The organism is Verrucomicrobiia bacterium (assembly GCA_035629175.1).
Classification (GTDB): Bacteria; Verrucomicrobiota; Verrucomicrobiia; order Limisphaerales; family DASXHY01; genus DASXHY01.
The window spans coordinates 1-57671 of sequence record DASPIL010000036.1; the positions used below are offsets into that span (position 1 = coordinate 1).

Annotated in this window: 43 protein-coding genes and 1 pseudogene (1 of these 44 running past the window's edge); 26 read left to right on the forward strand and 18 right to left on the reverse strand. The window is 58.7% G+C overall.

Going from position 1 to position 57671, the window contains the following annotated elements; all coding sequences use genetic code 11:
• Positions 1–161 precede the first annotated feature (161 nt).
• On the reverse strand, positions 162–6422 hold the full coding sequence (locus VEH04_05620; protein HYG22244.1) for a lamin tail domain-containing protein: 6261 nt from the start codon (positions 6420–6422) through the stop codon (positions 162–164).
• A 191-nt stretch (positions 6423–6613) separates the two neighbouring features.
• Here VEH04_05620 and VEH04_05625 point away from each other — a divergent pair, with 191 nt between their 5' ends.
• On the forward strand, positions 6614–9880 hold the full coding sequence (locus tag VEH04_05625) for a DEAD/DEAH box helicase (GenBank protein ID HYG22245.1): 3267 nt from the start codon (positions 6614–6616) through the stop codon (positions 9878–9880).
• 10 nt (positions 9881–9890) lie between these two features.
• Here the strand turns inward: VEH04_05625 and VEH04_05630 are convergent, their stop codons facing one another.
• The 3 genes from VEH04_05630 to cysC are packed head-to-tail and all read right to left on the reverse strand — an operon-like array spanning position 9891 to position 11973.
• Entirely contained in the window at positions 9891–10496 is a 606-nt protein-coding gene (locus VEH04_05630) for a hypothetical protein (GenBank protein HYG22246.1), read from the reverse strand.
• Complete coding sequence (locus VEH04_05635; GenBank protein ID HYG22247.1) at positions 10493–11371, reverse strand: hypothetical protein; 879 nt, start codon at positions 11369–11371, stop codon at positions 10493–10495. Before VEH04_05635 ends, VEH04_05630 begins: the two co-directional genes overlap by 4 nt.
• The gene (cysC, locus tag VEH04_05640) at positions 11368–11973 is read right to left on the reverse strand and encodes an adenylyl-sulfate kinase (protein ID HYG22248.1); all 606 of its coding nucleotides are present in this window, start codon (positions 11971–11973) and stop codon (positions 11368–11370) included. The genes VEH04_05635 and cysC overlap by 4 nt, the downstream gene beginning before the upstream one ends.
• 101 nt (positions 11974–12074) lie before the next feature.
• Between cysC and VEH04_05645 the strand changes: the two genes are divergently transcribed.
• The 5 genes from VEH04_05645 (at position 12075) to VEH04_05665 (ending at position 18398) form a co-directional block, all read left to right on the forward strand.
• Positions 12075–14345, forward strand: coding sequence for an ATP-binding protein (locus VEH04_05645; GenBank protein ID HYG22249.1), 2271 nt, complete (start codon positions 12075–12077; stop codon positions 14343–14345).
• A 286-nt stretch (positions 14346–14631) separates the two neighbouring features.
• The gene (locus VEH04_05650) at positions 14632–15489 is read left to right on the forward strand and encodes a polyphosphate polymerase domain-containing protein (protein ID HYG22250.1); all 858 of its coding nucleotides are present in this window, start codon (positions 14632–14634) and stop codon (positions 15487–15489) included.
• 17 nt (positions 15490–15506) lie between these two features.
• Positions 15507–16193, forward strand: coding sequence for a DUF4956 domain-containing protein (locus tag VEH04_05655; protein HYG22251.1), 687 nt, complete (start codon positions 15507–15509; stop codon positions 16191–16193).
• Complete coding sequence (locus VEH04_05660; protein HYG22252.1) at positions 16190–17272, forward strand: HlyD family efflux transporter periplasmic adaptor subunit; 1083 nt, start codon at positions 16190–16192, stop codon at positions 17270–17272. The genes VEH04_05655 and VEH04_05660 overlap by 4 nt, the downstream gene beginning before the upstream one ends.
• A gap of 58 nt (positions 17273–17330) precedes the next feature.
• Positions 17331–18398 carry a PA0069 family radical SAM protein gene (locus VEH04_05665; protein HYG22253.1) on the forward strand — a complete coding sequence of 356 codons (1068 nt, stop codon included), beginning with the start codon at positions 17331–17333 and terminating at the stop codon, positions 18396–18398.
• Positions 18399–18415: 17 nt separating this feature from the next.
• Here VEH04_05665 and VEH04_05670 read toward each other — a convergent pair whose 3' ends face one another.
• The 6 genes from VEH04_05670 to VEH04_05695 all read right to left on the reverse strand — a co-directional run bounded on the left by VEH04_05670 (position 18416) and on the right by VEH04_05695 (position 28492).
• Positions 18416–20776 carry an adenylate/guanylate cyclase domain-containing protein gene (locus VEH04_05670; GenBank protein HYG22254.1) on the reverse strand — a complete coding sequence of 787 codons (2361 nt, stop codon included), beginning with the start codon at positions 20774–20776 and terminating at the stop codon, positions 18416–18418.
• Positions 20777–20843: 67 nt separating this feature from the next.
• Positions 20844–21683, reverse strand: a complete 840-nt coding sequence (locus VEH04_05675; GenBank protein ID HYG22255.1) for a FecR domain-containing protein — start codon at positions 21681–21683, stop codon at positions 20844–20846.
• Between the two features lie 127 nt (positions 21684–21810).
• Positions 21811–23694 (reverse strand): O-antigen ligase family protein, encoded by a 1884-nt coding sequence (locus VEH04_05680; GenBank protein ID HYG22256.1) that lies wholly within the window; start codon positions 23692–23694, stop codon positions 21811–21813.
• Between the two features lie 134 nt (positions 23695–23828).
• Positions 23829–25205 carry an aconitase family protein gene (locus VEH04_05685; protein HYG22257.1) on the reverse strand — a complete coding sequence of 459 codons (1377 nt, stop codon included), beginning with the start codon at positions 25203–25205 and terminating at the stop codon, positions 23829–23831.
• A 134-nt stretch (positions 25206–25339) separates the two neighbouring features.
• Positions 25340–26911, reverse strand: coding sequence for a pitrilysin family protein (locus VEH04_05690; protein ID HYG22258.1), 1572 nt, complete (start codon positions 26909–26911; stop codon positions 25340–25342).
• A gap of 27 nt (positions 26912–26938) precedes the next feature.
• Complete coding sequence (locus tag VEH04_05695; GenBank protein HYG22259.1) at positions 26939–28492, reverse strand: pitrilysin family protein; 1554 nt, start codon at positions 28490–28492, stop codon at positions 26939–26941.
• Between the two features lie 208 nt (positions 28493–28700).
• Here VEH04_05695 and VEH04_05700 point away from each other — a divergent pair, with 208 nt between their 5' ends.
• The 6 genes from VEH04_05700 to VEH04_05725 all read left to right on the forward strand — a co-directional run bounded on the left by VEH04_05700 (position 28701) and on the right by VEH04_05725 (position 40101).
• Complete coding sequence (locus VEH04_05700) at positions 28701–29672, forward strand: hypothetical protein (GenBank protein HYG22260.1); 972 nt, start codon at positions 28701–28703, stop codon at positions 29670–29672.
• A 67-nt stretch (positions 29673–29739) separates the two neighbouring features.
• The gene (locus VEH04_05705; protein ID HYG22261.1) at positions 29740–31113 is read left to right on the forward strand and encodes an MBL fold metallo-hydrolase; all 1374 of its coding nucleotides are present in this window, start codon (positions 29740–29742) and stop codon (positions 31111–31113) included.
• Positions 31114–31167: 54 nt separating this feature from the next.
• Positions 31168–34551, forward strand: a complete 3384-nt coding sequence (locus VEH04_05710) for a PD-(D/E)XK nuclease family protein (GenBank protein HYG22262.1) — start codon at positions 31168–31170, stop codon at positions 34549–34551.
• Positions 34509–38141: a UvrD-helicase domain-containing protein gene (locus VEH04_05715; GenBank protein ID HYG22263.1), complete on the forward strand. Its 3633-nt coding sequence runs from the start codon at positions 34509–34511 to the stop codon at positions 38139–38141. The genes VEH04_05710 and VEH04_05715 overlap by 43 nt, the downstream gene beginning before the upstream one ends.
• A 44-nt stretch (positions 38142–38185) precedes the next feature.
• A complete protein-coding gene (locus VEH04_05720; GenBank protein ID HYG22264.1) occupies positions 38186–39247 on the forward strand; it encodes a methyltransferase in 1062 nt (353 codons plus the stop codon).
• Positions 39244–40101 (forward strand): class I SAM-dependent methyltransferase, encoded by an 858-nt coding sequence (locus tag VEH04_05725; protein HYG22265.1) that lies wholly within the window; start codon positions 39244–39246, stop codon positions 40099–40101. The genes VEH04_05720 and VEH04_05725 overlap by 4 nt, the downstream gene beginning before the upstream one ends.
• Here the strand turns inward: VEH04_05725 and VEH04_05730 are convergent.
• Genes VEH04_05730 through grpE form a run of 3 tightly spaced genes read right to left on the reverse strand, consistent with a single transcriptional unit; the run spans position 40085 to position 42872 of the window.
• Positions 40085–40954, reverse strand: a complete 870-nt coding sequence (locus VEH04_05730) for a hypothetical protein (GenBank protein HYG22266.1) — start codon at positions 40952–40954, stop codon at positions 40085–40087. The genes VEH04_05725 and VEH04_05730 overlap by 17 nt on opposite strands.
• Positions 40955–40961: 7 nt before the next feature.
• Positions 40962–41984, reverse strand: a complete 1023-nt coding sequence (locus tag VEH04_05735; GenBank protein ID HYG22267.1) for an alcohol dehydrogenase catalytic domain-containing protein — start codon at positions 41982–41984, stop codon at positions 40962–40964.
• A 12-nt stretch (positions 41985–41996) separates the two neighbouring features.
• Complete coding sequence (gene grpE, locus VEH04_05740; protein ID HYG22268.1) at positions 41997–42872, reverse strand: nucleotide exchange factor GrpE; 876 nt, start codon at positions 42870–42872, stop codon at positions 41997–41999.
• 80 nt (positions 42873–42952) lie between these two features.
• On the opposite strand from grpE, the gene VEH04_05745 reads away from it, so the two are divergent.
• From VEH04_05745 to VEH04_05755, 3 genes are all read left to right on the forward strand, one after another.
• Positions 42953–43891, forward strand: coding sequence for a diacylglycerol kinase family protein (locus VEH04_05745; protein ID HYG22269.1), 939 nt, complete (start codon positions 42953–42955; stop codon positions 43889–43891).
• 22 nt (positions 43892–43913) lie between these two features.
• Positions 43914–44528, forward strand: a complete 615-nt coding sequence (locus tag VEH04_05750) for an rRNA adenine N-6-methyltransferase family protein (protein HYG22270.1) — start codon at positions 43914–43916, stop codon at positions 44526–44528.
• 120 nt (positions 44529–44648) lie between these two features.
• A complete protein-coding gene (locus VEH04_05755) occupies positions 44649–45518 on the forward strand; it encodes a transglutaminase-like domain-containing protein (GenBank protein HYG22271.1) in 870 nt (289 codons plus the stop codon).
• A gap of 6 nt (positions 45519–45524) precedes the next feature.
• Here VEH04_05755 and VEH04_05760 read toward each other — a convergent pair whose 3' ends face one another.
• Positions 45525–46664: a phospholipase D-like domain-containing protein gene (locus tag VEH04_05760; protein HYG22272.1), complete on the reverse strand. Its 1140-nt coding sequence runs from the start codon at positions 46662–46664 to the stop codon at positions 45525–45527.
• A gap of 112 nt (positions 46665–46776) precedes the next feature.
• On the opposite strand from VEH04_05760, the gene VEH04_05765 reads away from it, so the two are divergent.
• From VEH04_05765 to VEH04_05775, 3 genes are all read left to right on the forward strand, one after another.
• Positions 46777–47025 carry a hypothetical protein gene (locus VEH04_05765; GenBank protein ID HYG22273.1) on the forward strand — a complete coding sequence of 83 codons (249 nt, stop codon included), beginning with the start codon at positions 46777–46779 and terminating at the stop codon, positions 47023–47025.
• A gap of 77 nt (positions 47026–47102) precedes the next feature.
• Complete coding sequence (locus VEH04_05770; protein ID HYG22274.1) at positions 47103–49208, forward strand: protein-disulfide reductase DsbD domain-containing protein; 2106 nt, start codon at positions 47103–47105, stop codon at positions 49206–49208.
• A gap of 60 nt (positions 49209–49268) precedes the next feature.
• Positions 49269–49862, forward strand: a complete 594-nt coding sequence (locus VEH04_05775) for a redoxin domain-containing protein (protein HYG22275.1) — start codon at positions 49269–49271, stop codon at positions 49860–49862.
• A 75-nt stretch (positions 49863–49937) separates the two neighbouring features.
• Here VEH04_05775 and VEH04_05780 read toward each other — a convergent pair whose 3' ends face one another.
• Positions 49938–50171 carry a zinc ribbon domain-containing protein gene (locus VEH04_05780; GenBank protein ID HYG22276.1) on the reverse strand — a complete coding sequence of 78 codons (234 nt, stop codon included), beginning with the start codon at positions 50169–50171 and terminating at the stop codon, positions 49938–49940.
• A 178-nt stretch (positions 50172–50349) separates the two neighbouring features.
• On the opposite strand from VEH04_05780, the gene VEH04_05785 reads away from it, so the two are divergent.
• Positions 50350–50697 (forward strand): YXWGXW repeat-containing protein, encoded by a 348-nt coding sequence (locus tag VEH04_05785; GenBank protein HYG22277.1) that lies wholly within the window; start codon positions 50350–50352, stop codon positions 50695–50697.
• 3 nt (positions 50698–50700) lie between these two features.
• Here VEH04_05785 and VEH04_05790 read toward each other — a convergent pair whose 3' ends face one another.
• Both VEH04_05790 and VEH04_05795 read right to left on the reverse strand, forming a co-directional pair.
• Positions 50701–51492 (reverse strand): prepilin-type N-terminal cleavage/methylation domain-containing protein, encoded by a 792-nt coding sequence (locus VEH04_05790; protein HYG22278.1) that lies wholly within the window; start codon positions 51490–51492, stop codon positions 50701–50703.
• A gap of 98 nt (positions 51493–51590) precedes the next feature.
• Positions 51591–52274 carry a PEP-CTERM sorting domain-containing protein gene (locus VEH04_05795; protein HYG22279.1) on the reverse strand — a complete coding sequence of 228 codons (684 nt, stop codon included), beginning with the start codon at positions 52272–52274 and terminating at the stop codon, positions 51591–51593.
• 179 nt (positions 52275–52453) lie between these two features.
• On the opposite strand from VEH04_05795, the pseudogene VEH04_05800 reads away from it, so the two are divergent.
• From VEH04_05800 to VEH04_05830, 7 genes and pseudogenes are all read left to right on the forward strand, one after another.
• Positions 52454–52540, forward strand: a pseudogene (locus tag VEH04_05800) (zinc ribbon domain-containing protein).
• An 11-nt stretch (positions 52541–52551) separates the two neighbouring features.
• Positions 52552–52839 carry a hypothetical protein gene (locus VEH04_05805; protein HYG22280.1) on the forward strand — a complete coding sequence of 96 codons (288 nt, stop codon included), beginning with the start codon at positions 52552–52554 and terminating at the stop codon, positions 52837–52839.
• Positions 52836–53114 carry an acylphosphatase gene (locus tag VEH04_05810; GenBank protein HYG22281.1) on the forward strand — a complete coding sequence of 93 codons (279 nt, stop codon included), beginning with the start codon at positions 52836–52838 and terminating at the stop codon, positions 53112–53114. Before VEH04_05805 ends, VEH04_05810 begins: the two co-directional genes overlap by 4 nt.
• A gap of 2 nt (positions 53115–53116) precedes the next feature.
• Entirely contained in the window at positions 53117–53839 is a 723-nt protein-coding gene (locus tag VEH04_05815; GenBank protein ID HYG22282.1) for a metallophosphoesterase family protein, read from the forward strand.
• 50 nt (positions 53840–53889) lie between these two features.
• Positions 53890–54909 carry a lipopolysaccharide heptosyltransferase II gene (gene waaF, locus VEH04_05820; protein HYG22283.1) on the forward strand — a complete coding sequence of 340 codons (1020 nt, stop codon included), beginning with the start codon at positions 53890–53892 and terminating at the stop codon, positions 54907–54909.
• 114 nt (positions 54910–55023) lie between these two features.
• Positions 55024–55893, forward strand: a complete 870-nt coding sequence (locus tag VEH04_05825; protein ID HYG22284.1) for a hypothetical protein — start codon at positions 55024–55026, stop codon at positions 55891–55893.
• Entirely contained in the window at positions 55871–56893 is a 1023-nt protein-coding gene (locus tag VEH04_05830; GenBank protein ID HYG22285.1) for a DUF481 domain-containing protein, read from the forward strand. Before VEH04_05825 ends, VEH04_05830 begins: the two co-directional genes overlap by 23 nt.
• A 599-nt stretch (positions 56894–57492) precedes the next feature.
• Here the strand turns inward: VEH04_05830 and VEH04_05835 are convergent.
• Positions 57493–57671, reverse strand: partial view of a family 16 glycoside hydrolase gene (locus VEH04_05835; GenBank protein HYG22286.1) — the final stretch only. 832 nt of this gene lie beyond the right edge of the window; only the last 179 of its 1011 coding nucleotides appear in the window; its start codon lies beyond the right edge, outside the window; it ends in the stop codon at positions 57493–57495.

The window sequence follows — 57671 nt, forward strand, 5'->3', positions numbered from 1 at the left end:
TTGGTTTCATCGCCGAGCGCCTGAAATGAATCCGCCAGTACGCAGGCTTCAGCCTTATTCTTTGAGGTTTCCATGCCACCGAGCCTATGCAGCACCCTCGGACATCCGCGGTCCAAGCGTTTGCTAAATATATAAGCCCGACGCCGTGCTGCCCCCGGCTTCTACTCCAGGATCCGCAGTCGGAAGAACCCGTGCAGGCTTTCGTCAATGCCGTTGGTGAACGAGAGCGGCACTCCCGTGCCAAGAATCGGGGCGCCGATCTCGATCCATTCCTCGTCGCCAAGCGAGTCCTTGTATTCCAACTGATAGGTTTGTCCCGCGAAGGTTTGCCAGCTGAAGCGGTATTCGCCATCGACCGCTGAATGGCCGCCCAAAGGTGGAACCGGCGCCACAACCACCGTGAAGCTTTGCGTGGCCGAAAGGCTGGGAGTTCCGTTGTCGGTGACCACCACCTGAAAAGTGTTCGTCGCTGGCGCTGTGGCGGGGGTCCATGTGAACACGCCGCTCTGTAATCCAATTTCGGCGTCCGCCGTTCCGCCCAGCAGCGCAAAGGAAAGCGCCTGGGCAGGCAGGTCGCTATCACTCGCGTCGACCGCAAAACTCAACGAGTAGCCCAGTGTCACAAGCCGGCTGGGAATGAACTGCAGCACAGGGGTTGAATTCGGAACCACATTCGGCAGCCGCGGCGTCGGCGCCGGCATGAAATATATCGAAGCTGCGCCGTCCGGGAAGCGTCCCTGGCTGACATCGGTTTGCTGGCTGCCGAATACCACCACATCGATTGGCGTGCCATCGGGCGCGAACAGCCCCAGCGCCTCGCCACCCTTGCCGAGCGCGAAGTCGGCATGCAGGTCAACGCGATTGGTGGAATTCTGCGTTGACTCGTTGTCCGCCCAAACCAGCAGTCTCCCTCCTGCGGGAACGATGTAGTGACCGTTATTGGGAATTTGGAATTGCAGCGGATTGTTGAGGTTGTCGGTAAGGTAATAGCCGCCGAGGTTCACCGCAGCTTCACCAGGATTGTAGATTTCGAACCAATCCTCGTACTGGCCGTCTGCCGGATCCGGCAGCGTAATGGAGTTATCGGCGAGCCACTCGTTGATGAACACGGAAAGGGGTGCCGACGCCCCGTTGTTCGTGACGCCTGGTGTTGGATAGAACAGGGCGCGGCGGTAGAACGGCTGCGCGTCCGGGACATCGCCGAAGCTCCAGTTGGCTGTAAGGTTTGTGTAATTCAGGTAATCGACGACCTGCACCTGATTGCTGATGGCCCGGCTGAGAATGACGCGGCCGCTTCGTGCCGGCAACTGGAACGCGGCGTGCCATTGGTTCAGCGCGTTCTGGTTCACCTGGTTGTCGCACCAGACGAGGTTGAACCCGCCGGCGCCGAGCGTTGCGTTTGCCGGAAACACCCAGCGTGTGAGGTTGGTGTGGGAATCGGAAAGATAATAGCCCGCGAGGCTGAAGTTCGTCGGGGCGCTATGATGAATTTCGACCCACGAATCGCGCTGGCTGAAGTTATCCACTGGCCCCGTGAGATTCTCTGGCTGCACTTCATTGAGCCACACGGGAGGAAAGGGAGCGAGAGTCCGCGCGATAACATTCGGCACGCCGGGTGAAGCGGCGGCCTGCGCCAGGCTCACAATATTGGTGTATTCCGCCTCCAGCTTCACACCGAACACCACATCCGTGCTGTCGGGCGCGGCTTGATGAACCTCGGCCGCGATATAGTTCATGCCAGGAACAAGCAACGAAGCTGGCAGCGTGAGAATGGTGGGCGCAGTGGCATCGCCGCTCCCTGGCGTGCCTGAAGCCAGCGTTGAATTGATGACCGTGCCTGGGTTCATCCGGACGCGCGGATTCACTTCGCCGCCATTTATATAAAGCACCATGCCATCATCAACGTAGGCGGAAACGCGAAGGCGATACCCCTGCAGATTATTCGTCAGGTTGAACGCGGTGCGAAAGTAATACGCATGTCCAGATCCCACGTTGTTGATCGGGAGTCGAGGGTCTCTCAACACGGTGCGGGTGAGCGGGCCAATCACCGCGTTGTTCTCGAAGGCCAGCAATCCGCCGCCCGCGGGCCAGTTGGCGTCGTTGTATCCGTTGGCTGTCCAGTTGACGCCATCGAGGTTGGACACCTGCATGAAGCGCCATGCATTGGTGTAATCGAGGAAAACGATTGAAGCGGGTGGTTGCGAAACAAAGTTGGAGTGACCGACGCTCCAGTTTCCAACCCGGCTGTTGTCCTGTGCAGTGTCCAGCAACTGCAATGAGAATCCATTGGTAACAATCGGCCAGGGCGGGACATTCTCGAACCTCACCCGATTCACGACCACCCAGTTCGTGCCGAGGTCCGGACGTTGCAGCGTGAGGGTTTCGCCGTCGTGATCGAGAACACCGCTGTATTGGTCAAACGCAATGGCATTTGGACCGTACGTCTGATTAAACACCGCCAGGTTCTCAGCAAGCACAACAAACCCGCGGGGTGGAATGAAGGACCCAGGGGGAAACGTATAACCGAGACCATTCACGTTCCAACCTGAGACATCGAATGCGAAATTGGAATGTGTGTTGAACAGTTCCACGTAAGCCGCACCCGGCGCTGCCGGGTCATGCATGATCTCGTTGAACACGACCTTGCCAGAGGGATCAACATCGACACCTGTATAATTCACCACCTTCGATCCGACAGCGGTCGGCAGCGGTTCGCCTTTCCGGTTCGAAGCCGAGATGCTGAGCGCATTGGTCCCGCTCAAAAGTGGCATGACGACGCTCCAATTCGATATTGTCGTCCAGCGGATCGGATAGGCGATGCCATTGATATTGATGAACTCAGCGGCGAGCGGCGCCGTACCCATGAGCGTCATCATGTTACTTCCCGCGATCACCTGGTAGGCGGGGCCGGCAACGCTGAACGCCACGTTCGGCAGAATCGATTGAAGGTAACTGCGGCGCTGGTTGATGAAATTCTTGATGAACTGCGGCGACGTCATCGGGATGCCATTCTGTTGGAACGCGGCATAACGCTGATCCAGCGCAACATCAGCGACACCCGGCATCAACGGGCCATCGACGGCTTCCTGAAATCCGCGGAGGTATTCGCGATGGAAGACCGGGTAGTTCAGAATCATCTGCCGCAATGAGGTGTCGAAGATTGTGTAGATGCTGTCGTTCGGCGCGTTGCCGCCGGCGCCGAGCGCAATCTCAATGTCCCACATCATCAGCCGCCAGCCCGCGTTGTCGGGTTTGTAGGCGAACATATTCTTGCCTCGGGCATAGGCGTAGCTGTCCCAGCTGCCGCAGATGTGATGCGTGATGACGGGCCGCAGGAAGTTGGGAACATCCATCCAGGTGCGAACCAGCGCCTCGTAATTTGCCGCACCCGTGTTGTTTACGGCTGCAACGAGGTTCGTGAAGGGCGTCCAGTCGTTCGGATTTGCAGTGGCTCGCGGACGCCAGTTCCAACGATAGAATTTCGTATCGATCTCCCCGTTGCTTTTGTTCACGCGGTTGAGCGTTGCGTAGATGCTGCCCTGGTCCTGGCCGTTGTTCGCAAATTCAAACCAGCTCTCAATCTTCCGCAATTGCCCCGCTTCGTCGTCTGGAAAATATTCCCCGATCAACTCGCTGTTCGGCTGCTGAGTATCGTCGTAAATGGTCCCGCGCCGCTGTCCGTTGACGAACATATGCACGTGGCGGCGATGGTTGTAGGGCTGCCCCAGCTTGCGTGCGATCCAGTTCCCTGTGATGTCCACCTGTCCCGAGTCGTCATTGAAGAAGAAATTGCCCGAGACCACATCGTAGGCCGTGAGCACGAACGGCTCGGATCCAAGGAACCGCTGATCGGGCGGAAAGTTGACTTCGTAATCGCAAGCAAAACCAAGCGGGCTGTCGTACTGGGGCGAATGAAACGGGCTGCCGCTGTACATCGTGTCGACATTGTAAACCGCACGGATGTTGTTGTAGACGAAGGTCGCATCGATCGTGTCGTTTGCGTTTTTCTCGCGGGATGCCCAGAACGCAATGTTGTTCGAGGTCACCCACAAACGATATGCACCGAAACTGCCGGTTTGCACTGCCTCCCCCCAGCGCACGTGACATTCACGTTCCGGGTAACCTGCGGGAAACAGGCTTGATGCGCCGGCGCCGTCAGCAGCCGATATGTGGAACGCGGCCAGCCGGTTCGCTGGCTGCCCTGGGATGGTTGCTGAATAGAGACCATCTCCCGCCACCGCGTCTCCGCCCATTCCGTTGTCACGCATCTGCACGGTTGCAACTGTCGCACTTGGATCGAGACGGTAATTCAGCGAAACGGAACCGATGGTGTCGGGATCAATGACGCGTGCGGAAACCACGACCGCCTGGTTCAGCGCCGGCAGGACTGGGGAATGGCTGACGTCGAAAAGCGCCGGAGCGGCATTGGCAACGCGCCGTGAATTCACAAGGCCGGGCGTGCCGAGATTTGCGGGAATATCGAGGCGGCGCGACACCTCCATCCAATTGCCGCGCACACGCAAAAGGACATATGGCGAACCTTTGAGCCACCGAACCTGCGCCCGAATAGTGCCCGTGTTCGCTCCGCCGACAGACATGGTTTGTGACAGCCCGCGCAGCACCTTGTTCGGGCCAGTGTCCCCACGGGCGGCTGAAATCAAATGCAGTCCGCTGCTCCCGCCGATTCCCGTGCCCGCTTCAATGAACGACTTCCGTGTGACACCGCCGAAGATCCATCCAAGGCCGCTGTTAAAATCGCCATTCGAAATCAGGTTCGCCCCGCCGTTGTTCCGAACTTCAACGTTGTCAACGAGGGCTTCGCCATGGTCCTGCAAAAACATTTCGAAACGATTTGCCACCCCATAATCTGAGGGGCCTTCATGGGAGAACGATTGGCCGTTCTGGAGTACGTCCGTGACATCAATGCTGGTCCAGGTCGATTTTGTGCTTTCCTCGCTGTCCGCCCAATTGTAGGCGAGCCTGTTGTCAGCGCGGGGATCGATGAGTTCCAGAGAACTGCCGCCGCCGTCGCTCCACCTGCCCCACCGTCCGCCGTCCGCATAAGTGACTTCGTCCATCGTGATCTGGATGATGGTTGTGACTCCATCAGCCACCACGTCATCGGGCATGACGAGTGCGATCCGTTCGCCGCTGTTGCGGAGCGATCCGCTGTAATTTCCAAAGGTGTTCGCCGCGTGGAGCTGCGGATATTTTGCCATCAAATGGGCTGCGTTTTTGGCAACAACCACGAACCCGCCAGCAACAATCACGGCGCCCAGGGGAAAGGTGAATTGGATGCCATCCTGGATTTGCCAGCCGGCAAGCGAAACCGGAGCACCGCTGCGATTGTGCAACTCCAGATACTCGTCGTCGTCGAGTTCCGAAATCGGGTGATACATGATTTCATTGATTCGCACCGAACTGATGTTCGGAGCGGCGTTGGGCGTGCCAACGGTCTGACCTGCAAGCCGCTGGAAATAGGGGCTGCCGTCAGGATGCCGGCCGGTCGGCACTCCATTTTCCTGGCCGCCGAACGTCACCGCATCCAGGACCCGCGTGCGATTGGAGTTCACGAGAAGGATCGTTTCGCCCGCCGACGACAAGGAGAAGCCGAGCTGCGCATCCGTGAAAGCAAGAAATCCTCCGGCTGGAATCATGGTGCCGTTTGGGATGCGGAACTTGTTCGTGTCCACATCGTCGCTTAACCACAGCCCGGAAACATTCACGGGCTGGGTGGACGTATTGAAAAGCTCGATGTAATCACGCTGCGGCAGATCCGTGTGCGCGAGGTATTCATTGATGACGATGGCCCCGGCAGGATCAGCAACGGCGACATCCAGGCTGCCTGGCGATCCGCCGATCACGGCGCTTGCAGACCACGCGCGCGGATCGTTCTCGCCATAACTCGGGTGACTCAGGACGAGCGAATGTCCCGCGCCGTCGGCTGCGGCCGGCCAGGGAGAGGTGCTGCTGTAGTTGATTTCGAGGAGCCGCCCGCCGAGTTCGTTCAGCAGGATAATCTCACCCCCGGCGTTGTTCAATCGTTGCGAAAAGGGCCCCAGGCAACTCACGCCATAAAAACTCTGGGCCGCTGCCGGATTGCGGGCGATTACGAGGATCTGGCCCGGCGTGATCTGCGTGCCAGCGGGAAATGAATACGAAATTTCACCCTCGATTTTGTGTCCTGTCAGGTCTTCCGTGATGACCCCTGTGTTCCGCAATTCGATAAACTCGAGATCGTCGCCCCCTGTCCAGGACACGTGCGGATGATACATGATTTCGGTGATCACGAGTGCGGTCCTGCGGCTGGAGGGGCCAGGCGGCTCCGCGGCGCGCACGGCCTCGCGCGGCAACATGAATGCGGCAACGAGCGCGATGAGATGAAGGAAGGACCATGGCCTGGAACCGCTGAATCGGAACATCGAGACCCCGGATTGAGGAACGCTTGGCAGATACATCTTGAAACGCTGTGACTGTATCTGGCGCGAGGGTCACTGAAAACCTCTAATCCTTGGCTCGAACCAAAAAACTTTTCTTTCTGATTGACCCAAGCGGGGCAACTATGACGAGATGTTAGGCCGCTAGTTGTTGAGGCCGGTTAGCTTTACTCAGAATGGCTAAAACCTTGATCAGAAATAGAAACGGCTCGCGCGCGGGAAGCACCAAATACGATGCGAACCAGAAGGTTTTATCACAAACCTATGGCGCGCTGGCTGATCTCCGCCGCGAGCTTTCAGACTCGAAATCCGCCGTTGCCGAGCGGGAGGAGCTGCTTCGCAGTTTTTCCGTATGCCCGGATTCCCAGCGCGCCTGGCTGCTGCTCGAAGATTACTTCGAGAAGCTTTCGCTTTCGCGCAAGGACTTCCCTGCGAATGACTGGTGGCCGAGATTGCTGGCAGCCCAGGGCAGCAGCCGCCTTGAGGAACTCGCATTCCTGTTCCTGCGCGCCCACCGCTCGCCGCCTTCTGAACTTGCGCCCCATGCGAATCTCAGCCGGTTCGCGGAGGTCGAAGAGGCCGAGCAGGAGCAACGCCTGGTGCGCGAACTCGAGGGGTGGCTCTTCCCGCAACGGCCGGTGCATCTCGACACGCCCCGCGCCTCGTTGCGCGTGCTGTGCCAGCCTCAAGCCGATACCGAACTTCTCTCGCGCAACCGCCTGGCAGTCCAGTTTCATCTGACCCGCCCGCGCACGGGCGAAAAGGTGCGCTCACTGCACGACATCCTGGAACTGACCACACGCGCCGCGCACGAACAGGAATTGTTTCCGCCGCAGGATTGGGAATTCATCCAATGGCTTGCCGAAACGCATCATCACCGCAAGGACGGCGATGCCACCCTGCTTCTCTCAAACAGCGAACTGATGCATTGGCTGGCGCGCTGGGGACACACGGGACGGCTCGTTCAGGCGACGGATCACAAGCCGCTGGTATTCCATGGCCAGCTCGCGGAACTCGTGCCGCACCTGCAAAACGGCGGACCGGATCTTTCCTTCACGCACCAGCTTGTGTTGCCCGACCGGCAGGTCTGCTCGCTCGAACAGGTGCATTTCTTTTCGTCGCAGCCGCCGCTCGTGCTGGCGGGGAGCACATTTTACCTGTTGCGCAACGCGCCGCCGCATTCCGTCATTGATCTCTGGAAAAACCGGCCGGCGGTACCTGTTCGCAAGCTCAGCCATCGCCTGCTCACGCACCTGCGCCGCACGCAGGCGAACAATGGCCTGGACTGGGAGGAACTCTGCATCGCGCATCCGGCCACGCCGCAATTTGTTTTCGAACTGCTCGATGACACGGTGCGCCTTCGCCTGCTCGCCACGAGCAAGCGGGACGAGAGCCACTGGATTTGGAATGGCCACGAATGGCAGTTGAATGAGCCTCGTCGGAGGCCGCTGGACAAACCGGAGATTCTGGATGATCCACGCCTGGAGCCCGCCACCCAGTGGCTGCGAAAGCTCGACTGGTTTACGCCCGAGCCAGGCCTCTGGGTCGGCGACGCGAATGAAAATTTCCTTGGGACGCTTGCCTATGCGTGGACGGATCGCCCGCCCGATGCCGAGTTCCTTGGCAATCCTTCGTTCCAGCGCCTGTTCCTTGCGCCGCGCCAGCTCAAGCCGCGGCTGATCGTGAAGGGCAGCGGCATTGATTGGCTGTCCGTCTCAGCTGAATGGGAACAGGAAGGCCTGAAGCTGACATCCGCCGACCTGCAGCGCCTGGCGGTCGCCACAAGCCGTTTCGTGAAGCTGCCTGATTCAGGGTGGGTGGAACTCGACACTGCCGCTGTTCAATCGGCTCATGAAGCCATGGCGGATCTGGGTGTGGACGGCCTGGTGCCGATTGCGCAAAAGATTGGCCTTGAGCAGGCTGCGCATCTCGATGACGAGGGGCTTAAGCGATTTGCGGATTCGCCCGCGGCGAAGACCCTGCGCGAAAATCTCAAGAACTTCAAAGGCGTGCCATCGGCCGAAGTGCCTTCGACCGTGCAGGCCGAGCTGCGTCCGTACCAAAAGGATGGATTCGATTTCCTTTGCCATCTAACCCAAATCCGGCTGGGTGGCGTGCTTGCCGACGACATGGGACTTGGGAAAACGCTGCAGACATTGTCCTGGATGTCATGGCTTCACGCCCGTCACAAAAAGAATTCCAAACCATGCCTGGTGATTTGCCCCGCTTCAGTTCTCTACAACTGGCGTCGGGAAGCGGAACGTTTCACCCCGCATCTCAAGGTGCTCGTGCTCGAGAGCGGTTCCGCCCGCCACGTGTTGCGCAAACAAATTCCACAGCATGACATCATCGTCACCAATTACGCGCTGTTGCGCCGCGACCTGGAGGAGCTGCAGAAGTTCCAGTTCCGCGCGATCATTCTCGATGAGGCGCAGTTCATCAAGAATCCCGGCGCGCAGGTCACCCAATCCGTCAAGCAACTGAAGTCAGAGCACCGCCTCGCCTTGACGGGAACACCGCTGGAAAATCGCCTGCTCGATTTGTGGAGCATCGTGGATTTCGTCCAGCCAGGGTATCTCAACACGCAGGAACACTTTCTTGAAACGTACGAACCGCGCGGCGGTGACAACGCCGATTCTGCGCAACGCATCGCGCGCCGGCGTCTCTCTGCCAAGCTGCGCCCGCTGTTGCTGCGCCGCTTGAAGAAGCATGTCGCGAAGGATCTGCCCGATCGCATCGAACAGCGGCGCGATTGCGAGCTGGGAGAGGAACAGCGGAAACTGTACCTTGCGGAACTGCGTCGCAGCCGCGACCAGGTGATGCAGGCGGTCGCGGAGAAGGGCATCAACAAAAGCAAGATGCACGTCCTGGCGGCTCTCACGCGCCTTCGCCAGATTTGCTGCCATCCGCGCCTCGTCGGCAACGATTCGCTTTCAGGCAAAACGGAAACGCTGTTCGAATTGCTGGATGCGCTGCTGATGGAAGGCCAGAAGGTTCTCGTGTTCAGCCAGTTTGTGCAGATGCTTGAACTGCTCGAGAGTGAATGCCGCGTTCGCAATATCAGCACGCACATCTTGACCGGCCAGACGAAGGATCGCCAGCAGGTGGTGTCCTCATTCCAGGAAGACCCGAATCCCGCCGTATTCCTGTTGAGCCTGCGGGCAGCGGGAACGGGCTTGAATCTCACGACCGCGAGCTACGTGGTGCTCTACGATCCGTGGTGGAATCCCGCCGTTGAAGCGCAGGCGATCGATCGCTCGCATCGCATCGGGCAAACGCAGACGGTAAACGCCTATCGCCTCATCTCGCCGGGAACGGTGGAAGAAAAGATCTGGGAACTGCAACAGAGCAAGGCCCAGACCATTGCCGACGTGCTTGGGGAGGAAGGTTTCGCCCGCAGCCTTTCGCAGGCGGATCTGGAATACCTGTTCTCGGAGGACTGATCCTAAAGAGTCACAGCGCGCGGCGGCGTCCCCGCGCTTCGATGCGTCGCCGCAGTTGCACAACTCCGCCGCCACCCAGGGCGCCGAGAACAATGCCAGCCAGCGCTCCAATGCCTGTGTTGCGCGGCTTGTTCGGGCGTACCCGCACAGGCTCTCTTCGATCCACAATGCGGAACGAAACTTTGCGACCGGCTTGCGCCGTTCGGTCTGACGCATCCATGCAGGCTTGCGCCCACATCTCACAAAGTTCCGCAGCTTCCGAGGCACGGTGTCCATAAGCTTGCAGTTCGATCAAAGACTCGTCGCGTGTTGCAGATGAAACCCTCAGCCGCAAATCGTGCGCGCTCATTCGTTCGCGGCTTGTGCCATTGGCGAGTTCCGCAAGGCGTGTCATGACTGAATCCGACGTTGTGAACTCCAAAGCGAGTGCGGCATTGGTGGACGGATCTCCCCCGCCGCCCAGCCAGCTCAATAGAATGCGGGTGCTGTAGGTGACAGGCATCGCGTAGCTGATCAACACGCTCACCGCGATCGAGAGGAAGAAGATCGCAAAAAAGACCCGCAGGAATACGGGCAGCTTGGGTGAGATTTCAATCAGTTGCGTTTCGTTCTTCATGCGGATCCCCGCGGCCGCGCCGCAGTATTTTCCCGCATGCGGGATCGGCGAATCAATATTCCAGCAATTCCGCCGATGGAGCCGAGAACGGTGCCCACGACAATTCCCAAGGCGAGGCTCTGTCGTTTTGCTGAAGGCAGCCGGCGGGTGCCCGCGGCTGCTCGATCGAGGATCACCGCCTGCATCGTATTATCGACGCGAGAGTTCTCCGTCGCATTCGCCAGCTTGCGATCCAGGTCCGCCAATTCCTCCCGCATTTCCCCGAGTGTTTGCGTCTGCGCCTGTAACTGCTCTTCTGAACCTTCCTGAAGCCTGAGGCGTTGGAGTTCCACTTCCGCATTGTGAATATTCAGCGCGACCTCCGTCCGTTGCGCCTCCAATTGCACGATGGGTTCGGACAACTGCTGCATCACGCGTTTGAGCAGGTTCCGCCTGTAAGACTCAGCAATGGCGTTTGCCACATCAGCCGCCTGCGCTGAATTCTCTTCGCTCACTTCAATCTCAACAATCGTTGAATTTCGAACAGGACGCAGGCTCGTCCGTTCACGCAATAATGCCACCGCGTCATTGGTGGACAGCGCAGCAGCACTCCCAGCGGCGCGCCATGCTTGATCCAATGCCAATTGTTCCACGACATCCTGCAGGACGGAATCGGAACGCATGACTTCGATTTCTTTGTGGAACCGTTCCGCGTCGAAACCCTTTTCCATCCACTTGAAATTCAACATCAGCCGGGTCGTGCTGCGAAAAGTGGTGGCATTGTGCGCTGGAAGCAGCGCGGCGATCGCAACTGTGGCGACCAAAACGCAGACAAAGATCACCGCGAACAACGTCCCGTCGCCCAGCGGGCTCTCCATTCCCGCGGCCGGTTTCATGCCAGCCCGATGCGTTTGAGAATCGTGGCGACGCACTCGGAAACCGAACACTGTTCCGTGTTCAACTCCAGTTCAGGATGGAACGGCGCCTCGTACGGAGCGGAGATGCCGGTAAAGTCCTTGATCTTCCCGGTGCGCGCCTTCACATAGAGGCCCTTGGGATCGCGCTTCTCACAAACCGTCAGCGGCGTGTCCAGGTAAACTTCAATAAAGCGGCCCTCGGGAACAATGTTGCGGGCCAGTTCACGATCGGAACGGTAGGGTGAAATAAACGCGGTGATGCAGATCATTCCCGCATCGGCGAACAGCTTCGACACCTCCCCAATCCTGCGGATGTTTTCTTTGCGGTCATCTGGCGAAAAACCGAGATCCGAGCAAAGGCCATGGCGGACGTTGTCGCCGTCAAGGACGTAGGCATTCTTGCCGCGCTTGAACAATTCGCGCTCGAGTTCCGTCGCGAGGGTGGATTTCCCGGAGCCGCTCAGCCCCGTGAACCAGACGACGCAGCCTGAGTGTCCCATTCGCTGTTCCCGTTCCGCGTGCGTAACTTTTCCCGGAGACCATGTGATATTCTCGCTTTTATGAGTCAGATGACCAGCCATGCGAAAGTGAATCGCGCCCGGCCGAGCGTTGTCCAGCACGAACATTGCAAAAGCCGAGTTCATCCTTGGCATTATACACAGCCGCAGGTAATACACTGAACATGAGTCGTTTTCGAAAGCTGCTGGCGGTGAGCTTTCGCGCCAAGGTGCTGGTGCCGGTCATCGCAGTGATGGTTCTGTTACTGGCGACCATGGCTGCCGTGATTAACGATCGCATCACGGATCAATTCGAACGCGATGCGCGCCGAACGCTGGCCGCTGCCGAGGACAGTTTCCAGCAGATTCAACGCAGCCGCACCCGCAGCCTGCTGATCCGTTTTCGGGACCTCAAAAATGAACCCCGCTTTCGCGAGGCCTTCCAAAGTGGCGACCCCTCGCGGGTTCGCAACCAGCTGCCCGCCCTGATGGGTGCCGTTGGTGAAGACGTGGACATCGTCGTGTTTTCCGGACCGGAGGAACTGATCGCCAGCGCGAAGCGGGATCCGTTGATGTCGATCGCAAATTTTGAATCGGCAAGCGAAAGCCTGATCGCACAGGCTTTGCGGGCAGCGAGTCCTTCACGCGGCGAAGCGACCGCGGACACGGTTTTTGTGGACGGGTTGCTTTACGACGTCGTGTCGTTCCCTGTCTTCGGCAGCAACGGAAGACTTGTGGGCGCGCTCACGCTGGGATCGCAAATCAACCGGACCGTGCTTGAGGAGTTCAGCCGCGCCACCCACAGCCGCATCGTTTTGCTTGGGAATGAACGGGTGATCGTTTCGACACTTCCCGGACCTGAATCCAGTCTCGATCTGGTTCGGCTGTTTCGCGACGTGACTGCCGAAGCACAGAAGAAGGGATCTGGATTTCGAATCCGGAAACATGTGTTGAACGGCGAACATCATTTTTGCGCTGCAGGCCGTTTCGAGACTCCCAGGAACGATGGCGACCTCGGCTATCTCCTGCTTTATTCCTACGAGCAGCCGCTGCAGGATCTCGCCGCAACCCAGCGGAATCTGATTGTCATGAGCGGCGTGGCGATAGTCCTCGGGTCGCTGGTGGTCTGCTTCCTGGTGGGCAAGGTTACAAAACCACTGCGCGAACTGCGGGATAGCGCCGAGGCCGTTGGACGAGGCGACTTCTCGCGCCGGGTTCCCGTCCGCTCGCAGGATGAATGCGGCGAACTTGCGCGCGTGTTCAACCAGATGACGGAAAATCTGAAGACGTCGCGCGAGCAGCTGGAAACGACAGTGGCAACCCTGAAAAGCACGCAGGCGCAGCTGATTCAGAGCGAGAAGCTTTCGGGCATCGGCCAGTTTATCGCTGGAGTGGCGCATGAGTTGAACAACCCCCTGACTTCCGTCCTTGGGTTTTCCGAGTTGATGAAGCACGCCGTTGTCGCGCCGAAGGACAAGCATTACCTGGATGTGTTGAACAAGAGCGCGCTGCGGTGCCAGAAAATTGTCCAGGCTCTGCTCAGCTTTGCCCGGCGGCAATCCCCCGAACGAAAACCAACCCTGGTTAACGAGCTCATCGAAGCCTCTGTGGACCTGCTGCAATACCAGCTGCGCAAAGGCAGCGTGAAGGTCATCACGAGGTTTGATGGAGAGCTGCCAGAGATTTTGGTGGATCCACACCAGATGCAGCAGGTCTTCGTCAACCTTCTCAACAACGCACGACAGGCAATCGAAGCCAGCCAGACCGAGGGGTGGATTCGGATCAGGACAGAAACGGATTCGCGACGAGTTCGCATTATTTTTCAGGACAATGGACCCGGCATCTCTCCTGAGAATCTAGCCCGGATCTTCGATCCCTTCTTCACCACGAAGGGAGTCGGGGAAGGCACTGGGCTGGGACTAAGCCTCTGTTACGGGATTGTGAAGGAGCACGGCGGCGTCATCACGGCGAACAGCCGGCCAGGCGAAGGAGCCACATTTTCGATCGAGCTGCCGCTCACAGAACGTCCAGCCCAGGATGGGGCGGCGGCGGCGCGGCGCGCCGAGATGCCGGCGGCGCGACTCGGGCGCGGCAAGCGCATCCTCGTTGTGGACGATGAGGAACCGATCCGCGTTCTATTGCGCGAATCCCTGACGCCCGAGGGATACGAAGTGGATGTTGCGGCGGACGGTGAAAGCGGACTGCGCCAGCTGAGCGGGAAGCATTACGACCTAATGCTGTGCGACTGGAAGATGCCGGGCTTGAACGGCGAGCAGGTTTACGAACGTATCCGCGCCATCGATCCCGATTTCTGCCGGCGAATCATCTTCATTACAGGCGACATCGTGAGCGAGCAAACCCGGCGATTCCTCGATGAGCAGCATCGCATCTGCCTTTCAAAGCCATTCAGCCTCTCCGAGATTCACGCAGCCCTGAGACGGGTGATGTCCAATTGATCCCAGGAAATTTTGGAGGATCCAGGCGTGGTTCAACACATTCGTTTTTCACGCCGCCTTCGATATCTTGAATGCCGGTTCTTCTGCGGGACTCGCCTCGACAAACCGTTTCCTGTCCTTCATGATGCCCCCCGGTCGCACGCGTGGACAACGACTGAAAGCTGCTGGCTGCAATGTTCCGAAGTAACGGCATACAAACTCATCGAAGTTCAGTGACGGATGTCTCTGGGTTGTTCCTTGGCAAACACCCTGTTCTCCCGCAACGCTCAGCCTGATCGGATCTGCCATGCCTCAGGACCATCGACTTCAAGCCCAGCGATTCGAACTGAAATACCTGGTGCCTGAAGAAATGGTTGCGGGCATCCGCGACTTTGTCCGCTGCTACCTCGAGCTGGACGACTTCTCAGCGGGGCGCGCCAACAACTCGTATGATATCCACAGTGTTTACCTGGATTCGGCGGACCTGCATACGTGCCAGGCGACGCGGAATGGCGACAAGAACCGGTTCAAGCTCAGGCTGCGCTACTACAATGACGACCCGCAGACGCCAGTGTTCTTCGAGATCAAGCAGCGCGTTGACAATGCGATTCTGAAGCAGCGCTGTCCGGTGCGCCGTGAAGCGGTTCCGCTTCTGATGTCAGGACAACTGCCGGATCCCGAACATCTTTTTTCCGAGGAACCACGGCACCTGGTTGCGCTGCAGCGTTTCCAATATTTGCAATATCAATTGGGCGCTGTTCCACGGATGCATAACAATTACCTCCGGGAAGCATGGGTTCCGGTTTCAGGAAATGCAGTTCGGGTGACTTTTGACCGGAACATCCGCATAGAACCGTATTTCGCCTACCAGGCCCCAGTCGCGATGGCTCGTCCCCGGCGGATTTACGAGGATGTGGTGGTTCTCGAGTTGAAATTCACAGGCCGGTTTCCAAACTGGTTGCGCGAGCTTGCAGACTCTTTCAATCTCTCACGCGGAACGGCGTCCAAATATTGCGGCGGCGTTGATGTCCTTGGCGATTTCCATTTCCGGCCGCGTGTCGAAGACTTGATCCAAGCCGGAACCGCCAGGCAGGAACATTATGTCGGCGCCTCATCTGGAACAACGATGACCGAACTCGGACAAACCGCCGTTGCGCGGGTGTGAAATGTGGATGACAAACTATGACTGACTGGCTCTTTCGTGGTGATTACGGAATCGCGCCCACCAATTTTGCCGCCCTGTTTCTGTCGCTGTTGCTGGCGTTCGTCTGCGGCCATGCTGTGGCCTGGGCCTATATCTGGACCCACACAGGTCTGTCTTATTCGCGTTCCTATGTCAGCACGTTAATTCTGATCCCGGTGATCGTTGCGCTCGTCATGCTCGTGCTGGCCAACAACATCGTCATTGCATTTGGGTTGATGGCGATTTTCGCGATGGTCCGTTTCCGAAGCGTTTTGCGCGACACCCTCGACACCACCTACGTGCTGGCCGTGATTGTCATTGGGCTCGCCTGCGGAACCTTGAAATACAGTTCGGCCATTATCGGCTGTCTCATGACCGTCGGCCTAATGTTCTATTTCTGGCTCACAGGCTTTGGCACGCGGCAGCGATACGATCTGATCTTGAACGTCCAATGGGCGCGGCCTCCGTCCGAACTTCCCGAACTGCTGCGGCTGCTCCATCGGCACAGCCGGTCCGTTCAATGCGCCAGCCAGCGCACCAGTGAAGCGTTTCCCGGCATGGATGTTTCGTATCGATTGCTGCTCCGCAATCCCGCTGCGACGCATCATTTGATGGAAGAACTGAAGGCTATTCCAGGCGTGACGCGAGCCTCAAGCCTGGGCGCGAGCGATGAATCCGAACTATGAAGCTCGAGCCACTCAAGCCGGTTCCCACACCGCTTCCCCAGCGCCTTCGCGATCTGCGCATGCGGTTCATTCCACCGATTGTCTGCATCGGGGCGATGTTGGTGATTGGCCTGGTTTGGAAAGACACCGTCAGCCCGCCCACCATGGTCGGCCAGGCAGAACCGATCGTTTCCAACATCAGCTCGTATCAACCCGGCATTCTCGCCGAACTGACAGTGCGGCGGTTCGAGCGGGTCCGCGCGGGTCAGGTGATTGGCAAAGTGCTCGTCGCGCACCCCGAACTTCTAAGCGCCTCACTCGACGTCATCCGCTCGGAAATTGAGGAGCTTCAGACCGATCCCCAGAGGCTCTACACCGAGCGACGGTACGCCGTGGACTTCGCGCAACTGCGGCAGAACTGGATGCGCCATCGGGTCGACCTCGCCAGTGCCAAGGCCAACCTGCAGTTTGCCGAGGCCGAATTATTGCGGCACGAAAAATTGCTGGCGGCCAAAATGGTTTCGCAAACCGAATACGATCTGGCGAAATCCAATCGCGACTCCCTTGTGGAAGAGGTGAACGAGCTCACGCAATTGGTGAACGACGGCCAAATTGCATTCGACTCCATGCAGGGCACCAACTGGGCGGGCAATGCGACAGAGTCCGGGGTCGCCGCCTGGCAGGAGGCACGTCTTCGACTCGCCGCGGCCGAGTTGCAACCGATCATCCTCACAGCACCGATCGACGGGATCATCACGGTTGTTTCAAACCACCCTGGCGAATCGGTATCTGCCGGAACCACCATCGTAACGATTGCCAGTCTCAGCCCGGTCCGAATCGTGGGCTATTTGAAAACACCTTTCAGCGCAGACCCACAGCCTGGCGCGCGCGTTGCAGTTCGCACACGCGGGATTCGCCGGCAGGTGGCGGAAACGATCATTACCGAGGTCGGCACGCAGTTGGAACTGCTCCCGATGCACATGCAGAGCGCGCTGCGATTTGCCAATCTTGAGATCGGACTCCCGGTGGAAATCGAGCTGCCTCCCGAGCTGAAACTTCGGGCCGGGGAACTGGTCGACATCAGCATTATCACGAATTAATTCGGTTTCCGGTCCATTCCTCTTTTCAGTTCGCCGGGGTGGATTATCTTCTTCCCCTATGCCTTGTCCGTCTGAACCGACGCCAACGCGCGGCACGTTGCTGAACCCGGTCAACCGATTTGAGCAGATCGCGATGGAGCGGGATGAGAACTGGAATCCGGATGAAGATCCGCTTCCTCAGACGCGGTTCCTTCGGGACAAATCGCAGACGATCATTGCTTACAACGACAGTCCCGACATCGGCTTCGAAGCCAGCATCAATCCTTATCGAGGATGCGAGCATGGCTGCATTTATTGCTACGCGCGGCCGTTCCATGAATACCTGGGTTTCTCGTCGGGCATCGATTTCGAAACGCGCATCATGGTGAAGGAAGACGCGCCGGAACTCCTTCGCAAGGAATTATCCTCCCGCAAATGGAAGCCGCAGGTGATCGCAATGAGTGGCGTCACGGACTGCTACCAACCGGTCGAGCGCAAGTTGAGGCTCACCCGTCGCTGCTTGGAAGTCCTTGCCGAATTTCGCAACCCCGCAGGCCTCATCACAAAAAATGCACTGGTCACCCGCGACATCGATGTTTTGTCCGAACTCGCGCGGCACCACGCGACTGCGGTGTTTATTTCGCTCACGACCTTGCAACCCGGAATTCGAAAGGTGATGGAGCCGCGGACCTCGCCCCCCGCCGCGCGTCTGGATGCAATTCGTCAATTGTCCCAGGCAGGCATTCCGGTCGGTGTGATGCTGGCGCCGATGGTTCCCGGGCTTACTGATTGCGAGATCCCTTCGCTGATTCAGGCGGCGGTTGAGGCTGGAGCCAAATTCGCCGGATATGTTGCCTTGCGCCTGCCCCATGCCGTGGCCCCCATGTTTGAAAACTGGCTGCAGGAGCATTTCCCCGATCGGAAAGAAAAGGTGCTGAATCAGGTTCGATCAATGCGCGGTGGCAAGCTCTATCAATCACACTGGGGCGAGCGGATGCGCGGGGAAGGCATCATTGCGCAACAGATGGAGAAATTGTTCGAGGTCGCCTGTCGCAGATACGGAATCGCAGGTGGGCGTCCGCAGTTGTCCACAGCGGCGTTTCGTCGCATTGAAGGCGGGCAGGCTGAACTCAACCTTTCCCTTTGATGCGGAACCCGGGCGCGTCAGCCTTTGCTTGCTTCGTTCTTGGCTGCCAGCAAGGAAGTGTCGCCCGTCATACGCGTTGTGTCTGACGGGCCCGCCGCGGGAACCTGCGGGTGTTCTGCCGTTCGCCATGGGACTTCAAAGATTCGAACGGCATTTCGGATCCCCTTCACTTTTTCCGACGGCAGAGAAATGCACGTTGCTGCCAGGGCCGGGTCGTCCCGCCGGAGGCGCTCAAATGTGGCGCCACTGATCAAAATGCGTCCGCGTCCCGACAAGCTTTCCAAGCGGCTGGCGAGATTCACCTCCCGCCCAAACACCGTGTAGTTGGAGATATGCGCTTCTGAACCCATCAACCCGACCGTGGCAATTCCAGTATTGATGCCGCTGCCGAGGGTAAGGACTGGCAAGAGAGTGAGGGCCGGCTGTCCTGCGGCCGCTCGAATGGCGTTCTCCGACTCTCGCTGCTGGTTTTCAATCTGCCGCCGCTGGTTCAATTCCGACAGGCATCTCTGCGCTTCAATAGCTGCTTTCACGCATGCGCACGCGTGCGACGGGTTCGGTGTAGGCGCTCCCCAAAAGGCCATGACACAGTCGCCAATATACTTGTCCAGAGTGCCTTCATGCTTCTTGACGATGTCGGCGACGAGCGCCAGATAGGTGTTTACCGTGGCGAGCGTCTCACGCGCTTGTTCATCGTAGTATTTTTCCAGTTCAGTCCCGGCCAGCCCAGCCGCCGCCGCGTAATTCTCAGCGCGCTCCTGGTGGGCATCGGTAAACTCAGTGAATCCACGTATGTCAGCGAACAGCACTGTGACTTCCCTGCGAGCGCCCCCCAACGCCCAGTCCTTTCTGTCCAGCAACTCGTGCACGATGTTCGGCGATACGATCCGTGAAAAGATTGATTTAACGCGTCGCTGTTCAGCCTGTTCAAACATGACTCGAAACGTCACCAACGAGACGTGACTCAGGAGCAACCCCCCTGCAACCGGCATCACGACGGGCAACCAAAGACGCTGGTCAATGAAAAGGATCCAGGAGATCGCCACGTACGCGACGATCATCAACACGATGCACGATGAGGCGATGAGAATGCGGCGCGTCCATGTTACCCAGGCCGAAGCGGCGCCGAGCAGAATAATGATCGCGAGATCGACAGGGGTCGACGTTCGCTGAATGAACCGGCCCGTGAGAACCGAATTCGCAACGTTCCAATGGGCGCTGGGAAGAAACGTGTCCTTTTCGAGAGGCGTGGCGCCTCGATCGCTGAGATCGTTGCCGATGGCTGTGGATCCGACCAGGACAAGTTTGTCCGCCCAGGGACTCGGAAGATTCGTTTCGCCCCTGGCACGAGCGCGTTCCTGGATCAGCAGAGTCTCGATCGGTTGCTTGAAAAGGTATGGATCCTTGAGCCTTACAGCCCAATCAATCGGGAAGCAGCCGTCTTCATCAACAAACAGGACCCGTTTGTCTCCCGCATCGTTTCGAAGGACAATTCTCCCGTGGCGGAGATCGACCTCAGCCTCTGCCAGGTTCAAATTGAGCTGACGTGCTGCGAGGACAATTCCCATGCTCCAGATGCGTTCTACGGTGAAGGGGCGGCTCGTTCGCGAGGTTCCTTCCGGCAGGGATTCCCCTACAAAGTCAGCGAGGTCAAACTCTCCCTTCAGGTTCAAGGGAATGCGGATCGCTTCGTGCGGATCGCGCGGCAGCACAATTTCGTTGGAACGGATTTGAGCGCGCCTAAGGTCCACTCCAAACTCTGGATCCGCTTCCACCTGCCTAAACAGAGAATGCCAATTGGTTCGAACATGAAATGCATTGGCGCGGCGCAGCACTCCGTCTGGATCCTTGGTCATGTCGGTCGAAATGTCGCCAAGGGCCAGAGCGTTCGTCGAAAACAGATCGGGTGGCGTCAGGCCTTTGGCGTCAGCGAGCACGACGTTTCCCGCGTTCCGAAGTTGAAGGGCAAAATATTGATCAGAATCCAGGAGGGTGCCGTCAGGCATTTGCACCTGCGACGAAAAATGGTCCTCCCTCAGCTCTGCAAATATGACGTCGAAGGCGACCGCCTTTGCGTTCTGAGCCGCCAACTCCCGGACCAGCCGCCCATACACCTGCCGCGGCCAATACAGACCATAACGATATCCCAAGGTTCTGTTCGTGCGGACAAAATCGATGCTGCGGTCATCGATGTAGATAAAGCCCAGGTTCGTGGCGACCGGAGGTGAGAATCGGGCGGCATCGCGAACGCGATGATCGAAGGTCATGCGCTCGATGCGCTCGAGAAAGTCCAGTTCGAGCACATATAGGACGCAGACAACCACCACTGCAGAGACTGCAATCAGCAGCGGCGCCGGCTTGGCGGCCTTAAGCTTCACAAGGGCGAACTAAACAAAAAACCCAGAGCAACACAAGGTCGCTCTGGGTTAATGAAAGCGCTAACGCTTAAAAATCATCGGGAAAATCGGGGAATTCGAATCCATCATCGCCCTGGCCGCGGGTCGGCGAGACAACATAGATGGTGCGATCGATCGCGAAGGTCGTTCCTGGGGTTTCAGGTCCCATTCCGATGTCGCGAGCTTCCTTGATGCGCTGGCGCAGTTCGGATTCGGGAATGTTAGTGATCTGGCCAGTCTTAGCGTCATACTGCTGTCCAGCGCGAACTTCCTGGGTCGTGGGCGTGCCATCAGCTCCGACATACGCCATCACAACTGAACCTGTGAGCACGCTCAGGATGCCGTCAGCACTCAGTGTGTAGATCGTGCCGCGAACACCAGCCACACCGTTTGGAATCTTGACTTCGTAGCTGGAACCAGCGGAGAGCTTCTTGACCGTTCCAAGAATCCGGCCGGCTTTCAGGTCGAGCTGAGTTTCGGTGACCTTGTCGATGCCGGTTTGATTGGCGATCAGCTTGTCGAGACCGAGAACCGTGTTCTCATAAATGCGAACGGCGTCCTGGTCGGTCTTGGGTTGAACGTAGGCGACCGTCGAAGCGGAGGCACTTGAATCCATTGCGCCGAGGGCTGCAGTTGTCGCTGCGCTGGCCTTCTGGTTGTTCAAGATGAGATCAACGTGCGAATCAGAAGCCGTCTGGATCACTGCACCCTGCCGAAGCACGGTGCCGCTCTTCAGAGGGCGCCACGTGGAATTGTCAGCCGTAGTGTAACGGGCTGCACCTTTGATGTTTACCACTTTGGCAAGCCCCTGTTCTGCTGCCTGAGCAGAAAAAGCAGCGGCGATTACCAGAGCGACCAACCCACCTGAGAGACGTTTCATCAATTTCATAGACCTTTTTCTTGCAATAGCGCTTTTACAGTCTGCGGCAATCGTATGGATATGCCTTTTGTTGTCAACCGAATATTCCCGACTAAACGGATAATTCGTCCACCCGGGTCGAAGCTTGAACAATTCCTCACTTCGCGACCCCACCGACCGCCCCAGCCTGCTGCAAAAGTCGCTGGTTCACAATGGGTAAATAGGAGTCCGCAATCTGGTTGTCGTTCCATTGCAACCGCTTGCTGCGTTCGAACCATGTCCGCGCGGCAGCAAGATTCCCAGTCTGCACATAATGCCATCCCACATGCGCGGCAGTGTAGTAGCCGTTCGGGTCCAACTCCACCGCCCGATCGTAATAGGGCCACGACTCGTCACTGCGCCCAATCCAATCCAGGCACATCCCGTACCGCAAGAACCCATATCCATTGTAAGGATTCATCTTCATGCTGCGTTCGAACCATTCCATCGCTTTCCGAGCGTCGTCTTCATAGTCGGTATTTCCCTGCCAACTGCGGGCTCGCCATGCTTCCCCGAGCGCGTAGGCCGTCGCAAAATTCTTAGGCTCAACCTCAAATGCGGATTCCAGCGCTGCAATCTTCGCGGCTGATCCGGCAGGCGCTCGCTCGGCTTTCGCCAGCCTTTGGTATTCGCGGGCTGCCTGAACCTCATGCCACCCCAAAACTGTCAGACCCAATAGCAAGACGCACGTTAACGTTATTTTTGAACCCGGGCGGAGCGACAGCCAGTAGTCGCTGGTCGCGAACCGAACCGTGCTGGCCAGAATCGCCATTAGCGTAATGGCGACGGTGGCGTTTGCCGGAATGTGCATATTGAAGTCGAGGAAGGAATGAATCAGGATTGCCACCAGGCCGAGCGACGCCCCAAGGACAACAGCAAACTTGTTACTTTTACCCCCTCCGAGATCCGCGGAGTTGCCCCTGACGCTGGACCAGGTCTTCATCACTCCCCATCCCAGCAAAGCCACCGCCGAAAGCACCAGGGCAAGGCCGGCGACGCCCCAGTCTGTAAGCGTGTTTAGGTAATCGTTATGAACGCGGTCGGGCTGCTGCTGTTCCAGCTGGGGACGATAGACACGAAAGCGATAGTCATAGTGATTGGGACCGATGCCCCACCATGGGCTTTCCTGCCAAAGTCGATATGCGGGCTCCCAAAGATCGAACCGTGCGCTGTCATTCAGCCGATCGTGGGCGGTGATTTCCTGAACCCGCTTTTTAAGGAATCCGGCTTTTGGAATGAGCACCGCTCCACCAATCAGAAACAACACCAGCAACGCAGCTGCCGACAGGCGATAGCTCCGGTGGCGCAACAGGACCGCAAAGAGCGCGAGCATGGCAATCCCGGTGGCGAGCCAGCCGCCCCGCGACAACGACACCGCCAACCCGCCCAAAATCACAAGCGCCGCGTAGCCGACGAATACCTTGAGAACAGGTTTTGCCCGGCTGACCAGGACCGTGGCGAGCGCCAAGGGAAGCACCATTTCGAGAAACCCGGCGAGGTTGTTGGGAGAGATGTAGGTCCCGGTGCCGCGTTTTTTGTATGGCGTTGTGAACATCCACACCTGATCCGAACCCGTCGCAAACTGATAGATTGCGTAACCGGCGATGCCCATCCCAAGGAACACCAGGACGACCATGATCCACTGGATGTGTTCCTGACGATGCAGATTGGACAGGATCGCGAGGAACAGAAACGCGTAGAGAAGCACTTCGCCGCATTCCTTTCGTGCAGGGTATTCCAGCTCCGATGTGAAATACCGCACAACCGCGTAGACGGTGAATGCCAGGACGGCCCAACACACAGGAGGCCAGAGAATCTGTGGTTTCGGCTTCAGCCACACCCGCAAACCCCAGAGCAGCATGATTCCAAGGATCAGTCCCTGAATTACCAGAAAATCGGGCGTTCGAACCGCCCCTGTCGCCAACGGGCCATAAATGAGAACCGCGAGCAGGAGGTAAAGAATTCCCCGCTCGCACCATTGATCCAAGGTTTCACGATTCACAGGCCCAGATCTTCAGCACAACTGCTCGTCGCAGCGCAGTCCTTGCGTTGGGTTTCCGAACGTGCCCGGCGTTATCGCGCCCGGCAGGCGCGACGCCTGTGATACAGAGGTTCGGAGACCTGCGCTGCAACCCTTCAGTTCGACAGATATTCCCGGGGATCGGTGATCCGGCCAGCCAGGGCACTTGCCGCCACCGTTGCCGGGGAAGCAAGGAACACCTGCGATTCCTTGTCGCCCATGCGACCTGGGAAATTGCGGTTGGTGGCGCTGATGCATTTGATGCCGGATTTATTGATGCGTCCAAACGTGTCCACGGGGCCGCCGAGGCAGGCAGCGCAACCGGCGTTTTCGGTCATCTGAACTCCCGCGCTCACGAGCACATCCCAAATGGTCTGGTTGCCCCAATACGTTGTTTGGAGATCGCGAACGATCTCCGGAGTGGCGGGCACGCCGAACGTGTCGATCTTCACGTGCTTCCCTCGCAGCACCCGCGCGAACTCCACGAAGTCGCTTGTTTTCCCCCCAGTGCACGAACCGACGTAAGCGCGATCCAACAAAACCGCACTCATTTCCTTCGCCTTCTTCCGCTGTCCGGGATCGGGGTGGCAGGCAACGGTGGGCTCGAGCTTGTCCAGATTCACGACGAGTTCGTAAACAAACTTCTGGTCCGCGTCCGCTTCAACAGGTTCGTAGGCCTGCTTCGTTCCATTGAGGCGCGTGCGTGCGTCGACAAATTCCGCCGTGCGCGAATCGAACGGGAAAATGCCGTTCTTGCCGCCAGCTTCAATCGCCATGTTCGCGATCGTCATTCGGTCATCCATCGAAAGCGATGCCACGCCTGGCCCGTCAAATTGCATTGCACGATAAGTGGCGCCGTCGAAGCCGATTTCGCCAATGCAATGAAGGATGATGTCTTTGGCCATCACTCCGGGCTGCATCTTTCCTTCGAGGCGGAAATGCATTGTTTCAGGAACCTTGATCAGCAGCTTGCCCGTGCCCATCACGAATCCTGCATCCGTGTTGCCAATGCCCGTGGCAAACTGATTGAACGCGCCTGCCATGCAGGTATGCGAATCCGTTCCGAAAAGAATCTCTCCCGGGCGTGTGTGCCCCTTCTGCGGTAGCGCTGTGTGGCAAACGCCGGCGTAACGGGAGCCATACTGGCGATTCAACGCCCCCTTGGCGGGATCGAAGACCCAATGCCCATTCGGGTCGTCAATGACATCATAAAAATAAGTGATCCCCTGCTCCTTCACGAAGTCACGCAGAATGTCGACGTTGCGGTTCGATTTGGAATCAGCGGTGAAGATGTAATGGTCGGGAATAATAACGACGCGGTTGCGATCCCAGACTTTGGCGTCTTTGCCGAATTCGCGCTTGAACACCCCGATGGTGCCCGGGCCGCACACGTCATGCGTCATGAGCACATCCGCATTCACCCAAACATTGTCTCCCGCCTGCACTCGCTCTTTTCCAGCGGCGCGGGCGAGAATCTTCTCAGTCAAAGTCATAAGAGCACGCAAAGTATCCGACCACCCGCTGCACTTCAACTGGGAAGACTCAATTGGGATGCGACTGAATTCAACGGCCGCATTGCGGTAAGCAAGCGCAGCAACATCGCAGGCGTCTGCCAGGCCAGCAGCCGTTACTTCTCCAATGGCTTCATCGTCATCGGATCCCGCAGCGGCAATTCTGTCAATTTTCCGCCGGCAAGTTCAGCGAGCTTTACGGGGTGGTCGGGATGTCCCAAAAGAATTTCTTCCTGGTTCCCCACCGCAAGAATGACGAGTTGATCGAGCTCAAGGCGCCGCTGGGCGACACGTTTGACGTCCTCAGCCGTCACTGCCTGGATCTTCGGGCGCACTTTCTTCCAGTATTCCGGGTCTTTCGCGTAACGGCCCGTGAATTCGTCCAGCGCGAACTGGCTTGCGATCTGGCTTTTAGTCGCGAAGGTCCTCGGAAACCGCTCGATGAACCCGCGCTTCGCCACTTCCAATTCCTGTGCGCCGACCGCCTCATTCGCGATCCGCTTGAATTCCTCCAACACGATCGACGCAGCATAGGCAACCGTGCGCGACTTCGACTGAAACCCCGCCGTGACCGTGAGCGGATAATAAACCCCGCCAGGAATGCTCGAGAACGCGGAATACGCAAGTCCTTCATCAGAGCGAACCCGATTCATAATGCGCGAAGTGAATCCGCCTCCTCCAAGAACGTCGTTCATGATCGTAATGGTGAAATAATCCGGATCATCCCGCATGATCCCGGGAAGCATGATCGCAACACGCCCCTGGTTCACGTCAGGCTTGTTCACCACGTAAACGCCAGGTTTTGCAAAGCTCGTATTCGTTGGGATTGCGGGCGGGTTCTCGCCCTGGAAGGGCCAGTCCTTAAATAACGCTTCCAGCTTGGCCACCATCGCGTCCCGATCAAAATCGCCACTGGCAGCCACGACAAAGTTGGACGGATGAAACCAGCGGCGATGGAAATTCTCCAAGTCGGAACGCACGACGGATTCCACGGATGCAGCGGTGGAATATCGGTTCGCCCAGAAATCTTCGCCATAGGCGAGGAATGCCGCTTCACGCGATTCAATCGAACTGGAATCGTCGTTGCGCTGCTTCATTGCCTGGAGTGTCTGCTGCTTGCGCAGGGCGAGCTTGTCCTCCTGGAATCGGGGAGTCGTTAGCACCTCACGCAGGATCTGCAGGCCTTCATCCAAATCCTTGGAAAGCAGATTGAGGCTGACTGTTCCCTGTGAATCTCCGATCCCGGAGTTCAGGTTGGCAGCAAGGAATGCCAGCCGTTCCTCGAGCTCTTCCGCAGTGCGAGTCTGGGTGCCTCCGCGCGCGAGCAAATATCCAGTGACGCTGGCCAAACCTTCCTTACCTTCGGGCTCAAGATACGAACCCGTGCGCACGTAAACCTGGATCGTCGCAAGCGGCAGTTCCCGGTCGGGCACCACATACGCAACAGGTCCACTCCGCAACGGAACACGGTATTGGGCTGGCGAGGGCGGTTCGTAATCGAGAGGCGGGAATTCCAATTTTTCGGGACGGTCTGGAATCCCGGCCGACCTGGCGGCGATCGGCGAGGCAATGCCTTCAGCCGCCGCTGGGGGCCGGGCCGCGCCTGTGGCGGGCGTCTGCGTGCGGCTCTGGCAACCAGCCACTGCCGAGGCCAGGAGGATTGTGCTAAATACGGTTTTGAAGTTCATGCGACGAAAAACAGTGATTCTGCCGAGCTATTCAGATTTTTCTGCACTGGCCACAGCGCCGCTTCCGGCTTTGCGGGTGTAGATGGCAACGGCGCGGTTCTCTTTCGTGAAGTAGCGATCGGCCACCCGCTTGACATCCTCCGCTGTGACGGCCTGGATTTTCGGGCCCGCTTCATTGATTTCCTTCCAATCCCCGCTGCCTTCATTCCAAATCAAATGCATCAACACGGCCGAATTTGAAGTCAACCGCCGATACTCTGCCGCGGCGAAGTTGTTCTTTACCTTTTGAAGTTCTTCGGCCGGCACCTCTTCCTTTTTCAACCGCTCAATATTTTCGTAGATGCCTTTTTCCACCTCTTCCGGCGTGTGCCCCTCGCGCACCTCGCCGCCCGCATTGAAATAGCCTTCAAACTTCTGGGATCCCTGGGTGGCATATGCCTCGGTCGCGACACCTCTGCCCAAAACAAGATCCTTGTAAAGGCGGCCTGTGCGGGTCGAAAGCAGCTCCGAGAGGATGTCCAGCGCATACGAATCCTTGTGCCCGAACGGAACTGTGTGCCAGAGAATGTCGACCTGCGGATTCGTGTCGGCTTCGGCATACATTCGCTTCTCGGCAAGCTGCGGCACTTCCATCGTGACCACATCGGGCGGATTCCGGGTTCCACGCGGGATGCGCTCGAAATATTTGCGCGCGAAACGCTCCGCATCCGCCGACTTGAAGTCGCCCACCAGGATCAAGGTGATGTTCTGCGGCGAATAGTAGGTCGCATAGAATTCATCAGCCTGCGCCTTGGTGATGGCGGGAATATCCGACGGCCATCCAATCACCGGCCAGCCGTAGGGGGACGATTGCCAGAACAGCGCGCTGAACTGTTCCTGGAATTTTCCAAGCGGCGTGGAATCCGTTCGCATCCGCCGTTCCTCGAAGACCACGTCGCGTTCAGCATAAAACTCGCGGAACACAGGGTTCGCAAGGCGATCGGATTCCATCCACATCCAGAGTTCCAGCTTATTCGCGGGCACCGTTTCGAAGTAAGCGGTCATGTCCTCCGACGTAAACGCGTTCATCCCTGAAGCGCCCTGCCCGCGCAACAGCTGGTCAAACTCGTTCTTTACCAGGACTTTGCGTTGTTCCTCGATAAGGCGTGCAAATTCCTTTTCCAGTTCGCGGTAGCGTTCGGTCTTGTTCTCCGGCTTGAGGAGGTCCTCCACTTCGCCACGCCGGTACATGCCGCGCATCTTCGCTTCCTCCTGCCGCATTGCGTCACGCACGCGTTCCTGTTCGGCGATGATCTCGAGGTCACGTTTCAGGTCCTTGGTTCCAATCGTGTGCGTGCCCTTGAACATCATGTGCTCAAACAGATGCGCGATGCCGGTCATGCCCGGCTTCTCATTCACGCTGCCGACATGCGCGACCCAGCCGCCCGCGATCGTAGGCTCATCATGCCTCTCGACCATGAGCAGGTGCATGCCATTGGAGAGAGTGCGTTCGATGACAGGAACCTTCTGCGCAGGCAGCAGCGCAACGGTAAACAGCAACAAGGCGAGCGACAGAACAAAACGACTGGGATGTATTCTCATACCGGTTGATACGGTTTGATTGATTGCAAAAACAAAGGCTTGAGCCGGGTTTGGTTCCTGATGGCGGGAAGCTGCGCCAAAAAGGCCGGACGGTCAATCCCGCAGGAACGGGCCCGGCCAATCTCATACATCACGGGCTGGGTTGCACCCAAACGCCAAATTTCATTGGTGAATTCTTCCGCCCGGCCTATTGTGCCTCGACATTTGCATGAAGTGCCCTGCTGCTTTCAAATTCGCCCTCGGGCTTCTGATGACATTCGCGTGCTGCGCGGCATCCGCGCAGTTTCTTGATTCCTCCGCCGGGCTCGGCGCTGGATTGATGCGTCTGTTCGGTGACACCAAGGCGTTCACAGCCCAAGTGGACGTCCGGGTCTATGGCAGCGATCGCAAGGAGACGCTGCGGGCGCCGATGAATTTTGAATTGCTCGATGGCCGCATGCGCATGGACTTCGACATGTCGTCGATGCAGGGTTCTCTGATCCAGCCGGGGGTTACAAAGATCATGAACCAGGCGGGATTGAACCAGGTTGCGAGCATCATGCGGCTGGACAAGCGGCTGATCCACCTCGTGTTCAACCGCGCCCAAAGCTACATCAATCTCGAGATCCCCAGGCAGGAGGTGGAAGCGGCTGAAGCCAATGTGCAGGTCCAGCGGACGCCGCTTGGAAAGGAAACGATCGCCAATCGCTCCTGTTCAAAGAACAAGGTCGTTGTGAAGAATGCGAAGGGAGCGGCGTTGCTGGAAGCCACGACGTGGAACTCCGAGGAGATGCAGGGATTCCCGATCCAGATCATGGTGCAGACAAAGGAAGGCACCACCCTGCTCCGTTTTTCCCAGGTGAAGTTCACGCGCCCTGCTGCCAGCCGATTCGATCCGCCGCGCGGATTCACGAAATACGAGGACCAGGATGCGCTGTTGCTTGCGGCCATGCAGAAACGTGTTCCGCCTGTGACCTCTGTTGCGCCCGCCGCGGGAACCCAACCCGCGCCATCCAACCAGGCGAGCGCAGCGCCTCCCAAATCATCAACGTCAAAGCCACCCGCAACCGCCGCACGGCCAGCCCCCAAAGCCGTTCCGGCCGCCCCTCCGCGGAAAGCACCCCCAACGGCCGCGAGCCGCACCAATTCCGCCGCCCGCCCCACGCCGCAGCCTGCGGCTCCCGCGAAAAAGAAGCCGTGAGGCGGCACTTCGCGAACCGGGCAAATTCCCCGGCTTGGCCCGCCGGGCAACGCAGATAACTTGTCATATGCGCATTACGAACCTCAACCCGGACACCGACATTGGCGCCAGCAGCTGGCATCTCGAGATCGATGGACACGGGCTGCTCATGGATGCTGGCACCCATCCGAAACGCGAAGGCCGTGCCAGCCTGCCGCTCTATAACACCATCACTCAGCGTCCCGTGGATGCGATCGCGATCACACATTGCCATCACGATCATGTGGGTTCGCTCCCGGTTGCCGTCCGCCATTTTCCACGGGCGCATGTGTTGATGACTGAGTTGAGTTACTTCCTCGTCGAGCGGGTTCTGCACAACTCTGTAAACGTCATGACGCGGCAGCGTGACGAACTTGGCATTCGCGAATACCCGCTCTACAGCCACGACGAAGTCGATGACATCGCGCCACTCTTCCAAGGCTTCAAGATCAACCGCGAAATTGAATGGGCCGATTTCCAGAAGCTGCGTTCCGGGATGGAATCGCCCACGCTCGAGTTTTTCGATGCGGGGCATGCGCTCGGTTCGGCGGGGGTGCTGGTGCGAGGGCAGAAGCAGTCGATGTTCTACACGGGGGACGTTTGTTTTCACGATCAAACCATCCTCAAACGCGCCCGCTTCGAGGGCGTCAAGGCAGACGTCATGATCATGGAAACGACGCGAGGGAATCGAGCGGTCGAACCTGGATTCACACGGGCCGCCGAGATCGAACGGCTGAGCGTGTCCATTCGGCGCGTGCTCGACCAGCGCGGCTCCGTGCTCATTCCCAGCTTCGCGCTCGGACGCACGCAGGAAATCCTCGCGTTGCTGGCGCTCCTGATGCGCGAGGGAAGGCTCAAGCCGCAACCGATTTACATTGGCGGGCTTGGACGTGTCTTCACCGAGATCTACGATTTGGAATCCCACCGCACGAACCGCCAACTGCCCGACCTTCAACTGCACGAGGCATTGAACCTGATCGTTCTGGAGAAAGGCCAGGCCGAGGCGATGCGCCTGAACAGCCGCCTGTTCGTGCTCACCGCCGGGATGATGAGCGAGAAAACCGCGGCGCACGATCTTGCGCTGCGCATGATCGGCGACGAACGGATGGGCATTTTCCTTGTGGGTTACACAGATCCCGACACGCCAGGCGGACGATTGCGCCTCGCGAAACCCGGCGAACCGTTTCTGTTCAGTCCCAGCGGCGGCGAAGTTACCCGCCGCTGCCAGTTGGAGTCGTTCGATCTCACCGCGCATGCAAACCGCGACGAGCTGCTCGATTTCGTCGGTGAGGTCGATCCGCGCGTTGTGCTTTTGGGCCATGGCGACGCGGCTTCGCGGGCGTGGTTTGAAGAACAGATTCGATCGCGCTATCCGAAAATCCAGGTGGTCCAGCCGGAACCAGGAAAGGTCGTGGAGGTGTGAAGCTGCCAAGAAATTCCTTTGATCCGGACCGTGTTTGAAGGAAAACATTGAGCCGTGCAAATTCGTTTCCTTCTCGGACCTGCTGGCACAGGCAAGACATTCCGCTGCCTGGCAGAGATCCGCGAAGTCCTGCACCAGAATCCGGCCGGACCCGCCCTGATTCTCCTCGCGCCCAAGCAGGCCACGTTTCAACTGGAACGCCAGCTTCTCGCTGACCCGCATCTGCCGGGCTTCACGCGACTGCATATCCTGTCATTTGAACGGCTGGCCCGCTTTGTTTTTCAGCAACTCGATCAGCCGGAACCCGAGCTCCTCGCGGAGGAAGGACGCGTCATGGTGCTGCGCGCGTTATTGGAACAACACCGCGACCAGCTTCACGTGTTTCGTGCCACGGCGCGGCTTCCAGGCTTTGCGCGCCAGCTCAGCCAGTTGCTCCGCGAATTGCATCGATCGCATCTGAGCTCCGCGCGGCTGGACGAGCTCGCGTCTCGCCTTGCGGATCGCGAGCGGCTTCCCGCAAAGCTTCAGGATATCGCGATCATTTCACGCGCCTATTCAGAATGGCTGAAGGCTCACCAACTCGAAGATGCGGACACGCTGCTTGATCTTGCAACGGCCGCCCTGCGCAACGCTCAAGGCACGGCAAAAGCATTTCGATTGGAGGCGCTCTGGCTCGACGGCTTCGCGCAAATGACGCCACAGGAGCATGCGTTGCTCACCGCGCTGATCATGAGCAGCCAGCGCGCGACGCTCGCGTTCTGTCTGGATGCGGAGCCTTCGGAAACTCCGCCGTGGCATTCGCCGTGGGCGGAAGTCGCCCAGACGTTCCTGCGCTGTCGCGATGCCTTGCGCAGCCTTCCCCAGGCTCACGTCACGGTTGAAGTTCTGCGCAGGGATTCAAGCCGCAGCCGCTTCATTGGCGGCTCAGCGCTGGAACATATGGAAAAGCATTGCGGATTCGCCCGGCAGAACGCGTGCCCGCCGGATGGGGATCGCAGCATCCGAATCATTGCCTGCTCCCAACCGGAAGCGGAAGCGGAATGGATCGCCCGGCAGATCCGCCATCACGCCCGCGCAGGAGGCCGATACAGGGATGTCGCAGTGGTCCTGCGCAGCCTGGAAAGTCATAGCGACGTGTTCCGCACAGTATTTGCGCGATACGAAATTCCGTTCTTCCTCGATCGCCGCGAACCTGTTGCGCATCACCCGCTCGCCGAGCTGACGCGTCATGCGTTGCGCATCGCTGCGTACGGTTGGGAACACGACGATTGGTTTGCCGCGTTGAAAACGGGACTCGTCAGCCGCGATCAGGGCGGTATGGATTGGCTCGAGAATGAGGCCCTCGCGCGTGGATGGCATGGTGCGGCGTTCTGGTCGCAGCCGATTCAATTGGATGCCCCTGAGGGGATCGTTCAGCGTCTCGAACTTCTTCGTCAACACATCACGCCGCCATTCGTGCAGTTCATCGCGCATTTGAATTCAAGCGATCAGCGCATTTCAGGAATGCAGCTGGCATCCGCCCTTCAGTCGCTGTGGTCGGCACTGCGCGTGGACCGCCAACTGCAGGAGTGGAGCGATGCCGCCGAAGCCGGCGGACGGCTTCCCAATCCCGCCCTTCATAAAACCGTTTGGGACCAGATGCTCGCGTGGCTGGATAACATCCAACTTGCTTTCGGAGACGACGCGTTTCGCGCGACAGAGTGGTTGCCGATTGTGGAAGCCGGCCTTGGCAACCTGACGGTAGGCGCCGTTCCGCCCGCATTGGACCAGGTGCTCGTTGGCGCGGTCGACCGTTCCCGCAATCCCGAACTGCAAATGGTCTTCGTGCCGGGAATGAATGAAGGAATTTTTCCCGCGCCGCCGCCCGCGCCCAACCTTCTGAGCCACTCGGAAAGAGACACGCTCGCGGAGCACCACGCGTCGCTCGGCCCCGGGTTGCTGCACCAGCTTGGGCTGGAACGCTATTACGCTTACGTCGCCTGCACGCGCGCACGCGAACAACTTGTCATCACGTATGCCGAGCGGGACGGCCGTGGCCGCGAACTGAATCCGTCAGTGATTGTTACCGACCTTCAGCGCCAGCTTCCTTCAATTGCATTTGAATCGTTTGCAGGCGTCACGCAACTGCTCGACACCGTCGGCAACACTGAGGAACCGCCCCTGGAGCATTGGACGGAAGCGGTGGTGCACCTCCTGCGCAATCCATGGGCGGGCGCCACAGCCGGGCCTGGCGGCATCAACGCCGCAATGGACGCGGCGATCGCCAAATGGAATGCCTTGTCGCGCGCTGCCGCAGAGCATCAGCTCGCGCCTGACCTCGTCAGCCGCATTCATGGCGCTGAACTGCGGACCTCGGTGAGCGCCCTCGAAGATTTTGCGGCCTGTCCTTTTCGGTTCTTCGTCGGGCACGGATTGCGCGCTGGCGAACGGTTGGAATTCGAGATCGATGCCCGCGAGAAGGGAAGTTTCCAGCACGAGATCCTGCAGGAGTTTCATCACCGCGTGGCCCGCAGCGGCCGGCGATGGCGCGATGTCCCGCCTTCCGAGGCGCGCGCCATGGTCCGCGAAATTGGGGATCAACTGGTGGGCAGTTTCAAGGACGGCCTGTTCACCGCGGCTCAAACACGCCGCTTCACTGCGAGAATGTTGATCGAAGGACTCGAGCGCCTCGTGGAAACCCTCGTCACCTGGAACGCCCAGTATCAATTTGACCCTGCCATGGTCGAAGCGGGTTTCGGCCTGAAGGAATCGGAACTGCCCGGCTGGCGCATTGACCTCGATGACCAGCACGCCCTCATTCTCCGTGGCCGCATCGATCGCATCGACCTCTGTCCCATTCCCGAAACCGGCGCGACGCTCGCGGTCGTCATTGACTACAAATCGAGCCAGCGCGAACTCGATTCCGTGTTGCTCGATCACGGCCTGCAACTACAGTTGCTCGCTTACCTCGGAGCGCTGGAGCAATTCCGCAATTTGGATTCCCTGAACGCTCCGCGCCTGATCCCCGCGGGCGCTTTTTACGTGGCACTGAACGGCGGAATACAGTCCGCGAAAAATCGAAACGAGGAACGAGCCCAACGCGACCAGGCGCGGCAGGCGGCGTCGCAGCATCGCGGCCGCTTTGATGGCGGCTACCTGGCTCACTTTGATGCAAGCGGGCGGAATCGCGGCGAACAGTTTCGTTTCTCACGCAAACGAAATGGCGAATTCGCGCGCACGGCCAACGAAGCGCTCAGTTCGGCCGAGTTCCAGGCGCTCGTTCGCAAGGTCGAAGACTTCCTGCGCCGGCATGGCCAGGAAATTTATTCCGGCCACGCAGCCATCTCCCCGTTTCGGTACCGTGGCCAGATTGCCTGCACCTATTGCGATTACCAGCCAGTCTGCCGGTTCGATCCATGGACGCAGCCTTTTCGCGTCCTGCGCCCGGTCGCTTCATGAAGGACGTGCTCACCCCCAGCCAGCAACAGGCAATCGCTGCACGAGGCAACGTGCTCGTTGTCGCGGGGGCCGGCACTGGAAAAACCAGCACGCTGGTGCAGCGATGCATGAAGCTCCTGGCCGAGGGGGCCTCGCTGGAAAACATCCTGATGGTCACGTTCACGGAAGCCGCCGCCGTGGAAATGCGCGGCAGGATCCGCGACGCCATTCTCGCAAGGCTGGATGCATCCAGCGATGGGGGCAGCGAAACATTGCTTCATTTTCAAAGACAGATCGCCCTGCTCGACTCAGCGTGGATCTGCACCCTTCACAGTTTCTGTCTGCAACTGGTGCGCGAGCATTTTGACGAAATCGGAATCGATCCCGACGTTGCAATCCTGGACGAACAGCAGGCCCGCCCGTTGTCTCAGCAAATTCTTGATGCGCAGTTCGAGGCGCATTACGCGGGAAGCGACCCGGCGAGTCTGCAGGTGCAGCGGTTGGTGCGGATTCAGGGACGCGGATCAGACGAGAGAATACGAACGCTGGTCCTGAAGCTGCATCGCTATGCGTTATCGCTCGCACAGCCCGGGCTGTGGTTCGCACAACAACGCACAGCGTTTGAATCTTCACAACCTCTCCAATGGCGCGAATGGTTCAAGCAGGGTTTCATGGAATGGAGGCAATGGTGGCTGCCCGTGCTCAGCGACTTCAGCGCCACCCCTGCCGTTGCGATGGCGGTAAACTCGCTTGAGGAACTGCCCGTTCAGCCGCAACTGACCGAGGTCGGGTCCACCCTTCGCACGATCATTGCTGCCGACGAAAACGACGAGAACTGGCCGCTCGGCTCGAAGAAGGAAGTGCGCAGCCAACTGAAACAGTTCTTCACGGAAGCCGAGTTCCTTGCGTCGCTTTCTCCTGTCGATGGCACCGACGCCCTCGGCGAGGATTGGGAACTGGTGCGTCACGACATGCACACGCTGCTTGAGCTTGCTGAAGAATTTGGAGTGAAATTCAGCGAGGCGAAGCGCGACATGGGAGGGATCGACTTCGCCGACCTCGAACAGTTCGCATTGCGTATTTTGCGTGATGCCGATGGCCAGCCGAGCCCTGCCGCGCAGGAATGGCGCCGCCGCCTGAGCCATGTGTTCGTTGATGAGTATCAGGATATCAACGCGGCACAGGACTCGATCCTGAGCGCCCTCAGCCGCGAAGGCGCGGATGCGAATCGCTTTCTTGTAGGCGACGTGAAGCAGAGCATCTACCGCTTTCGGCTCGCAGATCCCTCCATCTTCCGGCGTTATGAGCGGCTCTGGTCTGCCGAGACGGGGTCATGGCGCATTTCACTCGCGGAGAATTTTCGAAGTCGCAAGGGCATCCTGCAATTCGTCAACGAATGGTGCAGCGCCCTGATGCGTGACGAGGTGGGCGGCGTCAGTTATGAGCCGCTCGTTTTTGGCGGCCCCGATGCGCGCGGTGTTCTTGCGTCGAGTGAATCCGGCCCGCGCGTTGAACTGCATCTGATCACGCGCAGCGACGGCAGCAATGGTGAATCCGCCGAAAGCCCTGAAGCCGGCGAGGTGGCGGACTTGCTGGGAACGGAGCGCGAGGCGCGCCTCGTCGGGTTGCGACTGCGGGCACTGCATCAGGCGCAGCACGCGGTCTGGGACAAGGTGCAGGGGCAGTTCCGAGCGGTGCGCTGGAGCGACATTGCGGTGCTGCTGCGTTCCCCAAGAAGCCGTGTGGAGGCATTTGCCAAGGAATTTGCGGCGCTTGGAATTCCGCTCGAGGCGGCCCGCGGCGGATTTCTCGAGAGCACGGAAGTCAGCGACGTCGTTGCGCTATTGAAGCTGCTTGATAATCCATTGCAGGACATTCCGCTGCTGGCAGTGCTGCACTCGCCGTTCGTTGGAATGTCGGTTTCGGAACTGGCAGAGATTCGCGCCGCGGAACAGCCGGAGAATCGTGCGAAGTATTTCTGGCAGGCGGCCCGCCATTTTCTCGAGTCGGCCGATCGCACCTGCACTGCCTGGCAGAAGCTGGACAGGTTCCTTCAGCAGTTGAGCGGCTGGCGCGAACTCATCCGCCAGAGCTCGCTCTCTCACTGTATTGAAACCGCGCTCGCCGACACGCATTACGAACTTCTGTTGCGAGCGGCGCCGCGCGGGGAACAACAGGCCGCGAACGTCCGCCGCCTTCTGGACCTGGCTCGCGAGTATGATCCCTTCCAGCGGCAGGGCCTCTTTCGGTTTCTTCGTTTTTTGGCGGCGCAGGAGGACGATCCCATGGAACTCGAGCCCGGCGCGGTTTCGCTCGATGCCGTCCAGTTGACGAGCATTCATCGCAGCAAGGGTCTTGAGTTTCCAGTCGTCGTGCTCGCGTGCATGGGTTCGCGCTTCAACGAACGCGACCTGAACGAAAGCATCATTCTCGACGACCGCTACGGCGTGTGCGCGAAGGTTGCGCCGCCCGACAGTGACCAGCGATATCCAAGCCTTCCGCAATGGCTCGCCCGCAGGCGGCAGCGGGTTGAATTGCTTGGCGAGGAATTGCGCCTGCTCTACGTAGCACTGACCCGCGCGCGGGACACCATTTTGCTGGTCGGTTCGGAATCGCGCAAGGGGAACGGCCGCTGGGAGTCGGAAGAGCTTTCAGCCTTGTCGGACCAGGAGATCGTGTGCGCGCGCAGCTGCCTGGACTGGCTGCGGCTCTGGCTGCCGCACGTCACGCGGGATGGCGATTGGACCGATGAACATGCGGGCCGCAACGCGCTGCTGACGTGGTCACTTTACGATGAGTGCGATCCACGCTTTGTTCTCGCGCCCCCCGATTCAGCCAAGCCGCCGGATGCGCAATCGGAACAGGTTTTCCACGGGTTGGATCCGCGGGTGCATGAACGTCTCACCTGGAATTACCCGCACGCGGCGGCGGCATCGCAACTCGCGAAGAACAGCGTCACGGAATTGCGTCGCGGGGCTGCCGATGACGACTCCGCGGCGGTGCCGTATGCACGACCGCGATCCTTTCAATTCCCCGCACAAAAAGCACGGCGCCTCAGCGCGACTGACACTGGAAACGCCCACCACCTTTTTCTCCAGCGCGTTTCGCTGGCCGCCGGGGCCGCGGAAAAAAATTTGCGAAACGAGGCGAAACGCCTGAAGGACAGCGGATGGCTTACGGCGGAACAAGCCGCGGCACTTGATTTCTCTGGCCTGGCTGCGTTCTGGCAATCTGGCTACGGACGCGAAATCGCGATGCATTCGGCAGAGGTGCACCGTGAGCTTGCCTTCACCGCGCGCCTCAACCCCACGGATCTCGCATCGCTGGGATTGGCAGCGGGAAGCGCGCTTGACCCGCAGGAGTTCATCGTTGTCCAGGGAGTAGCCGACCTTGTCGTGATCCGTCCGAACGAACTGTGGATTGTGGATTTCAAAACGGATGCGGTGACGGAACTTGAGATTCCGGCGAAGTTGCGGGCTTATCAACCACAGCTGCGCCTCTACGGGCTGGCCTTGTCGCGCATTTACGCGCGGCCGGTGACGCGTTGTGCACTATATTTCCTGGCCACACGGGACCTGGTGAACGTGCCGCTGCCGCCTGTATCCGTCTGAGAAAACCTTCGCCTTGGCGGGGGAGTTGTTCTAAACAAGTCCGCATGCCTCCCGTTCGCGATCTGATCCGTGGTGTGAAGCGCCGTCTGAAAGCGTTTCGAACGGCAGGGCGTCCCGACCTCGACCAACTCCTGAATGGTTATCGCCACACGGCCATGCTTTACGTTGCGGCGAAGCTTCGCCTGCCTGACCGTCTCTCTGATCTTCCAAGAAGCAGCGCAGAGCTCGCCGCGCAACTTCCAGCCCATGAACCATCGCTAAATCGCTTGCTGCGCGGATTGGTGGCGCTCGGGATCTGTGCCCAGGATTCCGCGGGAAAATTTCATCTCACAGCAATTGGAAAACGGTTGCAGAGCACTTATGGCGGATCCCATTTCCGGCTCGCGTTGCTCAATGGCGAAGAATACGCGCCCGCATGGAATCACCTGCTCCACAGTGTCCGCACGGGCGAGGCCGCGTTTGATCACGCATTCGGCCAAAGTCCGTGGGAACATCGGCGTGCAAATCCCGAGTTGAATGAGTCGTTCAACCAATGGCTGGAACACGGCGCAACAGCCGCAGGCCGAGCGCTGGTCAAGGCCCTCGACTTCTCCAGATACCCCACGGTGGCGGACGTCGGGGGCGGCAACGGGTGGCTCCTCGCCGAAGTTCTGAGAGCGCATTCCACTGTGCGCGCGATGCTGGTGGACCAGCCGCACGTCATCGAAGCGGCGCAGCCGGCGTTGACACAGGCTGGACTCGCGGGACGCATCCAGTTTCACGCCGTTGACTTTTTCGAAGCGATTCCAGCAGGCGCTGATCTCTACATCCTGAAAAGCATTTTGCATGACTGGAACGATCTTCAATGCCTGACGATATTGAAGCGTTGTCATGCCGCCATGCGTGCAGGCCAGCCGCTGCTCGTCATTGAACGGCTCCTTCCGCGCGACGCGACGGAAAACAGTCCTGTCATTCTTGGCGATCTCCACATGCTCGCTGTGACGGGCGGGCAGGAACGCACGCTTCAAGCGTATGAATCTCTTCTCGTGAGCGCGGGGTTTCGGATGGAAAACGTGACGCACCTTCGAACCGGCCACGCCCTGGTCAAAGTCACCCGCGCTCCATGAACCCTGCAACCGTTCCAGCCTATTGGGATCTCATGGCTCTGCAATTCCGGCATCAACAGCCGCCGTTGCGCCCCTGCGCTGAGGACGTTCGCATCCATGAGGAAACCCTGAGATCGTGGATCCGGCATCATCCCAACCGCCGCATGAATGCCCTGCTGCTCGGAGTCACGCCCGAGCTGGCGGACATGAATTGGCCCGACAGCAGCCAGCTCCTGGCGATGGAAAGGTCACAACGCATGATTGAGCACGTCTGGCCTGGCGACATCGAGGGACACCGCCGCGTGATCTGCGACAACTGGTTTTCAGCTGAGCTGCCAGAGCAATCCTTTGACGTTGTGATTGGGGACGGCGTGCTGACCGGCCTTTCCTATCCACTGCGGTACCGCGAGATTGCACACAGGGTCTCGCGCTGGCTAAGGCCTGACGGCCTGCTGCTGCTCCGCGCATTCATCCGCCCTTCGGTTCCTGAAACGCTCGAACGCATCGCGGCCGATCTCGTGGCGAATCGAATTCCGCGGTTTGATATCCTGAAGTGGCGGCTTGCAATGTCGCAGCAGGAAACGGCTGAGCGCGGGGTCGAATTGAACGCGATCCACTCAGCCTGGCTGCAACTCGCGGAGCGATTCGAAACGGCAATCAAAGCGGCACGCTGGCCGCAACCCACGATCGAGACCATCGAGCTTTATGCGGGCCGCGCAGAGCGTTACTCGTTTCCGTCACTCGCCGAACTGGATAACGCGTTCGCGGATGCATTCACACCCGTGTCGATGACATTGCCGCGATACGCATTTGGGGAGCAGTGTCCCATTCGCGTTTATGCGCCGCGCCACTGGGGGTCTAGAAGAAGGAATTGATTCCTGGCGCTAGCTTGCTGGCGCTGGCCCGCAACCGCGCCGGGGGCTGAATCAAGCCAGGAGTGCGATTCACATCAAACAGCACCACGCGGCCATCACGCATTACAAAATCCATTTTTCCGTAATCGATTCCAAGCTCCCGCCGCAGGGCCACGATTTCGTCGGGAACGGGAATCTCTTCGCGTGTCACGACGCTTTTCATTTTCACAATGGGTTCGCGCGACCCGAGTCGCGCACAATACCCGCAGTCGCCAAGGAACTGGTAAATGCGCAGGTAATAAAAGCCGTTCTCGACCTCAGGCAGAAACTTTTCAACCACCAAAGCCGGGTTCCCAAACACCGCGGCCGGAACATCACAGCGCGATTTGAAGATGCGGTATTCAGTCGTCGGCAAGGTCTTTAACCCTGACCAATCAGGTTCGGTGCCTGACGGTTTTCCGAAGAGCGATTGCCACCAACGCCTCCGGGTCGGGCGCACTGACGTTCCACAAAGCCGCGCTTCCGGCATCCCGCCATAGTTCAGGTTCGTCTTCACAATGACGGGACCCTCATAGGCATCCTTCGAATCAATAAGATTCCGACTGATCACCCGCTTGGAAATATCGGAAAGGTTCCGGTTAGCCACCCGGGGGAAGCGCTCCATTGCCTTCGCGTATTCGTGCGGCAGGACTGTGAGATCAATATGCGGGATCAGCAGGTCCGCATCAGCCTTCCCGTCCGGCCCTTTCAAGACCCGGATTTCGATCCCTTCACTTCGCCAGACGTCGCACAGTGCCCAGATGAAGTAGCGCTGCCTGCGCGGATAGGAATCCGTCTCGTGCAGGAGAATGGCGATCGCGCGCTTTTGTGCCATGCGACAATCAGGTTTTGCCCAGTGTGAAGTCGATCAGCATCTTCCTGACTCCCGCTCCGGAGACGGCAAGTTCAAAAGCCTCCTGGACCGCGGCAAGGCTGAATCGATGCGAGATGAGTGGAGAGAGATCGATCGCGCCGCTCGCAATCAGTTGCAGCGCCATTTCAAAATCCGCGCGCGTGTATGCGCGGATGCCTGTGAGGGAAAGCTCGCGAAAGAACACCTGGAAAAGGTCGACCGCCGTTTGCTGCGATTGTATTCCAACGACGATGAGCCGGCCGTGAACGGCTGCAAGGCGCGTCATGATCAAGGCGGCATCCGCGGATCCCGACGCTTCGATCACAACGTCAGCTCCCGCCCCGCCCGCCCAATGGTTGACCCGTTCCACGACGTTTCCGGTGGGATCGCAGGTGTCCAGTCCGAGCGTCGTGGCGAATTCCCGCCGTGCACGATTGGTTTCTAGCAACACAACTCGCCCGCCTGCTCGCTGCGCAAGCAAGCCGATCAGACTCCCAATGGTTCCCGCACCCAACACCACCACGGATTCTTTCACAGAAATTTGTGCAACACGTGTGGCATGAACGGCAACCGCGAGCGGCTCAACCATTGCGGCGTGATCGTCTGAAATTGAATCAGGAACGCGATGCAGCCGGCCGCCTGGAACGGCCCAGAACTCCTGCAGCGCTCCATTCGCATCGATGCCAAGAAACCGCAGGTTTTCGCACACATGCGTCAACCCGCGTTTGCATGCATCACAGGTGTGGCAGGAAAGGGTTGGCTCCACCACCACGCGATCGCCCGGGCCGAAGCGTCCATCGGCAGCGGGAATGGCAATGATACCCACCATTTCATGACCCAGGATGCGTCCCGGTTTTGCGCGATGCGGCATGCCGCCGCGAAAGATCAGGAGGTCGGTGCCGCAGATGCCGACGCGCCGCAGTTGCAACAAGGCCTGACCAGGCGCAATCGCGGGAACGTGTGTGTCAATGACTTCGAACCTGCCCGTTCCCCGGAAGATGGCGGCCTTCACGGGATCGCGCGATCAGAGAAGGTTGGATTGGCCGCGCTCTGCCGCTTCGACGGGAGCCGCGGGTTCCACCGCGCCGGCATCGGGCGTGGCCGTGTCTTCCATCGCCGGGTTGGCAGCGGATTCCAATTGAACCACTGCGGGCCTGATCATGCGGCCCTGGAAAGTGTATCCGGCAGCCACTGTGCTCGCGATCTTTGATCCCTCAGGGACAGGAGCGTTGCTGTCGAGCACTTGATGCTTCTGCCCGTCGAACAACTCCAAAGGCGCCGCCGAGAAAGGAACCAGTCCGATGCGCCGCGCTGCGTCCACGCAAGCCGCCTGGAAACGGTTGATCTGTTCGGTCACACCGGGCTGCCGCGCACGTTGTGCCGCCTGATGCAGGGCGAAGATATGATCCAGCATCCGCACGATCACCTGGAGCGACTCGACCTCGCCACGCCGCAACTTGTCGATCTCAAGCCGCAACGTTGCCTTCTCGCCGTCGTTTGTCTTCTCGATGAATTGGTTGAACGCCTTCACTTCGGCGGCCATTCCGTCGGCGATACCCTTTGCGGCCGCCGCGGTCTTGTCAGCCGCGTCGCGAATCGAAAGCCATTGTCCAGTGGCATCGCTAATCTGGCCTGAGAGCTTTTCCAGGTTCTCCAATTGAGAAGCGGTTGAAATGAGTTTTTCCGTCTCAGCGAACTTTAGTTCCGCCTGATAGTCCTTGAGAAAGGGCGTGATGCTGATCCAGGCGCCGATTGCGACGCACGCAACGTACGCAAACACTTCAATCCCGCCGGTCGGGTGGGCACTGCGGCTGTGGATGAACCAGGCGAGCGCGATCAAAAGGGCATCAGCGAGGAAGAACGGCCATTTGGAAATCTTCGGGGCAGTGACTGCAGTCATTGCGGCATGGTGTAACGGAACGGCCTTGGCACTTCAAGTTTTCCTCGACTCGCCCCGCCTGAGCCTCGCAAGTTTCGGCCATGCGGACCTGCGTCATCTTCAATCCCACCGCCCGCGGCGACAAGGCGCGGCATTTCCGGCGGCACCTGGATGAAATCGGAGCGGACGCAACGCTGATGCAAACCACCGGTCCAGGTGCGGCGCGAACTCTCGCGCAGGAAGCTGTCGCGGCGGGATTCGAAGTCGTGGTGGCAGCGGGCGGCGACGGCACCGTCAACGAGGTGCTCAATGGGATTGGCGATGTGCCGGACGGATTTGCCCGTGCTGCGCTGGGCGTTCTTCCGCTGGGAACGGTAAATGTATTTGCGCGTGAGCTGAAGATCCCGCGCGGGCTCACCCAGGCGTGGCAGACGATCCAGGGACAGCGCCGCCTCTGCATTGATTTGCCCTGTGCGGAGTTCACGTCCGGATCGCGGCGCGTCACGCGCCATTTCGCACAACTCGCCGGCGCAGGTCTCGACGCCCGCGCCATCGAACTCGTGCACTGGCCCTTGAAGAAAAAAATCGGGCCGCTCGCATATGTCGTCGCGGGCATTCATGCACTGCGCCAGCGCCAGGCCAGTCTCGTTTGGAATGATGGAAAGAGGTCCATCTCCGGCGAATTAATCCTGGTGGGAAATGGACGGCTCTATGGGGGTGGGTTCGCGTTGTTTCCCGAGGCAGACCTCGGAGACGCATTGTTGGAGGTCTCGATTTTTCCGAAGGTGAATTGGATGGTCCTTGCCCGATGCGGCCCCTCACTCCTGTTAAAGCGCCGCGTTCCCCCGGGAGTTATCATCAACGTCCGGGAATCGTCTTTCTCAATCGAGTGCACTGGCAAGGCAGCGGTCGAACTGGATGGCGAATTGGCGGGGCACCTGCCGGCAAAATTCAGTATTGCGCGGCGCCGGCTGCAGGTGGTGGTGCCTGAATGGGTGCTGCACCCTATTTCAGTTCGCACCCTGCTGGACAAAGTTTAACCGCAATCTCGGGTTCCAAGTTATGGCACATCAATCTTCTTCCGCTCGCGCGCCGCAGCCGGCCCGCCACGCGCCCTGGCACACGCAACTGTTCCTCTTTGCGAAGAATTTTGCCAAGCACCCAACGAATATTGGGTGGATGTTCCCAAGTTCACGCTTTGTCGTGGGGCAGGTGTTGAAACAAATCGATTGGGAAACCGCTCGCGTTATCGTGGAGTACGGCCCGGGTGTGGGAACGTTCACCAATGACATTCTGCAGCGAATGCATCCCGACGCCAGATTGGTCGCCTTTGAGACCAACGACGAGTTTTGCAGTTATCTGCGCGGCGCAATCAACGACCCGCGTTTCATCCTGCTCCACGAATCGGCAACCGAAGTCGCCACTGCTCTGGACCGCCTGGGCCTGCCGCTTGCCGACTACGTGATTTCCGGCATCCCGTTCAAAACCATCCCGGAGAAGCTCCGCGGCGAAATCGTTCGCAAGACACATGCGGCTCTGCGTCCGGAAGGGCGCTTTCTTGTTTATCAGCTTTCCGGGGCGGTTCGTCCGTATCTTGAAAGCGTCTTCGGACAGGTTCGGCAGGATTTCGAATTGCTGAGCATCCCGCCGGGGCGCTTGTTTTACTGCGCCCGCTAACCGCGACAAACGCTCGCTGGCGCGGTCCCCTCGAAGGCGAATTCCGGGGAGAAATCAAGAAATTCCGGATTGCGCATTGAAATTCTCTGCGTCCTTTGGTTCATTAGATCGCAGCCAGATATGATCTCCTCGGCTCCTATCGCATCGCGACGCTCGCTTTCCGCCGAACAAAGCGCGTTGCTGACCCTGCTTGCGGACGAGGATTCGGCAGTTTACGGCTTGGTGCGTCAGAAGATTATTTCCGGAGGAGAGGCAGCGCGAGCATGGCTGCAGCCGTATTCCCTCAGCAACGATGCGGTCCTGCGGCGCCATGTCCTCGAGATCCTCGCCTACTTCGAACGTCAGCAGGCCGATACGGAGTTCCTCTCGTTTTGTTTGAAGTCTGGGGAGGATTTCGAGCTTGAGACCGCGGCGTGGCTCCTTGCGCGGAGCACGTTTCCCACGATCAACCGTGAAGGATACGCGGCGTTGCTGGATGAGTTCGCACACGAAGCCGCGGAACGCATGGCACTGGAAACCAGCGTCGAAGAGAAACTCAGCGCGTTCAATAACTATCTTTTCTCAGAACTCGGCTTCGTCGGCAACGTGGCGAACTACTACGACCCGGACAACAGTTACCTGAATCGCGTGCTCGATCGGCGCACGGGGAATCCCATCACGCTGACGCTTTTGTACATCCTCGTGGCCCGCCGGTCGGGAATGCCAGTCACCGGAATCGGCCTCCCGGGCCATTTTATTTGCCGCTACCAAAGCAGCTCGGACGAGCTTTACATCGATCCGTTCAATCGAGGCCAGCTTCTGAGCAAGGCTGATTGCGTGAAATATTTGCAGCGGGGGAATTACAGCCTCACCGACGATTTCCTGGCTCCCGCCAGCCCGCGCCGGATGCTGCTCCGCATCTGCAGCAATCTGCATCAGATCTACACGGAAGTGGGTCGCGGCGGCGAAGTCACGCGGTTCCAGCGTTATCTCGTGGCGCTCGCGCGGTGACGCTTCTCAGTCGGGAAGCGTGCGCCATTGCCACCGCGCAATGAAGGGGTCGACCCTCACCAGGAGAAAATAAGCCCATCGCTGCTTGATTCGACGCCAGAGCGTGCGTGTTTTTCGCCACTCCTCGAGCGTGATTGCCTGGCTGTGATTCAGGTTATTCGCAAACGCAGCCCGCGCCTGTTCAGAAATTTCCGGCGAATCAAAACGGATCATCAGTTCATAATTGATCTGCAAACTGCGCTGGTCGAGATTCGCCGACCCAATGTAAACCACGTCGTCGACAATGATCAGCTTGGCATGCAGGATCTGCGGCTGGTATTCAAAGATTTCCACACCAGCGTTGAGGAATCGGCGATACAGCGACCGGCCGGCGAGCTGTGACACCACAACATCCGACTTCCCCGCGAGGATCAACTGCACGCGCCCGCCTCGACGGACAACACGAGCCAGCGCGCGCCGCAAAGCCCAGGTGGGGAGAAAATAGGCCGCGATGATTTTAACGTCGCGCGCCTGGGCGATGTCCTTCGTGAGCGCGCGTTTGATTGGACTTCGGCCGCGGCCAGGCCCGCTGAGGAGGATCTGCTCAGCCCGCCCGGGCACCGCCCGTTTTGCGTTGAACCGCCGCAGCCGCATGAAGGGTTTGTGCCGAAACGCTGCGCGGTCGAACATCTCATCGAATGACGCGGCGAGACGCACCGCAAGCGGCCCTTTCATTTTCAGGCCGAGGTCGCACCAGCCGCAACGAACTCCATCGCCCTCGTACTTTGTGGATATGTTGAACCCACCCACATAAGCCGTGTGATCGTCGCACACCAGAAGTTTGCGATGGTTGCGAATCGACATACGCCGGAGCACGACCGGATTGAACACGCGCACTTCGCCTCCACAAGCCTGGAGCGGCGCCCAGAACTCGGCAGGCACTGCAAGGGAACCCAACCCGTCCACCAGGACCTTCACCGACACGCCGCGCTCGCAGGCGCGCGCCAAGGCGTCGCGGAACCGCTGTCCAAGTGCATCGGCGGCGTAAATGTAGGTCTCAAGCCGCACCGAAGTGCGCGCTGCATCGATCGCCTCGAGCATGCTGGGAAAAACTTCATCACCGGTGCAAAGCCAGTTGCATGTGGTGTCTTCCTGAACGGCTGACATCGACGGGAGACTAGGAGGAACAGGGTTGGAATTCAATGGGTCCTTCGCCGGGTGCCCTTGCCTACCCGGTGAAACAGCCCATGGCTCTCAAACCGCCTGAAATCGAGGATGAATGATGAAGTTGATCGCCACGGGCACGATTGATTACGTCGTTGTCGGGCATCGCGGCATTGGCGCCATATACCGCCTGACGAATGGAATGGTTTATCGCCAGTGTCACCGCGCCGCACAGCGAATGGAACCGGGCAGCCCCGTGCGAATCTGGTCGCGCGGCGCTCAACTTCTGATCCAGTTCGAGGAGCAAGGCGGTTTGATCAGCGTTGAACAGGTTGTTTGCGCCCCTTCCCGATTGATGGCCTGACCTCCTCGCGCTGCGCGCTCCTGCAGGCAAAGCGAAATTATTTCCAACCTTTTCCAAGTTAAGGCATCTATACCTTTGTGCGCACCCTTCTGAGTCTCATTACGTTTGTCCTTTGCCTGGTCGCGAGTCATACGCAGGCGGCCCATACCCAGGCCCGTCTGCTTCTCTCGGCGACCTCTGCAAAACCTGGAGACACTGTGACCGCTGGGATTCACCTGCAGATGGATCCGCACTGGCACACGTATTGGAAGAATCCCGGGGCGTCAGGCATTGCCACTGAAATCAAATGGTCGCTGCCTGCCGGAATTACGGCAGGCGAAATCGAATGGCCTGCACCACAGAAACTGCCGCCCGACGACCTCCTTACCTATATTTACGAAGGTGAAGTTGTTCTGGTCGTTTCGTTGCAGTTGTCCCCCGACCTGCCGGCAGGCGAGCATTCCATCCAGGCAAATGTTTCCTGGCTGGAGTGCAAGGAACAATGCATCCCCGGCAGCGCCCAGGTCTCGGGCTCCTTGAAGATTGGTGAGGCTGCCATCGCCTCTGCGGACAGCACTGTTTTGAAAGCGTGGCGGCAGCGAGTTCCGTCGAACTTCGCGGGAACCGTCGCAGCCCATTGGGAAGAGGCGGTTTCCGAGAAGATCCGGCCTGTCGTGCTGGAATGGAGTGCGACGGGCACCGGACCTGCGGATTTCTTTCCATTCGCGTTTGAAGACTTCGAGGTCCAGGGCTCCGTGGAAAATCTAAAGGCGCCCTCGGGCAAGATTCGCATTCGCAAGCTGGTGAAGCGATTTGAAGGCGAATGGCCGCAACAGATTGCCGGACTTGTCGTCGAGGGCGCGGGTGGATCTCAGAAAGCCTGGCGTGCGTCCATTTCGATAAGCGACGCCGCACCCGCAGACGCGTCCGCCACATCAGCGACGCCGGGCCTGTGGCAAATGTTGCTGTATGCCTTCCTGGGCGGAATGATCCTCAACATCATGCCCTGTGTGCTGCCCGTCATCGCGCTGAAGATCCTCGGGTTCGTGAGCGAGTCGCAAAGCCACCCGGGCCATGTGCGGAAACTGGGATTGATTTACGGACTCGGTGTTCTTTGTTCCTTCCTCGTACTCGCCGCAATCGTGATCGGCTTCAATGCGGCTGGCAAACAAGCGGGTTGGGGCATGCAGTTTGGCAGCGGTCCCTTCGTCGTCGGGCTCACGATCCTCGTCACTCTGGTCGCCCTGAGCTTGTTCGGTGTTTTCGAAATCAATCTCGGATCGCGTGTCATGGGCAGCGCGGGAACGCTGGCGTCGAAGCAAGGATCCGCGGGCGCCTTCTTCAATGGCGTGCTCGCAACGATCCTTGCGACCCCGTGCACGGCCCCGTTTCTCGGCCTCGCGCTGGGATTCGCGTTCGCGCAACCTCCCGCCATCATCGTGCTGATGTTCCTCACGATCGGAGCCGGGCTGGCATTTCCTTATGTGTTGCTGGCGTTTCAACCGGGATGGTTGCGATTTCTTCCGCGACCCGGCGCCTGGATGGAACGATTCAAAATAGGCATGGGATTTCCAACGCTCGCGACTGCGGTGTGGCTGTTCAGCCTTACTCAAGCGCACTATGGAAACGGGGTTTTATGGATCGCCATGTTCCTGGTGATCGTTTCGATGGCGGCGTGGATATATGGGGAATTTGTGCAACGCGGACGACAGCATCGTGGCCTCGCGGCCGGGGTTGCATTGGGCGTGCTGGCGCTGGGTTATGCATTCACCCTTGAATCGCAACTTCAATGGCGCCAACCCGCCGCCGCGGGCAATCGCACGATCGAGCAAAAAAGTGGGGGGCTCGCGTGGGAACCCTGGAGCCCTGAGGCCGTCGCCGAAGCCCAGGCTGCAGGGCGTCCGGTACTCGTGGATTTCACGGCTGATTGGTGCCTCACGTGCCAGGCCAACAAGAAGTTTGCCATCGAGGTTCCGTCGGTTGAGGCGAAGTTGCGTGAGATCAATGGCCTGGCGTTGATGGGCGATTACACTTTGTTTCCGCCTGCCATTCGCGAGGAATTGCGGCGATACAACCGCGCGGGAGTTCCACTCGTCCTGGTTTATCCCGGGACCTCGGGCGCACAACCGGAAGTCTTGCCTGAGGCCCTCACACCCGGACGCGTTTTGAAGGCGCTGGAATCGGCTCACGCAAAGAAATCCTGAAACCTCCCGAATGTGCGTGCGTCTTATCGCTTGCTTAACCCAAGTTAACCGAAAGGAAATATGAGACGCGCTATTGCATTGCTGGCATTTGTCGGACTTTCAACCGCAGCCTTCGCGGGCGCCGAAATCGGCAAACCCGCTCCCGAGTTTGAGGCCAAGGATATCAACGGCAAAACTCACAAGCTTAGTGATTACAAGGGAAAGATTGTCGTGCTTGAATCGTACAATCTGGATTGTCCCTTCTGCGCCAATCATTTCAAGACAGGCGCCATGCAGGAACTGCAGAAAGACGTGACTTCGAAGGGCGGCGTCTGGCTGGTCGTGAATTCTGTTAATCCGAAAAACGGCAGTTATCGCGCCCCTGAAAAAGCGCGCGCCGAATGGGAAAAGCAAAAGATGAACGCGACCGCATGGCTGGATGACAGTTCAGGCACGATCGGGAAAGCGTATAACATGCAGACCACGCCGCACATGTATGTGATCGACGCGTCTGGAACGCTTGTCTATAACGGCGCCATCGACGATAAGCGTGCTACCAACCACGACCCGCGCGCTGCCAAGAATTACGTCAAGGAAGTTTTTGGCAAGCTGCAGGCCGGCGAGAAGGTCGAACCATTCGAAACCAAACCTTACGGCTGCAATGTGAAGTATTGATTGCGGAAAAAAAGATCGAGTCCCCCACGGCGGCGCCTTCAAGGCGCCGCTTGTTTTTTGCGAGATAATCGTTGCTCAATGCGAGTGGGGTCCGCCACCGCAGCAACGTCCGCAACCACCCCCTCCGCCCTTGCGCGGGGCAGGCGATGCGGCCTGGGAACCGCCGGCACTCGACGCAAAGATTGAAAATTTCTTCGCCAGCCTGGTTGAACCGCAGTGAGGGCAGGCGGTGCCTTCCCAATCGTTGGAGCGAACAAGGATTTCGCTGTCCCGATCGCATTTCTCACAATGGAATTCGTAAATCGGCATGAGTGAAAAATAACCGGACCGGCGCTGAAGCTCAAGTGGGCCCCGTTCGCATCCCGCACATCCGAGTAGCAAGGCGCCCTATTCAGCCCGGGAAGGCGGTACCGTATGTTCCCCGCACAACCACTCGTGAAATCCCGGGAATGCCTGGAGCAGGCTCCCAAAACATCGGAGAATCGCCATGCGAAAGAGACTTGTTAGCCCGCTTCTCAGCGTCGTCATCGGATCTGTGCTCACTGCCGGCTGTATCAACTCGCATCGCGACCCGGACCGCGTTGTTATCGTTCCTGGCCAACGAATCGTAGTCACCGAAGAACCACCGCCCACGCGAATGGAAGTGATGAGCACAGCGCCGGGATCAGAGCACGTGTGGATCGCAGGTCATTGGATGCGCGCAAACCAGCGTTGGGTATGGGTGCCAGGACATTGGGAAATGCGCCCGAAGGTGGGTGCAACCTGGACTCCGGGACGCTGGGACAAAGATCCTGACGGCAAAGGCTGGGTCTGGGTGCCCGGCCATTGGGATTGAATCTCAGAAGAAATGATAGGGCTGTCTGCTGCTGCCGGCCCGGTAACCAACTTTCAGGTCCTGCAATTTGCGCCAGGACACATGCGAATCGAGAAACAAGCTGTTCACGCCCGCGGGAGTGCTGCCATCCCGATGAGGCGGGCGGTAAGCCCCGCCGTATTGAGGCGGTACGTTCTCGCTGGGAACAACGAAGTTGTAGGGGCGCGTGTTGTTCAACGATAGCAGATCGTCACTTAAAATGACCGTGTCGCTCGGCCGATTTGTTTCCGTCGTGGCCCCGATAAAACGGAACCCGTTTTCTCCTGTGCGCTGATCGGCTGCATAACGTTTGGTATAAAGGCTCATTCCAATGATGCGACGATCCGGCGTGAAATCCCACCAACTCCAGCTTTGGCCGGGAAGAGGCTTAAATGCGTCGATTTCGTTCACGCTGTTCATCAAGCCCGCGCAGTAGAAAAGCTGACGCGTCGAGCCGTTTGCCAGGAACAGATCGATATAGCGTCTCGTGACGTCATGTGCCCAGTCGCCAAACCCCGGGGGGCGGGCATCAGCTGTCGCCGTCGGTTCCTGTGGCAGCTTGTCGCGGCTTTCCGAAGCGTACATGAACATCGTCACCCCAAGCTGCTTCATGTTGTTCATGCACTTGATCCGGCGTGCCTTCTCCTTGGTTTTTGCCAAGGCCGGCAAGAGGAGGGCAGCGAGGATCGCTATGATCGCGATGACAACCAGGAGTTCAATGAGTGTGAAACCGCTTTTATGGCGGGGAAACGACGGGGGGTGAATCGTGTTCTTCATGGCTGGGTAGCAAACCCAGCATAGGCAGCACGATAATCGTGTCAACGTGAGCGGGCCGCCGCAGGATAACCAATAATGGTTACATCAAATGGTGGAGTTTATCGGCTCCGCCGCCGCGTCGCGAAAACGGCTGCCACTGTGAGCAGTGCGATGGCCGTCGGCTCGGGGATTACGCTGATCACAACATTGTCCAGAATAACCCGGTTGCCTGCAGCCAGCGGAAAACCCGTGCTGTTGAAACTCACGCTGTTAATGCTGATCGCCAGAGTCGGATCCCACACCCATGCACCCGTCAGGGTGCCCTGCCCCAGGTTGAGATCGAGGTGCGTGAAGCTCCCGTCAGCCGGCAGAACTGGATTGAAACGCGTTTCCCAAACCTTGTCGCCCGAAAACTGAGTGACAAAGAGTCCGAGATCGGGAGCGACAGTCGCGCCAAACAAGGCGATGTCGAGCGACAAGGTGATGTCGCCGGGCGCGAATGCAGCCAGCGAGCCAGCTGGGACGATGTCGGATCGGCCGACGCCCGCGTAGAAATACCAGTCCGTTCCAAACGCGCCTGACGCGTCCACATTCATCTCGAGAGCCTGAGAACCGCCGATGCCGCTGGACTGTACTGTTAGCGAAGCCGTGACGCTGCCGGGTCCATGAAATGACCACCAATCGGCAGGGTTCACGGTTCCGGTTGCAAACGATTGAAAGTCCTCGCTGTAGAGAGTTGCTGCCGAAGCAGGCAATACACTGCCCGCCAGGGCTGCCACGGCGATCAAAAAAATCAAATTCATAACTGGTTTCGCTTCACTTCGACGGCATGGATTCGCGGCGGACTGGACCGGGGTGATTTTACTTCCGGAAGCCGTGAGGCCCTGCATTCGTCGAATCTGAGTATCGGAGTTTGGCGTTCCAGCTGAAGGCCGGGATAAAAAAGATTCGACAGAATGCCGGACGAACTGAAGATTTCAGGGTGCCGATTTACGAATACGAATTGTGCGAAGGCGACTGCAAGGCCTGCGGCGGCCGCTTCACCTTGAGACGCCCCCTTTCGGCCGCCCCGCTCACGCAGTGTCCTGCCTGCAAAAAGCCGGTTCGCAAGGTGATTTCCAGTTTCAACTCTCCGATAAAGCTGAAGCCACTTTCCGTTACCGACGCGAAGAAAGCAGGCTTTACCGTATTAAAGCGGGTGAACAAAGGGGAATACGAACGGCAATAAGCAGCAAACTCCTGCGGGGAAAAACGTTGCGCCGGTCGGCGGTTTTTGGCTTTATCAGGCGGTTTTCGGGCGGCAGACGCGTGCAGGAGCCGGATTCCAGCGGTTTGCGGCCGGGTTCCGACGCTGGTGCGCAGTCATGAAACGAAGCCGGATGCAGATTTTTTACTCGGGGCACGTGCAGGGAGTCGGCTTTCGCTATACCGTGAAAACTGTCGCCGCCGGGTTTGAGGTCGTTGGATCGGTCCGCAATCTCGCCGATGGCCGCGTGGAACTCGTGGCTGAGGGATTGAGGGAGGAATTGGACGCCTTCCGGGAAGCCATACCCGATGCCGGGCTGGCGCGTTTCATCCGAAATGAAGACGTTAGCTGGGGAGAAGCTGCGGGCGGGTTCCGCGGGTTTGAGATTTTAAGATAACAATGAAGTTCGCGATAATAGCCGACATTCACGCCAATCTGGAGGCGTTTCAGGCCGTTTTGGAAGACATCAAAACGCAGAAATGCACGCACTACGCCTGCCTCGGCGATGTCATCGGCTACAATGCCGACCCGAAGGAATGCCTCGATATTGTCCGCAGCATGAACATTCCCTGTGTGAAGGGGAATCACGATGAATACTGCTCGACTGACGGCGCACTCGATGGCTTCAATCCCGCCGCTGCGGAAGCAGTGAATTGGACGCGGCAACAATTGACCGAGGAAGACCGGCAGTGGTTGCGCGATCTTAAGTATGTCCGGATGGTCACCAATTTCTCGATCGTGCATGCCACCCTCGACGGCCCCCAGCGCTGGGGTTATGTGTTCGACAAGCTGGCTGCTGCAGCCAGCTTCACCTACCAGAACACTTCGGTCTGTTTCTTCGGCCACACGCACGTTCCCGTGGCGTTCATGCGGGACAGCGTTGTGCGCGGCGGCACGTATTCAAAGTTCAAAATCGAACCAGGCAAAAAATACTTTGTGAACGTTGGCGCTGTTGGACAGCCCCGTGACAACAATCCCAAGGCAGCTTACGTGGTTTACGATGTGGATGAAGGAACCATCGAACTGCGCCGCCTGGATTACGACATTGCGGCCGCCCAGCGGAAGATTCTTGCCGCAGGTTTGCCTGAGAGGCTGGCAGAACGCCTTGCCTACGGGCGTTAACCCGCCGACCCGCCCACGTCTGACCGTGCGATGGGCAACCCGGCTGCGCGTTGAAAATTCTCATTCTCAAGCCGAGTTCCCTCGGTGATGTCATTCAAGCGCTGCCAGTTCTTCGGCTCCTCAAGCTGCACTGGCCGAAGAGCGAAATCTACTGGTGGATTGATTCCAGCCTCGCGCCGCTTCTTGAGAGTGATCCAGATCTTAAAGGCGTTGTCCGGTTCCATCGCCGCCGCTGGGGATCACCCATTCGTTGGCCGGAAATGCTGCGAAGCATTCTCTGGCTTCGCGAGCAGCGCTTCGACTACGTCATCGACCTGCAATGTCTTGCCCGCAGCGGGGCCTTTGCGTGGCTGTCACGCGGCGAGTCGTTGATCGGGCTGGATGAAGTCCGGGAGGGCGCGCGTGGATTCTATGATTTTGCCGCGCAGCGGCCCTCGTATTTCACGCACGCCGTCGATTGGTATCTTGAGACGCTCAGGAAGATCGGAGTTCCCGTTCACTTCAATTTTGAGTGGCTGCCGATTCGGGCGCAGGTTTTGCAATCGCTGCAGGAGCGCTGGCAAACAGATCAGTTTCGCTGGATCGTTCTTCAGCCCGGCGCCCGCTGGCGGAACAAACGCTGGCCCGCGGAGAACTTTGCCGAAGTAACCCGGCAACTCGCGTCCGCAAATCCTGAATTGCGCTTTGCGGTTCTCGGAGGTTCCGACGACGCCGAAATGGGACGTCAGATCGCTCTGGCTGCTCCGGATCGCTGCCTGGATCTTACGGGGAAATTGTCGCTGCCGGAAATGATCGAGTGGATTCGCGCCTGTGAACTCATGATCAGCAACGACACGGGACCCATGCATGTTGCGGCCGCGCTTGGCAAACCGGTGATTGGAATATTTGGCCCCACGGAACCGCGGCGCACCGGGCCGTACGGTCAACTCGATCGGGCGCTGCAAACCGAACTGCATTGCGTGCCCTGCATGAAACCGTTCTGCGTCAATCCGGTGCAACTCGAATGCCTGCATCGCATCACGCCCGCCGCAGTCCTGGCGCAAGCTAGGCCGCTTCTCGAATCGCGCTGAATAAATTCCGCGCTGCTGGCGTCGGTTCAACTTGCGATGCCTGGCCAGTGCACGGCGGAAAATGTTTCCGGTTTTGCGGCTTGCCAGTTTGGTGCCCGCACCTAGAGTGATCCAATGAAAAAATTAGGGTTGTTGCTTTGCGCACTACTCGCCGTCACGCCTCTGCTGCAAGCGCAGGTGACTGTGGACCTCTCCCTGACGCAGGAACAATTCCTCGCGGGCCAGGCCATCCCTCTTTCCGTGCGCGTCGTGAATCGCTCCGGCCAAACGCTCCAACTGGGCGATGATCAGGATTGGCTGTCATTCGTGGTGGAATCGAAGGATGGTTACGTGATCACGAAAAAAGGGGACGTGCCCGTGGACGATGAAGCCTTTTTGCTGCCCTCGGCCAAGCAGGCAAAAAAGGAAGTCGATCTGGGACCTTATTTTGGATTTTCCAAGCCCGGCCGTTATACGGTGACTGCAACCGTTTTCATCAAGGCTTGGAACCAGCAGATCAGCAGCGCGCCGAAGGCGTTCGACATTATTTCAGGGTCGAAAATGTGGGAACAGGAAGTCGGGCTTCCGCGGCCGCCCGCCGCAGGGGATGCTCCTCCGGAGATTCGACGGTACGCCCTGCACCAGGCCAATTATCTTAAACGCGGAATGACCTTGTTTCTGCAGATCAGTGATGCCACCGGCAAAATTCACAAGGTGTTCCCTGTGGGCCAGATGGTATCGTTCGCACGGCCCGAACCCCAGGTGGACGGCTTGAGCAACCTGCATCTGCTCTACCAGGACGGCAAGCGCAGCTACAATTACACGGTGGTCGATCCCAGCGGGTTGGTGCTGACGCGCCAGACCTACGAATTAACCAGCCGGCCCAGGCTCAAGCGCGAAGAAAATGGCGAGTTAAAAGTCGAAGGCGGCATCCGCCGGGTCAAGGCGACAGACATTCCGCCGCCCGCTTCTGCTGAAAATCATGCTGCGACTGCGACGCCCTGAACTCATTTTTTGGCTCGCGGTTTTGCTCAGTTCGCTCGCACCCGCTGGCGTCCACGGCGCGGAAAATGTCACCCTGCAACTTTCAAACGGGGATCGCATTTCAGGGGCCCTGATCCTCCACTCCACGAATCGCGTCGTTCTCTCAAACAGCTGGAACGCCCGCCTGAGCGTTCCGCTCAACCGCATCGTGTCGGGACTTCCGAAACGCGAAGGCGAAGTCATATCCGATGCGACGGAACTGGTCGTCTACGAAGCCGCCAAACCACTGACCGCCGCAGTTCAAACCACGAACGACGGTCCCTGGAAAGGGGAGGCGCAACTCGGGCTCGACCTGATGTTCGGCGCGCGGGACAGGCGCGGACTCTATGGCCGATTCAAACTGGGTTATCAAAAGCCTTACGAGTCCGATCCCAAAAAATTCTTCCGCAACGTTTTCGATTATTCAATCGATTACGCCACCACCGAATCATTCCGCACCCGCAGTGACGGGACGACGGTGAGCACGATGGAAACAACATCCGATCGAATGCGCGCCAGCAACAAGACATCATTCGACCTTGCAGGACCATGGTACGTCTACAACCTGGTCGGCGGCGGCTTCGATCACGTCCTGAGAATCAACGCGCAATATGAGGCAGGCCCGGGCGTCGGTTACCACGTGATTGAGGAGAAACATCTCACGCTCAACCTGGAATTTGGTCTGAACTATCAGGCCCAGTATCGCTCGGACGGCACTGACGTGCAGGACGTTTACTATCGGCTTGGGCAGGAACTGACCTGGAAACTATCGGACAAGCTCAGCGTGGTGGAACGGCTGGAATATTTTCCCCGAATTAATTTCGACGGACATCGCATGCGATTCGAGACGACGCTCAAGTATGAGCTTTGGAAGAATATTTCCTTGAACCTGACGCTGCTGGACCTTTTCGACACGCATCCTGCCGAGGACGTGGATGAGAACGAACTGCAGGTGCGGTCTTCGCTGGGCTTGAAATTTTGAGCGCCTCGGCTGAAGGAGGCTGACTGGGTGCTTGAGGCGGCTGGAGGCTGAGTATTTTTTCCACGACGCTGCCAAAATCCTGCAGGATCAGATCGGGATGCGCTGCTCCGTTCCACGCGGACCGGATCAGGATGGAAGTGCACCCCGCAGATCGCGCGGCTTCGACATCCTGCCATTTGTCGCTGACCACGAACGAGGCGTTCATGTTGAGCTGCCACTTGCACCGGGCTTCTTGAAACAATCCCGGCCTGGGCTTGCGACAGGGGCAACGGTCGGGATCATCGTGCGGGCAGATGAAAATGTCGTCGACAGGAATGAGGCGGCGCAATTGGTCGTGCATGCGGTCCAACTCGCGTCGTGAGAGATCGCCCCTTGCTATGCCCGGTTGATTGGTCGTCACGAGCAAAAGGAATCCCGCCTCCTTCAGGCGCGCCAGCAATGGGAGGACGCCCTCCTGCAATCGGAACTCGGCCAGACTTGCCGGGCCGACCTGTTGCCGGCCGTTAACAAATGCCTGGTTCAGGACACCGTCACGCTCAATGAACACGGCTTTCTTCATAATGGCGCAACACAGCAGGAACCCGGCCGGGTCCTAACCGTTATTCCAACAATTCCTCCAGCGTTTGCGCCCGCCCTTCCATCGCTTTTACAATCGGCTGCGCGCGAATGACCGCGTTGTCTTCGGTCTGGCCGGGGAAGGCCTTCATCCGGACCCGGACGGCTGCCATGGGATCCCCATTTCGATCACGCAATGGCAGAACCACGATCACCGCGTCCT

Bases quoted from the DNA above. Each gene is read 5' to 3' on its own strand.
- VEH04_05620 (HYG22244.1), bottom strand. From the start codon at position 6,422: ATGTTCCGATTCAGCGGTTCCAGGCCATGGTCCTTCCTTCATCTCATC.
- VEH04_05625 (HYG22245.1), top strand. From the start codon at position 6,614: ATGGCTAAAACCTTGATCAGAAATAGAAACGGCTCGCGCGCGGGAAGC.
- VEH04_05630 (HYG22246.1), bottom strand. From the start codon at position 10,496: ATGAAGAACGAAACGCAACTGATTGAAATCTCACCCAAGCTGCCCGTA.
- VEH04_05635 (HYG22247.1), bottom strand. From the start codon at position 11,371: ATGAAACCGGCCGCGGGAATGGAGAGCCCGCTGGGCGACGGGACGTTG.
- cysC (HYG22248.1), bottom strand. From the start codon at position 11,973: ATGGCTGGTCATCTGACTCATAAAAGCGAGAATATCACATGGTCTCCG.
- VEH04_05645 (HYG22249.1), top strand. From the start codon at position 12,075: ATGAGTCGTTTTCGAAAGCTGCTGGCGGTGAGCTTTCGCGCCAAGGTG.
- VEH04_05650 (HYG22250.1), top strand. From the start codon at position 14,632: ATGCCTCAGGACCATCGACTTCAAGCCCAGCGATTCGAACTGAAATAC.
- VEH04_05655 (HYG22251.1), top strand. From the start codon at position 15,507: ATGACTGACTGGCTCTTTCGTGGTGATTACGGAATCGCGCCCACCAAT.
- VEH04_05660 (HYG22252.1), top strand. From the start codon at position 16,190: ATGAAGCTCGAGCCACTCAAGCCGGTTCCCACACCGCTTCCCCAGCGC.
- VEH04_05665 (HYG22253.1), top strand. From the start codon at position 17,331: ATGCCTTGTCCGTCTGAACCGACGCCAACGCGCGGCACGTTGCTGAAC.
- VEH04_05675 (HYG22255.1), bottom strand. From the start codon at position 21,683: ATGAAATTGATGAAACGTCTCTCAGGTGGGTTGGTCGCTCTGGTAATC.
- VEH04_05685 (HYG22257.1), bottom strand. From the start codon at position 25,205: ATGACTTTGACTGAGAAGATTCTCGCCCGCGCCGCTGGAAAAGAGCGA.
- VEH04_05690 (HYG22258.1), bottom strand. From the start codon at position 26,911: ATGAACTTCAAAACCGTATTTAGCACAATCCTCCTGGCCTCGGCAGTG.
- VEH04_05695 (HYG22259.1), bottom strand. From the start codon at position 28,492: ATGAGAATACATCCCAGTCGTTTTGTTCTGTCGCTCGCCTTGTTGCTG.
- VEH04_05700 (HYG22260.1), top strand. From the start codon at position 28,701: ATGAAGTGCCCTGCTGCTTTCAAATTCGCCCTCGGGCTTCTGATGACA.
- VEH04_05705 (HYG22261.1), top strand. From the start codon at position 29,740: ATGCGCATTACGAACCTCAACCCGGACACCGACATTGGCGCCAGCAGC.
- VEH04_05715 (HYG22263.1), top strand. From the start codon at position 34,509: ATGGACGCAGCCTTTTCGCGTCCTGCGCCCGGTCGCTTCATGAAGGAC.
- VEH04_05720 (HYG22264.1), top strand. From the start codon at position 38,186: ATGCCTCCCGTTCGCGATCTGATCCGTGGTGTGAAGCGCCGTCTGAAA.
- VEH04_05725 (HYG22265.1), top strand. From the start codon at position 39,244: ATGAACCCTGCAACCGTTCCAGCCTATTGGGATCTCATGGCTCTGCAA.
- VEH04_05730 (HYG22266.1), bottom strand. From the start codon at position 40,954: ATGGCACAAAAGCGCGCGATCGCCATTCTCCTGCACGAGACGGATTCC.
- grpE (HYG22268.1), bottom strand. From the start codon at position 42,872: ATGACTGCAGTCACTGCCCCGAAGATTTCCAAATGGCCGTTCTTCCTC.
- VEH04_05745 (HYG22269.1), top strand. From the start codon at position 42,953: ATGCGGACCTGCGTCATCTTCAATCCCACCGCCCGCGGCGACAAGGCG.
- VEH04_05750 (HYG22270.1), top strand. From the start codon at position 43,914: ATGGCACATCAATCTTCTTCCGCTCGCGCGCCGCAGCCGGCCCGCCAC.
- VEH04_05755 (HYG22271.1), top strand. From the start codon at position 44,649: ATGATCTCCTCGGCTCCTATCGCATCGCGACGCTCGCTTTCCGCCGAA.
- VEH04_05760 (HYG22272.1), bottom strand. From the start codon at position 46,664: ATGTCAGCCGTTCAGGAAGACACCACATGCAACTGGCTTTGCACCGGT.
- VEH04_05765 (HYG22273.1), top strand. From the start codon at position 46,777: ATGATGAAGTTGATCGCCACGGGCACGATTGATTACGTCGTTGTCGGG.
- VEH04_05775 (HYG22275.1), top strand. From the start codon at position 49,269: ATGAGACGCGCTATTGCATTGCTGGCATTTGTCGGACTTTCAACCGCA.
- VEH04_05780 (HYG22276.1), bottom strand. From the start codon at position 50,171: ATGCCGATTTACGAATTCCATTGTGAGAAATGCGATCGGGACAGCGAA.
- VEH04_05785 (HYG22277.1), top strand. From the start codon at position 50,350: ATGCGAAAGAGACTTGTTAGCCCGCTTCTCAGCGTCGTCATCGGATCT.
- VEH04_05790 (HYG22278.1), bottom strand. From the start codon at position 51,492: ATGAAGAACACGATTCACCCCCCGTCGTTTCCCCGCCATAAAAGCGGT.
- VEH04_05795 (HYG22279.1), bottom strand. From the start codon at position 52,274: ATGAATTTGATTTTTTTGATCGCCGTGGCAGCCCTGGCGGGCAGTGTA.
- VEH04_05810 (HYG22281.1), top strand. From the start codon at position 52,836: ATGAAACGAAGCCGGATGCAGATTTTTTACTCGGGGCACGTGCAGGGA.
- VEH04_05815 (HYG22282.1), top strand. From the start codon at position 53,117: ATGAAGTTCGCGATAATAGCCGACATTCACGCCAATCTGGAGGCGTTT.
- VEH04_05825 (HYG22284.1), top strand. From the start codon at position 55,024: ATGAAAAAATTAGGGTTGTTGCTTTGCGCACTACTCGCCGTCACGCCT.
- VEH04_05830 (HYG22285.1), top strand. From the start codon at position 55,871: ATGCTGCGACTGCGACGCCCTGAACTCATTTTTTGGCTCGCGGTTTTG.